The 55,148-nt window shown below is 66.6% G+C and carries 56 protein-coding genes and 1 rRNA gene (1 of these 57 cut by a window edge); 20 read left to right on the plus strand and 37 right to left on the minus strand.

The window, feature by feature from the left end; genetic code table 11:
* A protein-coding gene (locus tag FPH17_RS07430; protein ID WP_095536006.1) for a phosphatase PAP2 family protein crosses the window boundary here: on the minus strand, positions 1-201 show its 5' portion. It extends 342 nt beyond the left edge of the window; only the first 201 of its 543 coding nucleotides appear in the window; its start codon is at positions 199-201; its stop codon lies off the left edge, out of view.
* Complete coding sequence (locus FPH17_RS07435) at positions 191-2,137, minus strand: glycosyltransferase (protein WP_269150542.1); 1,947 nt, start codon at positions 2,135-2,137, stop codon at positions 191-193. The genes FPH17_RS07430 and FPH17_RS07435 overlap by 11 nt, the downstream gene beginning before the upstream one ends.
* Positions 2,138-2,371: 234 nt before the next feature.
* On the opposite strand from FPH17_RS07435, the gene FPH17_RS07440 reads away from it, so the two are divergent.
* Complete coding sequence (locus tag FPH17_RS07440; RefSeq protein ID WP_238397117.1) at positions 2,372-3,523, plus strand: ATP-binding protein; 1,152 nt, start codon at positions 2,372-2,374, stop codon at positions 3,521-3,523.
* Between the two features lie 22 nt (positions 3,524-3,545).
* Complete coding sequence (locus FPH17_RS07445; RefSeq protein WP_154879512.1) at positions 3,546-4,316, plus strand: alpha/beta fold hydrolase; 771 nt, start codon at positions 3,546-3,548, stop codon at positions 4,314-4,316.
* 289 nt (positions 4,317-4,605) lie between these two features.
* Here the strand turns inward: FPH17_RS07445 and FPH17_RS07450 are convergent, their stop codons facing one another.
* A complete protein-coding gene (locus tag FPH17_RS07450; RefSeq protein ID WP_095278996.1) occupies positions 4,606-5,244 on the minus strand; it encodes a 3-oxoacid CoA-transferase subunit B in 639 nt (212 codons plus the stop codon).
* The gene (locus FPH17_RS07455; RefSeq protein ID WP_095278995.1) at positions 5,245-5,988 is read right to left on the minus strand and encodes a CoA transferase subunit A; all 744 of its coding nucleotides are present in this window, start codon (positions 5,986-5,988) and stop codon (positions 5,245-5,247) included.
* A 151-nt stretch (positions 5,989-6,139) separates the two neighbouring features.
* Between FPH17_RS07455 and FPH17_RS07460 the strand changes: the two genes are divergently transcribed.
* The 3 genes from FPH17_RS07460 to FPH17_RS07470 all read left to right on the plus strand — a co-directional run bounded on the left by FPH17_RS07460 (position 6,140) and on the right by FPH17_RS07470 (position 8,547).
* Positions 6,140-6,907: an IclR family transcriptional regulator domain-containing protein gene (locus tag FPH17_RS07460; protein ID WP_095536002.1), complete on the plus strand. Its 768-nt coding sequence runs from the start codon at positions 6,140-6,142 to the stop codon at positions 6,905-6,907.
* A gap of 16 nt (positions 6,908-6,923) precedes the next feature.
* Positions 6,924-8,141 carry an acetyl-CoA C-acetyltransferase gene (locus FPH17_RS07465; RefSeq protein ID WP_154879514.1) on the plus strand — a complete coding sequence of 406 codons (1,218 nt, stop codon included), beginning with the start codon at positions 6,924-6,926 and terminating at the stop codon, positions 8,139-8,141.
* A 64-nt stretch (positions 8,142-8,205) separates the two neighbouring features.
* Positions 8,206-8,547, plus strand: coding sequence for a hypothetical protein (locus tag FPH17_RS07470; RefSeq protein WP_154879516.1), 342 nt, complete (start codon positions 8,206-8,208; stop codon positions 8,545-8,547).
* A 3-nt stretch (positions 8,548-8,550) separates the two neighbouring features.
* Here the strand turns inward: FPH17_RS07470 and FPH17_RS07475 are convergent, their stop codons facing one another.
* Positions 8,551-10,155 (minus strand): cation:proton antiporter, encoded by a 1,605-nt coding sequence (locus tag FPH17_RS07475; protein ID WP_154879518.1) that lies wholly within the window; start codon positions 10,153-10,155, stop codon positions 8,551-8,553.
* 497 nt (positions 10,156-10,652) lie between these two features.
* Between FPH17_RS07475 and FPH17_RS07485 the strand changes: the two genes are divergently transcribed.
* Positions 10,653-11,606: an iron-siderophore ABC transporter substrate-binding protein gene (locus tag FPH17_RS07485; RefSeq protein WP_238397118.1), complete on the plus strand. Its 954-nt coding sequence runs from the start codon at positions 10,653-10,655 to the stop codon at positions 11,604-11,606.
* 20 nt (positions 11,607-11,626) lie between these two features.
* Here FPH17_RS07485 and FPH17_RS07490 read toward each other — a convergent pair whose 3' ends face one another.
* The 5 genes from FPH17_RS07490 to glf form a co-directional block, all read right to left on the minus strand.
* Positions 11,627-12,397, minus strand: coding sequence for an ABC transporter ATP-binding protein (locus FPH17_RS07490; protein ID WP_154879520.1), 771 nt, complete (start codon positions 12,395-12,397; stop codon positions 11,627-11,629).
* Entirely contained in the window at positions 12,394-13,323 is a 930-nt protein-coding gene (locus tag FPH17_RS07495) for a FecCD family ABC transporter permease (RefSeq protein ID WP_167496794.1), read from the minus strand. Before FPH17_RS07495 ends, FPH17_RS07490 begins: the two co-directional genes overlap by 4 nt.
* Positions 13,324-13,388: 65 nt before the next feature.
* Positions 13,389-14,411: a FecCD family ABC transporter permease gene (locus tag FPH17_RS07500; protein ID WP_244288079.1), complete on the minus strand. Its 1,023-nt coding sequence runs from the start codon at positions 14,409-14,411 to the stop codon at positions 13,389-13,391.
* 12 nt (positions 14,412-14,423) lie between these two features.
* Positions 14,424-15,326 carry a siderophore-interacting protein gene (locus FPH17_RS07505; protein ID WP_095278983.1) on the minus strand — a complete coding sequence of 301 codons (903 nt, stop codon included), beginning with the start codon at positions 15,324-15,326 and terminating at the stop codon, positions 14,424-14,426.
* Between the two features lie 57 nt (positions 15,327-15,383).
* Positions 15,384-16,577: a UDP-galactopyranose mutase gene (gene glf, locus FPH17_RS07510; RefSeq protein WP_154879524.1), complete on the minus strand. Its 1,194-nt coding sequence runs from the start codon at positions 16,575-16,577 to the stop codon at positions 15,384-15,386.
* A 156-nt stretch (positions 16,578-16,733) separates the two neighbouring features.
* Between glf and FPH17_RS07515 the strand changes: the two genes are divergently transcribed.
* On the plus strand, positions 16,734-18,704 hold the full coding sequence (locus FPH17_RS07515) for an N-acetylmuramoyl-L-alanine amidase (RefSeq protein ID WP_154879526.1): 1,971 nt from the start codon (positions 16,734-16,736) through the stop codon (positions 18,702-18,704).
* Between the two features lie 16 nt (positions 18,705-18,720).
* Here the strand turns inward: FPH17_RS07515 and glpK are convergent, their stop codons facing one another.
* From glpK to serS, 4 genes are read right to left on the minus strand one after another with little or no spacing between them, the layout of a single operon-like run.
* Positions 18,721-20,187 (minus strand): glycerol kinase GlpK, encoded by a 1,467-nt coding sequence (glpK, locus tag FPH17_RS07520; RefSeq protein ID WP_154879528.1) that lies wholly within the window; start codon positions 20,185-20,187, stop codon positions 18,721-18,723.
* A 24-nt stretch (positions 20,188-20,211) separates the two neighbouring features.
* Positions 20,212-21,039, minus strand: a complete 828-nt coding sequence (locus FPH17_RS07525; RefSeq protein WP_154879530.1) for an HAD family hydrolase — start codon at positions 21,037-21,039, stop codon at positions 20,212-20,214.
* Positions 21,040-21,043: 4 nt separating this feature from the next.
* Complete coding sequence (locus tag FPH17_RS07530) at positions 21,044-21,904, minus strand: lysophospholipid acyltransferase family protein (protein WP_154879533.1); 861 nt, start codon at positions 21,902-21,904, stop codon at positions 21,044-21,046.
* Positions 21,904-23,157, minus strand: a complete 1,254-nt coding sequence (serS, locus tag FPH17_RS07535; RefSeq protein ID WP_095536086.1) for a serine--tRNA ligase — start codon at positions 23,155-23,157, stop codon at positions 21,904-21,906. The genes FPH17_RS07530 and serS overlap by 1 nt, the downstream gene beginning before the upstream one ends.
* Before the next feature lie 133 nt (positions 23,158-23,290).
* Here serS and FPH17_RS07540 point away from each other — a divergent pair, with 133 nt between their 5' ends.
* The 3 genes from FPH17_RS07540 to FPH17_RS07550 are packed head-to-tail and all read left to right on the plus strand — an operon-like array spanning position 23,291 to position 25,464.
* A complete protein-coding gene (locus tag FPH17_RS07540; protein WP_154879535.1) occupies positions 23,291-24,034 on the plus strand; it encodes a GntR family transcriptional regulator in 744 nt (247 codons plus the stop codon).
* Positions 24,035-24,037: 3 nt separating this feature from the next.
* Positions 24,038-25,117: a septum formation family protein gene (locus FPH17_RS07545; RefSeq protein WP_154879537.1), complete on the plus strand. Its 1,080-nt coding sequence runs from the start codon at positions 24,038-24,040 to the stop codon at positions 25,115-25,117.
* The gene (locus tag FPH17_RS07550) at positions 25,117-25,464 is read left to right on the plus strand and encodes a metallopeptidase family protein (RefSeq protein ID WP_095278888.1); all 348 of its coding nucleotides are present in this window, start codon (positions 25,117-25,119) and stop codon (positions 25,462-25,464) included. Before FPH17_RS07545 ends, FPH17_RS07550 begins: the two co-directional genes overlap by 1 nt.
* Here the strand turns inward: FPH17_RS07550 and pheA are convergent.
* On the minus strand, positions 25,461-26,366 hold the full coding sequence (gene pheA / locus FPH17_RS07555; RefSeq protein ID WP_154879539.1) for a prephenate dehydratase: 906 nt from the start codon (positions 26,364-26,366) through the stop codon (positions 25,461-25,463). The genes FPH17_RS07550 and pheA overlap by 4 nt on opposite strands.
* Before the next feature lie 17 nt (positions 26,367-26,383).
* Here pheA and FPH17_RS07560 point away from each other — a divergent pair, with 17 nt between their 5' ends.
* Entirely contained in the window at positions 26,384-27,115 is a 732-nt protein-coding gene (locus FPH17_RS07560) for a CPBP family intramembrane glutamic endopeptidase (protein WP_154879541.1), read from the plus strand.
* A gap of 99 nt (positions 27,116-27,214) precedes the next feature.
* Here the strand turns inward: FPH17_RS07560 and FPH17_RS07565 are convergent, their stop codons facing one another.
* Both FPH17_RS07565 and FPH17_RS07570 read right to left on the minus strand, forming a co-directional pair.
* Positions 27,215-28,348, minus strand: a complete 1,134-nt coding sequence (locus FPH17_RS07565) for an MFS transporter (RefSeq protein ID WP_238397384.1) — start codon at positions 28,346-28,348, stop codon at positions 27,215-27,217.
* A complete protein-coding gene (locus tag FPH17_RS07570) occupies positions 28,348-28,674 on the minus strand; it encodes an ArsR/SmtB family transcription factor (protein WP_154879545.1) in 327 nt (108 codons plus the stop codon). Before FPH17_RS07570 ends, FPH17_RS07565 begins: the two co-directional genes overlap by 1 nt.
* Before the next feature lie 186 nt (positions 28,675-28,860).
* On the opposite strand from FPH17_RS07570, the gene FPH17_RS07575 reads away from it, so the two are divergent.
* Positions 28,861-30,105 carry an LCP family protein gene (locus FPH17_RS07575; RefSeq protein WP_154879547.1) on the plus strand — a complete coding sequence of 415 codons (1,245 nt, stop codon included), beginning with the start codon at positions 28,861-28,863 and terminating at the stop codon, positions 30,103-30,105.
* 63 nt (positions 30,106-30,168) lie between these two features.
* Here FPH17_RS07575 and FPH17_RS07580 read toward each other — a convergent pair whose 3' ends face one another.
* From FPH17_RS07580 to FPH17_RS07610, 7 genes are all read right to left on the minus strand, one after another.
* Complete coding sequence (locus FPH17_RS07580; RefSeq protein WP_154879549.1) at positions 30,169-31,299, minus strand: ABC transporter ATP-binding protein; 1,131 nt, start codon at positions 31,297-31,299, stop codon at positions 30,169-30,171.
* A gap of 40 nt (positions 31,300-31,339) precedes the next feature.
* Positions 31,340-32,644 carry an ABC transporter substrate-binding protein gene (locus FPH17_RS07585; RefSeq protein WP_154879551.1) on the minus strand — a complete coding sequence of 435 codons (1,305 nt, stop codon included), beginning with the start codon at positions 32,642-32,644 and terminating at the stop codon, positions 31,340-31,342.
* A 69-nt stretch (positions 32,645-32,713) separates the two neighbouring features.
* The gene (locus tag FPH17_RS07590; protein WP_154879553.1) at positions 32,714-33,676 is read right to left on the minus strand and encodes a carbohydrate ABC transporter permease; all 963 of its coding nucleotides are present in this window, start codon (positions 33,674-33,676) and stop codon (positions 32,714-32,716) included.
* Positions 33,677-34,642, minus strand: a complete 966-nt coding sequence (locus FPH17_RS07595) for a carbohydrate ABC transporter permease (RefSeq protein ID WP_095278879.1) — start codon at positions 34,640-34,642, stop codon at positions 33,677-33,679. It lies immediately after the preceding gene.
* 133 nt (positions 34,643-34,775) lie between these two features.
* Positions 34,776-35,690 carry a DUF5926 family protein gene (locus FPH17_RS07600; RefSeq protein ID WP_154879555.1) on the minus strand — a complete coding sequence of 305 codons (915 nt, stop codon included), beginning with the start codon at positions 35,688-35,690 and terminating at the stop codon, positions 34,776-34,778.
* Positions 35,691-35,714: 24 nt separating this feature from the next.
* Positions 35,715-36,455 carry a glycerophosphodiester phosphodiesterase gene (locus tag FPH17_RS07605; RefSeq protein ID WP_154879557.1) on the minus strand — a complete coding sequence of 247 codons (741 nt, stop codon included), beginning with the start codon at positions 36,453-36,455 and terminating at the stop codon, positions 35,715-35,717.
* 9 nt (positions 36,456-36,464) lie between these two features.
* Positions 36,465-37,229: a glycerophosphodiester phosphodiesterase family protein gene (locus tag FPH17_RS07610; RefSeq protein ID WP_244288080.1), complete on the minus strand. Its 765-nt coding sequence runs from the start codon at positions 37,227-37,229 to the stop codon at positions 36,465-36,467.
* Positions 37,230-37,294: 65 nt separating this feature from the next.
* Between FPH17_RS07610 and FPH17_RS07615 the strand changes: the two genes are divergently transcribed.
* Complete coding sequence (locus tag FPH17_RS07615; protein ID WP_154879559.1) at positions 37,295-39,181, plus strand: alpha/beta-hydrolase family protein; 1,887 nt, start codon at positions 37,295-37,297, stop codon at positions 39,179-39,181.
* On the opposite strand, the gene msrA is transcribed toward FPH17_RS07615, so the two are convergent.
* Positions 39,178-39,819: a peptide-methionine (S)-S-oxide reductase MsrA gene (msrA, locus tag FPH17_RS07620; RefSeq protein WP_154879561.1), complete on the minus strand. Its 642-nt coding sequence runs from the start codon at positions 39,817-39,819 to the stop codon at positions 39,178-39,180. The genes FPH17_RS07615 and msrA overlap by 4 nt on opposite strands.
* A gap of 116 nt (positions 39,820-39,935) precedes the next feature.
* Between msrA and FPH17_RS07625 the strand changes: the two genes are divergently transcribed.
* Positions 39,936-40,538 (plus strand): superoxide dismutase, encoded by a 603-nt coding sequence (locus FPH17_RS07625; protein WP_154879563.1) that lies wholly within the window; start codon positions 39,936-39,938, stop codon positions 40,536-40,538.
* Positions 40,539-40,681: 143 nt separating this feature from the next.
* Positions 40,682-41,863 carry an MFS transporter gene (locus FPH17_RS07630; protein WP_238397119.1) on the plus strand — a complete coding sequence of 394 codons (1,182 nt, stop codon included), beginning with the start codon at positions 40,682-40,684 and terminating at the stop codon, positions 41,861-41,863.
* Here FPH17_RS07630 and FPH17_RS07635 read toward each other — a convergent pair.
* Positions 41,855-43,351 (minus strand): TM0106 family RecB-like putative nuclease, encoded by a 1,497-nt coding sequence (locus tag FPH17_RS07635; protein WP_233127010.1) that lies wholly within the window; start codon positions 43,349-43,351, stop codon positions 41,855-41,857. The two genes, FPH17_RS07630 and FPH17_RS07635, sit on opposite strands and share 9 nt — an antisense overlap.
* 76 nt (positions 43,352-43,427) lie before the next feature.
* Between FPH17_RS07635 and FPH17_RS07640 the strand changes: the two genes are divergently transcribed.
* Positions 43,428-44,060: a DUF6474 family protein gene (locus FPH17_RS07640; RefSeq protein ID WP_154879565.1), complete on the plus strand. Its 633-nt coding sequence runs from the start codon at positions 43,428-43,430 to the stop codon at positions 44,058-44,060.
* 19 nt (positions 44,061-44,079) lie between these two features.
* Here FPH17_RS07640 and FPH17_RS07645 read toward each other — a convergent pair whose 3' ends face one another.
* Positions 44,080-44,718: a LuxR C-terminal-related transcriptional regulator gene (locus tag FPH17_RS07645; RefSeq protein WP_095278870.1), complete on the minus strand. Its 639-nt coding sequence runs from the start codon at positions 44,716-44,718 to the stop codon at positions 44,080-44,082.
* Positions 44,693-45,988, minus strand: coding sequence for a sensor histidine kinase (locus tag FPH17_RS07650; RefSeq protein ID WP_154879566.1), 1,296 nt, complete (start codon positions 45,986-45,988; stop codon positions 44,693-44,695). Before FPH17_RS07650 ends, FPH17_RS07645 begins: the two co-directional genes overlap by 26 nt.
* Here FPH17_RS07650 and FPH17_RS07655 point away from each other — a divergent pair.
* Complete coding sequence (locus FPH17_RS07655; protein WP_154879568.1) at positions 45,987-46,577, plus strand: DUF2020 domain-containing protein; 591 nt, start codon at positions 45,987-45,989, stop codon at positions 46,575-46,577. The two genes, FPH17_RS07650 and FPH17_RS07655, sit on opposite strands and share 2 nt — an antisense overlap.
* Positions 46,574-47,569, plus strand: a complete 996-nt coding sequence (locus FPH17_RS07660) for a TIGR00730 family Rossman fold protein (RefSeq protein ID WP_154879570.1) — start codon at positions 46,574-46,576, stop codon at positions 47,567-47,569. The genes FPH17_RS07655 and FPH17_RS07660 overlap by 4 nt, the downstream gene beginning before the upstream one ends.
* 16 nt (positions 47,570-47,585) lie before the next feature.
* Here the strand turns inward: FPH17_RS07660 and FPH17_RS11920 are convergent, their stop codons facing one another.
* Both FPH17_RS11920 and FPH17_RS07665 read right to left on the minus strand, forming a co-directional pair.
* The gene (locus FPH17_RS11920; RefSeq protein WP_095554076.1) at positions 47,586-47,738 is read right to left on the minus strand and encodes a hypothetical protein; all 153 of its coding nucleotides are present in this window, start codon (positions 47,736-47,738) and stop codon (positions 47,586-47,588) included.
* 3 nt (positions 47,739-47,741) lie between these two features.
* Positions 47,742-48,539 carry a class E sortase gene (locus FPH17_RS07665; RefSeq protein WP_154879572.1) on the minus strand — a complete coding sequence of 266 codons (798 nt, stop codon included), beginning with the start codon at positions 48,537-48,539 and terminating at the stop codon, positions 47,742-47,744.
* Between the two features lie 72 nt (positions 48,540-48,611).
* Here FPH17_RS07665 and yidC point away from each other — a divergent pair, with 72 nt between their 5' ends.
* The gene (yidC, locus tag FPH17_RS07670; protein WP_095535966.1) at positions 48,612-49,724 is read left to right on the plus strand and encodes a membrane protein insertase YidC; all 1,113 of its coding nucleotides are present in this window, start codon (positions 48,612-48,614) and stop codon (positions 49,722-49,724) included.
* Here yidC and FPH17_RS07675 read toward each other — a convergent pair.
* From FPH17_RS07675 to FPH17_RS11925, 4 genes are all read right to left on the minus strand, one after another.
* The gene (locus tag FPH17_RS07675; RefSeq protein WP_154879574.1) at positions 49,712-50,344 is read right to left on the minus strand and encodes a TetR/AcrR family transcriptional regulator; all 633 of its coding nucleotides are present in this window, start codon (positions 50,342-50,344) and stop codon (positions 49,712-49,714) included. The two genes, yidC and FPH17_RS07675, sit on opposite strands and share 13 nt — an antisense overlap.
* Before the next feature lie 164 nt (positions 50,345-50,508).
* A complete protein-coding gene (locus tag FPH17_RS07680; RefSeq protein ID WP_095535964.1) occupies positions 50,509-50,778 on the minus strand; it encodes a GlsB/YeaQ/YmgE family stress response membrane protein in 270 nt (89 codons plus the stop codon).
* Positions 50,779-50,859: 81 nt separating this feature from the next.
* Positions 50,860-51,780: a universal stress protein gene (locus tag FPH17_RS07685; RefSeq protein ID WP_154879576.1), complete on the minus strand. Its 921-nt coding sequence runs from the start codon at positions 51,778-51,780 to the stop codon at positions 50,860-50,862.
* Between the two features lie 71 nt (positions 51,781-51,851).
* The gene (locus FPH17_RS11925; protein ID WP_165765395.1) at positions 51,852-51,998 is read right to left on the minus strand and encodes a hypothetical protein; all 147 of its coding nucleotides are present in this window, start codon (positions 51,996-51,998) and stop codon (positions 51,852-51,854) included.
* Here FPH17_RS11925 and FPH17_RS07690 point away from each other — a divergent pair.
* Positions 51,934-53,010 (plus strand): pseudouridine synthase, encoded by a 1,077-nt coding sequence (locus tag FPH17_RS07690; RefSeq protein ID WP_414437241.1) that lies wholly within the window; start codon positions 51,934-51,936, stop codon positions 53,008-53,010. The genes FPH17_RS11925 and FPH17_RS07690 overlap by 65 nt on opposite strands.
* Here the strand turns inward: FPH17_RS07690 and FPH17_RS07695 are convergent.
* From FPH17_RS07695 to rrf, 3 genes are all read right to left on the minus strand, one after another.
* Positions 52,923-53,549, minus strand: coding sequence for a DnaB-like helicase N-terminal domain-containing protein (locus FPH17_RS07695; RefSeq protein WP_154879578.1), 627 nt, complete (start codon positions 53,547-53,549; stop codon positions 52,923-52,925). The two genes, FPH17_RS07690 and FPH17_RS07695, sit on opposite strands and share 88 nt — an antisense overlap.
* Positions 53,550-53,612: 63 nt before the next feature.
* The gene (locus FPH17_RS07700) at positions 53,613-54,155 is read right to left on the minus strand and encodes a hypothetical protein (protein WP_154879580.1); all 543 of its coding nucleotides are present in this window, start codon (positions 54,153-54,155) and stop codon (positions 53,613-53,615) included.
* A gap of 863 nt (positions 54,156-55,018) precedes the next feature.
* Positions 55,019-55,136 (minus strand): 5S ribosomal RNA (rrf, locus tag FPH17_RS07705).
* Positions 55,137-55,148 lie beyond the last annotated feature (12 nt).

Below are 55,148 nucleotides of genomic sequence, written 5' to 3' on the forward strand. Positions count from 1 at the left end.
CCGGCGGTTCGCGCTTGTCGACGCCGCGCCCACCGCAGCCACACCCATCCAGCCCAAGTCGTGCTCGCCGAAATGGCTCAGCGTGCGCGCCACCTTCGTGGTGGCCGGGGTAAACGCGCGGTCTTGCAGGGCGATGAGCAGCTCGGCCTCACGGGCGTCGAGCGAGTGCTTGTTACTGGGCTTACTGGGTTTACTGGGCATCGAAAATCTTCCCCCACTCCTCGTGGCTGGTCAGGCGTGGCATCGCGGCGCGGTACTCGGACTGCAGGTCCGACCACCGCTCCTTGATCTGCGCCTGGAGTTCCTTGGTCTGCTTGAGCAGAGCGTCGCTCGTGGCCTTGTCGCGCTTGCGGAAGGCCACGCCCGTACCGCCGGCGGTGGATACCGTAGCGGAATCGACGCGGGCCAGCGTGTACCAACGGGCCTCCTCGGCCGTGAGGTTGAGCTGCGGCGCGTCCCAGTGCGCGCGGTCCTCGGTGGTGAACTGGTGGCGCAGCGCCTTCAACGCCCACGGAATCTTCTTCACCTTTGCCAGGCGGCCGCCGATGTTGCGGGTGGGCACGCCCGGCGCGCCGGTGGGCGCGGGCAGGTCCGCGGCGGAGCCGACGACCTGGGCGTCCGGGTACTGCTTGCGGATTTCCTGGATCCTTGGCAGCGAGGACTCGAGGATGCTGAACAGCTGGTCCGGTCCCTTGAGGAAGTCCTGCATGGCCTCCACCTGGATCGCCATGGTGGAGTACTCCATACACATGATGTGCTTGTAGGTGGACTTGAGCATGTTGCGCAGGATGCCGTCGGCCTTCTCCGGGCCGTACATCGCGGCGACGATGAGGCGGTTGCGCAGGTGGAAGTAAGCCTGCCAGTCGATCGCGTCGTCCTTGTCCGCCCACGCCATGTGCCAAATGGCCACGCCCGGCCAGGTCACCGTGGGGTAGCCGGCCTCCTTGGCGCGCAGGGCGTACTCGGTGTCGTCCCACTTAATAAACAGCGGCAAGGGCAGGCCGAGCTGCTCGGCGACGGCGCGCGGGAACAAGTTCATCCACCAGCCGTTGTAGTCCACGTCAATACGGCGGTGCAGCGCGCGCGAGGTGGTCTTGCGCGGGTGCAGCTCCTCTTCCTGGGTGCCCACGTAGCCGAGCGGGTACTTGGAAAAGTCGTGGTCGTAGACGGCGTGCTCGGCAGCGCCCCACATGAAGGTGGAGCGGTCCACGGCCTCGCCGGTGGTGCGCAGCTGCGCACGGTCCTGCAGGTTGAGCATCTGCCCGCCGACCAGGATCGGGGTGCGCGCGTAGCGGGCGGCCTGCACGGCACGCACGATGGAGTCGGGCTCGATCGCGATGTCGTCGTCCATGTAGAGGATGAACGGCGCGTCCGTATTGTTCAGGCCCTCGTACATGATGCGGCTGTAGCCGCCGGACCCGCCCAGGTTGCCCTGCGGGAAGATGCGCAGCTTGTTGCCGAGCGCGGCCTGCGCCTCCGCAAAGTCCGGCTCGTCCGCCGGGTGCTGGTTGCCCTGGTCCGGCATGAGCACGTGGCTGATGCACGCCTCCACCACCGGGTCCTCGGCCAGCGCGTGCAGCGCGTTGACCGCGTCGCGGGGGCGGTTGAACGTGGGGATGCCCACGGCTACCTGCTTGGGCTGGGGAGGGATCGTGGTGGCGTCGTGAAGCACCTGCTCCTGCGGCGCCTGGTCGGCGCACCACGCGGCGTTGGTGACGGTGGCGTCGGACTCCGCGGTGATGTCGAACCAGAGCCAGCCGCCGTCCTCGAAGTTTTTCAGCGGGAGCGGGATCTCCACGTGCTGGTCGGCGACCTCAACGTTGGTCACGCTGATGCGCACACCGTCGTGCTTCGAGCGGTAGACGGAGATGGTGGCCGCGCCCTGAATATCCAGGCTCAGGACCACGCGGTCCAACTGCGACCAGCGACGCCAGTAGGAAGCCGGGAACGCGTTGAAGTAGGTCTCGAAGCTGACCTCCTGCCCTTCCGGGACAGTCAGGGTCGTGCGGTCCGACCAGCGCACGCGCTGCTTATTCTGCTCCGCCTCAACGAGGTACAGCGAGCGCACGTCGTGCGGTTCGCCCTTGCGCGGCATGAGCACGCGCGCCAGCGTCTCTACGGCAATCTGCGTATCCAAGAGGTCTCACTTCCACTGTATTTGTGTACTGGGTTTGTGTACTGGACGTATTTCAGACAGTTCCTCCCCAGCGTAATGGCTCGCGGCCCGTTTGCTTCGTGCGGCTCGCGCGGCAGCGGGGTTTTCGGGTTGGGATGACAGAGCGGTTGCGCAGCGCCGGAATAGTAACGAGTAAAAACGAGGTGCCTCATGCCACAGCTGCCGCGACGCCCCCGCAACCCCTACCACGCCACCATGGGCAAGACCCCTCCCGTCGTGGCGGGTCGCGACTCCTACGTCCAGGACTTCGCCGAGGCGCTTTACGACGGCCCCGGTACTCACGAGCGGATTTCCATCGTCACCGGCCCACGTGGCATCGGAAAAACCGTGCTGCTCAACGAGTTCGAAGAAGCAGCACGACAACAATCTTGGCTCGTCATTTCAGAAACCACGACCGAACATTTCAATGAACGCATCCGCGATACTCTTATCCGGAAAATTCGAGAGGTAACCCCTGACAGCACACGCCTGAGCGGGATTCAGTTGCCTTTTGGCTGGGGAGGACTGAGCTTCGACTCAACTTCCGACCAAGCTCCGCCTCAGTCACTTCGCTCAGTGCTTGAGGAGTGCTTCTCCCTACTTGAGACGATTGACCAGAAAATGGGTAAACCACCAACTGGCATCCTCATTACTCTGGATGAGCTGCACTATACGCACGTGCGCGACATCATCGAGTTCGGCACGACCATGCAGCACATGATCCGCGAAGACCGCGAAATTGCCGTCGCGATGGCGGGCATCCCCGGCGCGGTGAAACGCCTGCTTGCCTCGAACGAGGGGCCCAACCCTGTCACTTTCCTACGCCGTGCGAACCGGATCGAGATGGGGCTCGTGCCGCTGGACAGCGTCGCCAATGCGCTCGAAGCCCCTGCCCTCGAGGTGGGAATCGAATGGACCCCGGAGGCGCTCGAACTCGGCACCGAGGCGACCGGGGGTTATCCGTTTATGATCCAACTCGTCGGGCAGCATGCCTTCCGCAACACGAGTGACGGAATTATTGACGAATCCGCGGTACGTGCTGGTATTGAGACAGCGCGACGCAAACTCGGCGAGCTGGTTCATGAACCGTCGCTTGCTGATCTTTCAGATGTGGACCGCACATTCCTCACCGCCATGTCGAAAGACGATGGGCCGTCGCGGATGGCCGACATCGCCGAGCGGATGGGCGTTGATACTCAATACGCGGGCACGTATAGGAGGCGCCTCATTGAAGCCGAGATGATCCGCCCAGCCGGCCGCGGTTTCGTGGATTACGAGCTGCCCTACATCCGGGAGTACCTCCGCGCGCATCCAGCGTCCGACGCAATGGAGCAGCTATCCTTTCCATCAGAAAACTACGACGTGTGACGCAGACCATTAGACTGTCCGCATGACGATTCTGCACTCCGTTGATTTTGGCCCCCGCGACGCGCACCCGGTGGTGTTTCTCGGCTCCATCGCCTCCACCACCGACATGTGGCTGCCGCAACTTGACTCACTGGCCAAAGACTTCCGCGTCATCGCCCTCGACCACCCCGGCCACGGGCTCTCCCCCAACCCGCAGGCCATGCCCGGCGAGACCACGATCAATGATCTGGCCAACAACGTCCTCGACACCCTCGACGCTCTCGGCGTGGACGAGTTCGACGTGGTCGGCCTTTCGCTCGGCGGCGCGATCGCGCAGTACCTCGCCGCCACCAGCGGCCGCGTGACCAAGGCAGTCTTCATGTGCACCGCCGCCAACTTCGGTGGCCCCGACACGTGGGCCCCACGCGCCGAGGAAACACGCGCGGAGGGCATCGCGCCCCGGGTGCAGAGTGCCATCGAACTGTGGGTCACGCCCGAGTTTCGCCAGGAACGCCCGGCGCTTACTTACGCTCTCACCCGCATGATCGCCTCCACCCGCGGTGAGGGATACGCCGTCGGCGCCGATGCGCTGGCCAGCTGGGACTACACCGAGGAACTGCGCAACATTACGGTGCCGGTCCTCACCATCTCCGGGGCCGTGGACCCTTCCACCCCTCCCGAGGTCGTCCACGGGATCGCGGAACTGGTCGGCGGCGAGTCGCAGTCCGTCACGCTCAGCGGCGGCGGGCACGTGCCCACCGTCGAGGTGCCCGACGAAGTCACCCGCGCGATCCGCACCTTTATTACTGAGTAGACCAATGTAGGTCAATCCCCCGAAACACAGCTGCCACTAGTTGGTGTGGCGGCTGGCGGCCGCGATGGCCTGGAGAACAGTATTCGTCTCGTAGGTCAGGAAACGCTTCCAGAACTTCATTGCAATTCTCCTTTCTGTTTGCCTGTGGTTAACTTCGCGTTAACTTTAAGCAGTTTAGTTGGTTCACGTCAAGCATTGACGGGGATCAACTATCTAAAAATGCAAGAAACGCCCCGCTGTCCACGGAAAATGTGGACGACAGGGCGTCGATACGCGTGCGAAAGCGCGACTACACGGCGACCTCAAAGGGCGCCTCGGTGGCCTCGCGGACGGAGTCAACGGTCTCGCCCGGGGCGACCTCGACGAGAGTCAGGCCGTTCTTCGGGTCAACCTTGAACACGGCGAGGTTGGTAATGATGAGGTCGACGCACTTCGCGCCGGTGAGCGGGAGGCGGCACTCCTCGAGCACCTTGGACGCACCCTTCTTGGTGGTGTGTTCCATGAGCAGGATGATCTCCTTCGCGCCGTGCACCAGGTCCATCGCGCCGCCCATCCCCTTGACCATCTTGCCCGGGATCATCCAGTTGGCCAGGTCGCCATACTGGGAGACCTCCATCGCGCCAAGGACCGCCACATCAATCGCGCGGGAGCGGATCATGCCGAAGGAGTCTGAGGAGGAGAAGAAGGAGCCGCCCGGCGCGACCGTAATGGTCTCCTTACCAGCGTTGATCAGCTCCGGGTCCACCTCGCCGTCCTGCGGGTACGCGCCCACGCCCAGGATGCCGTTCTCGGAGTGCAGGACCACCTCGAGCCCCTCGGGCAGGTAGCCCGGGATCAGCGTGGGCATGCCGATCCCAAGGTTGACGTACTGGCCGTCGCGCAGCTCCTTCGCCGCGCGCGCCGCCATTTCTTCGCGGTTCCAGCTCATTTACTTGCTCACCGTCCTAAACTCGATGCCTGTTTCCTGCGGGCCGACCTCCACCACGCGGTCGACGTAGATGCCGGGCAGGTCCACATCCGCCGGCTCAATCGTGTCCACAACGTGCTCCGCCTGGACGATGGTGACCTTGCCGCAGGCGGCAACGTCGGGGTTAAAGTTGCGGGCCGTCTTATTGAAGACGAGGTTGCCGTAGCGGTCCGCGGTGTGCGCATGAACGAAGGCGAAGTCAGGGGTCAGCGCCTCCTCCAACACGTACTGCTCGCCGCCGAACTCGCGGATCTCCTTCGGCGTGGAGTACTCGGCGATGGTGCCGTCCGGGTTGTAGCGCACCGGGATCTCGCCGTTGGCCAGCGGGGTACCCACGCCGGCCTTGGTGTAAAAGGCGGGCACGCCCGCACCGCCGGCGCGCATGCGCTCAGCGAGCGTGCCCTGCGGGGTGAACTCGACGGTGAGCTCGCCCTCGAGGTACTGGCGCGCGTACTCCTTATTGGTGCCCAGGTAGGAGCCGATGGAGCGGGCGATCTTGCCGTCCTGCAGGAGGAGGCCCAGACCGAAGCCGTCGGTACCCAGGTTGTTCGAGATGATAGTCAATTCGCTCGCGCCCTGCTTGCGCAGCGCGTCAATGAGCCGGGCAGGGATGCCGACGAGGCCAAAACCGCCAACGGCGATCGAGGCGCCGTCACCGATGTCGGCAACCGCCTCGTCGATGTTTGTCACAACTTTGTTCAGCATGGCTCCACCCTAGCGGGCGTTCGACTTCTGCACAAGGGTTCACAAAGCGAACGGTTTTGCGCTATCGTGGGGCGTGGCGCACATTAGAGTACGTAATGTGGCCGACAACATGGCGTCGAAAAGCGCCCTTGACCTGTGCAAAGGAGATACGATGCAAGTCCAAACCGTACAGTCGCTGATCCGCGGCCTTGCGGTCATCCGCGCCTTCGACGCCGAGCATCCCCGCCGCAGCCTCGCACAGGTGGCCGATGCGACGGGGCTGGCGCGCGCAACCACGCGCCGGTTCCTGCACACGCTTATCGCCGAGGGCTACGCCGCCACCGACGGTGCCGAGTTCTGGCTCACGCCGAAGATGCTCGAGCTGGGCTACGCGTACCTGTCCAGCCTGGGGCTGCCCACCATCGCGCAGCCACACCTCGAGGCGCTGTCGCGCACGCTCAACGAGTCCTGCTCGCTCTCCGTGCTCGACGGCACCGACGTGGTCTACGTCGCGCGCTCCGCGGCCCACCGCATCATGAGCGTGAACATCACCATCGGCACCCGCTTCCCGGCGCACGCCACCTCGATGGGCCGCGTCATGATGGCCGGGCTTGACGACGCCACCGTGGACCACTTCCTCGCCGGCCCGCTCGAAGCCATCACGCCATCCACCATCACGGACCCGGACACGCTGCGCGCCGCCCTGCGCAACATCCGCGACGCCGGGTGGTGCGTCGTGGACCAGGAACTCGAGGCGGGACTGCGCTCCATCGCCGCTCCGGTGCGCGACGCCACCGGCGCCACCGTCGCCGCCGTGAACGTCTCCACCCACGTGGCCGCCCACCCCTACGAGGAGCTCGTGGACTCCCTCCTACCCAAGCTCGTGGACACCGCGGACGCCATCACCCGCGACCTCGTGGCCACGCACGCCAACGCTTAACCCGAAAGGACCCCTCATGAACCAGCCCGAAATTGTCATCTGCCACCCCAAGCGCACCGCCGTGGGCCGCTACGGCGGAGCCTTCGTCGGCGTGCCCGTCCAGGACCTCGCCACCGCCGTGGTCACCGCCGTGATCAAGGAGTCCGGCATCGACGGCTCGCTCGTTGACGACATCATTCTCGGCCAGGCCTCCCCCAACGGCGCGGCGCCCGCCCTGGGCCGCGTGGTCGCGCTCGACGCCGAGCTGGGCGTGAACGTGCCCGGCATGCAGCTGGACCGCCGTTGCGGCTCCGGTCTGCAGGCGGTGGCTACCGCCGCAGCGCACATCGCCTCCGGCGCGGCCGACCTGATTATCGCCGGCGGCGCCGAATCCATGTCCAACACCGAGTACACGGTGGACGGCAAGATCCGCTGGGGCGCCAAGGGCGGCACCATGGAGCTCACCGACCGCCTGCAGGAGGGCCGCGAGAAGGCCGGCGGCAAGCACCACCCGATCCCGGGCGGCATGATCGAGACCGCCGAGAACGTCCGCGAGGAGTACTCCATCGCCCGCCAGCGCCAGGACCAGCTGGCCGTCAACTCGCACCAGCGCGCCGCCGCCGCGCAGGAGGCTGGCCACTTCGACGAGGAAATCGTCCCCGTCTCCGTGCCGCAGCGCAAGGGCGACCCGATCATCGTGGACAAGGACGAGCACATCCGCCCGAACGCCTCCATGGAGTCCCTGGCCAAGCTGCGCCCCGTCATGGGCAAGACGCTTGAGCGCGCCACCGTCACCGCCGGCAACGCCTCCGGCCAAAACGACGGCGCGGCTGCCATGATCGTGACCACCCGCGAAAAGGCCGAGGAGCTGGGGCTCACCCCGTCCGTCGTCCTGCGCGGCTGGGCCGTCGCCGGCGTGCCGCCGGAGACCATGTGCATCGGCCCCGTCGACGCCACGAAGAAGCTCTTCGACCGCCTCGATATGTCCTTCGACGACATCGACCTCATCGAGCTCAACGAGGCTTTCGCCGCGCAGGCCCTCGCCGTCCTGGATGCCTGGGGCATTTCTGAGGACGACCCGCGCATCAACCCGGTCGGCTCCGGCATCTCGCTCGGCCACCCGGTGGGCGCCACCGGCGCCCGCATGCTAGTCACCGCCGCGCACGAGCTGCAGCGCACCGACGCCTCACGTGCCCTGGTGACTATGTGCATCGGCGGCGGCCAGGGCCTCGCCGCGGTGATTGAGAAGGTGTAGGGCCCGACGCCAGTTGCCACACCGGGGATCCCCCGGGATACTCGGTGGCATGAAGAAGTCCCACATGGATCTCCTGATCGGCATCGCGCTCATCGTCGTCGCCGGCCTCGCGGTCGCGTTCCTGTCCGGATCGACCGGCGCTTTCATCGCGATCATCGGCGCTGTCGCCGGCGCCGTCTTCATTATCAAGGCCATGCAGGCTCACGACGACGCACCGCACCCGCCCGCCGGACAGCCCGACCCGCTCGAGCTGAACAACTCCGGCCCGGCGCAAGAGGCCGGCGGCTCGGGACTCGGCGCGGGCCTGGCCGGCGAGTACGACTGGGACGCGCACTACCAGCGCGAATTCGGCCAGCAGGACGGCAAGCCGGACGATAGGCAGGGCGGCAGCGGCCAGTACCGCTAGGCGCTACTTCTTCGCCTCGCGGTAGACGTCGCGCGGGCTCATCAGCGCGTTGCGACGCCCCGCCACGATGAGCCGGTCCAGGTCCGCGCGCACCGCGTCCACGTCCGCAGGGTTGTACTTGCGCTCGCGGCGAGCGCGCTGCAGCTCCTGGCTCGCCGCGGCGAGCGCGATCTGCTGCATGTCCGCAGCAGCCAGGCGGACCTGCTGGAACTTCTGCTTGCGGTCCTCCGCCGTCTCCGGGTCCTCCTCCTCGTGGCTCTGCGAGAGTTTGTCTAGCCACTGCTGCACGATCTCGAAGGACTCCGGGGCGAGCTCCGGGCCGTGCTTCTGCACCGACCGTCGCGCCGCCGCGTAGGCGCGCTTGTTCAGCTCCGCCTTCGCGCGGTCGCCGGCCGGGTCCGGGCCGGACTCCATGTCCAGCTTGCTCACCAGCCACGGCAGCGACAGGCCGGGCAGCACCATCGTGCACATCAGAACCGTCAGGGCGATGACGTCAAACTCGTGGTGGTACTGCGTGACCCCCAGCGGCACTGACAGCACCAGGGCCAGCGTGACCAGGCCTCGCATGCCCGACCACGCCATAAGCAGGACCTCCTGCATGCGCAGCGGGGCGACATTGGTGCGCTTCTGTTTCTGGTTGATCCCGCACAGCACCCACATCCACAGCAGGCGGACCAGGAACGCGACGACGGAGAGCGCCACGCCGATGCCCACGGCGTGCCAGAGGACGGTGCCGGCGGCGTCGATAGCATCGCGCACGCTCATGCCGATCAGGCCGAAGGCGACGCCGGTGAACAGCATCTCCACGGTGGACCAGAACGAGGAGCCGGACAGACGGTCCTCCGCGGTCAGGGGCGCGCGCGAGGACATCTCCACCGCCGCGATGACGATGGCGATCACGCCGGAGGCCTCGACCTCCTCGGCGATGATGTAGATGAAGAACGGGAGCACCCAGGTAAACGCGGTGCGGATCACGGAGTCCGGCACGGAGTTCACAAACAGGGCCGCGAGCCTACCGACGATCAGCCCGATGACGACCGCGACCGCCGCCGCGTAGAGGAACTTCAGCAGGCCGTGGCCGAAGTCGATCTGGTTATCCGCCACGAGCGCAGCGACGGCGAGGTTGAAGGTGACGATCGACGCGGCGTCGTTAAACAGCCCCTCCGTCTGCAAGGTGCCGGTGATGCGCTTCGGGATGCCGGCGGGTCCGGCCACCGCCTCCACCGCGACCGGGTCGGGCGGGGCGATCGCCGCAGCGAGCACCACCGCGGCCGCAAGACTGATGCCGGGCAGGAGCCACATGGCGGTGGCGGTGAGCGCCGCGGTGGTGAGGAAGACGAGGATCACCGACATGGTGACCACCACGTTGAGCTGCGAGCGGATCATGCCCCAGCTGGTGTGGCGCGCGAGCGACCAGAGCAGCGGCGGCAGGAAGATAGGGAGGATGATTTCCGCCGGGATTGTCACCACCGGCACGCCGGGGATGAAGATGGCGGCCGCCACGACGATGGTGAGCAGCGCCGGCCAGGGCAGGCCGGTACGCTCGCCTACGGCGGCGACGAGCACGGTTGCGAACAGCAGGGCGATAACGGCAATCAGGACTTCCACAGTTCCTGATAGTAGTGGGCGCTCGCCGGAGGTGTTCGCGGAACTACTGTGACCCTAGAGAGGCTAATGCCCGCGCGCCTGGTTCAGTGCCTCGCCGTCCTCGAAGTAGACCCGAAGAGCACTAATTCATACAGCCGGGCTGCTACAGTCGGGGCGGCACCGGTGGCGGTACCAAAACCCACAGTCGCCACGCCCGTACGCGCTGCTCGCGCACAACAGCTCGACGGAGTTCGGTACTGACGTGGCTGCTGCCCTCGACCGACCGGTCTCGTCAATTGCGACGAAGTCCGTCATCACGGTGAGCGTCAACGACGACCTCGGCCGCATCTCGGCTGTTCTTGCAAACACACACCTGAAGAAGGCCCCCGTCGTTTGTCGCCCCCGTTCCAAGCGCGTAGACAGACATTGCCCATTAGGTAAGGCATGCCTTAAAATGCATCCTTTAGGTTAGGCAGGCCTAACTGGACATTCTTCATTTACCTACGGAAGGTGCAACCTTGGCACTCTTTACCTCTCGCCCCTTCAAGGCAATCGCCGCCACTGTCACCGCGGCATTCATGCTTGCCAGCTGCTCGAGCGAAGCAAGCAGCCCAACAGCCGCTCCCGAAGCTTCCGATGCCAACGGGTCAGACGAGCGCATCGTGGCACTGGGTCTTGGCGACGTCGATACGCTCCTTGCCCTGGGCGAGCAACCAGTCGGTTACGCCACCTGGGAGCAAGAGGGCTCGGGCGATCCCTCCGGACTTGGACCGTGGGCCAAGGACAAGCTCACGGTCAACCCGAACCCAATCCGTGATACCACCACCGAATTCAGCACCGACACTGCGGAAAAGGTGGCGTCGCTCAACCCGACACAAATCATTGCAGTAAACAGCGGTCTCGAGGACGACAAGAAGGCACTGCTCGAGCAGATCGCGCCAACCACCTTCCACTCGGACGAGTACCAGGATTGGCAGGTCCCTTGGGATGCACAGGTCAAGGAGATCTCCAAGGCCGTAGACAAGGAAGACGAAGGCCAAAAGCTTATCGACGACGCCGAGCAGGCATTCGAAGACTTCCGCGAAGCACACCCAGAGCTGCAGGGGAAAACAGCGGTCATCGGCATGCCTTACGACGGGAAGTTCGGCGTGTACACCTCGGGCGACGGCCGCGGCTCCTTCATCGAAAAACTGGGCTTCAAGATTCCGGAGAAGTTCAACGGTGATGGCTCCAGCTTCTTCCTCGACTGGTCGCCTGAGAACTACGCCGACTTCAACGACGTGGACTACCTCTTCGTGCTGGACTACTACGGCGCAATCGATGCGCTAAAGAACGACGAGATTTTCATGGACCTTGATGTCAACAAGCGTGGCGGACTCTACTGGCTCGACACCGATACAGCCAACGCAATGAGCATGCCAAACCCCCTCTCTATCCCGTACGCAGTCGAGCAAATCGAAGAGCAACTCTAAGCCTCGCGGGGACGCAGCGTCTACCGGGGAACGACCAGTGGGCCACCGCTCACTGGGTCCGACGCCACGACTGCCGGCAGATCAAAAACGCTGTTCAGCAAAGTCTCCGTGACCACCTCGGCAGGCGCACCGACCGCACGAACCTCGCCGCGCTGCATCACGATCAGCTGATCTGAGTAGCGTGCGGCGAGGTTCAAATCATGCAACACCATGAGCACAGTTCGCCCCTCCTGATCAGCGAGGCGACGTACAAGCGACAAGACCTCGACGGAGTGAGACAAATCGAGGTACGTCGTCGGCTCGTCCAAAAATACAAGCGGAGTGTCCTGCGCTAAGACCATCGCGATCCAGGCGCGCTGGCGCTGTCCGCCAGAAAGCCGTTCGAGTGGACGTTCTGCAAACTCTGCAATATTGGTCAGCTCCATCACTGCATCGACCGCACGCGCATCCTCCGCAGAGGCCTGCCGTAGCCAGGACTGATGCGGGTGGCGTCCGCGGCTGACCAAGTCACGGACCGTGAGTCCCTCGGGTGCGACAGGTGCCTGTGGCAATACTGCAAGCTGTCGCGCAATCTCGCGGCGCTTCAGTTTCGCCGTGTCCACGCCGTTGACCGTTACCGTGCCACCATCGCGCGCAATAAGCCCAGCGGTAGCTCGCAACAGCGTTGACTTGCCGCAACCGTTCGGGCCGATGATCGTGGTGACCCCACCTTGAGGCACGTCGAGGTCAATGCCGTCAACAATGACGGAAGCGCCATAGCTCACTTTGAGATTTCGAACCTGAAGCATCATACGGACACCTTTCGTGTTGCGCGCAGCAGCGTGTAGAGCAGCACTGCACCACCAATCGCAGTTGTAGCTATCCCCACCGGCAAGTTCCCGGGCACCAGGGTGCGCACCGCTAAGTCAGCGCCGGACACGATCGCCGCGCCAGCGAGCATCGCGGTGCCTAAAGGCGGCGTCGCTGTTTGCGTGATCTTGCGTCCGATCTGTGGGGCTACGAACGCCACGAATGCTATCGGACCAGAGGCTGCGACGGCCATCGATGCCAGCACTACAGCCATGAGCATGAGGATGAGTTGCATATGCCGTGGCTCTACCCCGAGGCCAGCAGCCGTATCCTCACCTAACGAGAGTGCCTGAAGATTGAAGGCTGCCCACCGCAAGAACGGAACGACGACTGCCAGCGCAATAAGTACGGCGAGTGCATCGCGCCAGTTCGAAGACCCCACCGAACCGGTGATCCACGCCTGCGCTTTGCCCACATCGCGATAGTCGGCGCGAACGAGCAGGAACGAGGTATATGCCATCACCAGCGCATTGATGATGATCCCGGCGAAGACAAGCTGGAAAGACCCGAGACCCGCGCCACGGCTCAGCCACCAGATTGCCGCAGACACTGCCAATCCACCGAGGAATGCACTGAGCGGGACCCCCAGAAGATGCAGCAGCATTCCGGAGCTTCCACCAGCAAGTAACGCAGTCAACGCGAAAGCGGAGGCACCCGAGGTGACGCCCAGAATGTCTGGGCTCGCCAATGGATTCCTCGTGATGGTCTGGAAGATCGCCCCCGCAAAACCCAGCGCAGCTCCTACTCCCAAAGCTGTCACTACCCGCGGCAGACGCCACTCAATAATCACCGTACGAGCCAATTCCGTGGTTTGGCCCATGAGCGCAGAAACAATATCCCGGACCGTAAGCTCGAAGTCTCCGACCATGACACCCCCAAGGGCCGCGGCGAGAGCCAACACCGCTAGGACACCATTCGTCACGAAAACCCGCATCACAGTTTCGCCCCTTTACGCAAGAGGTACAGGGCGAACGGGGCGCCAACAAAGGCGAGCGTGATACCCACCTGCAATTCGCCGGGCCGTGCGATGACGCGGCCAATGACGTCGGCAAGCAAGAGTAGCGAGGCCCCAGCCAGCGCGGAGCAGGGCAGCACCCAGCGGTAATCGGGCCCGGTGAAGGCGCGCACAAGGTGCGGAACAACCAGGCCAACGAACCCGATTGGGCCCGCCCCAGCCACCGCGGCGCCAGTAAGCAATGCAACCAGAACGATGCCCACGGCACGCGCGATGGGGACGCTCACCCCAAGTCCACTTGCCACGTCGTCTCCCAAGTTCAAGAGGTTCACCCGATTGGCCGTGGCAAAGGCCCCCACAAGCCCGAGGAGAATCACCGGGGCGAGCACCGCAGCCACCTGCATGTCGCGCCCAGCGATAGCACCCGCTGTCCAAAACCGCATCTCGTTGAGGCTTTGCGTATTCGTCAGCACAATGCCACTGGTAAGCGCACTACAGACCGCGCCCAGCGCAGAACCACCGAGCACGACCATGATTGGGATAGATCCCAGGCTCCTCATGCTAAGCGCGAACACGAGCGCCACCGCGAGTATTGCGCCGAGGAAGCCCACCCCAACAGTGCCCAACACCGTCATGGAGCCGTGAAAGGAAATAGCTGCCGCCACTGCGAGCGCCGCACCGGGCCCTACGCCCAGCAGGTTTGTGTCTGCGAGCGGGTTTCGGGTGTGGCCCTGCAGCAGCGCCCCCGCTGTACCTAGCGCTGCCCCTACCAACAGGCCGAGAAGGGTGCGCGGAACTCGAAGTTGTGCAATGATCTTCGCCTCGTCGCTGGCCGCCTCGAGTTGTTCGGCGCCTCCCGAGAACGCCAGCGTGATTCCGTCGCGAACCGCGCTCACCGTTGCCGCGAACCCCATTTCGCGCGCCCCGAACAGAAGCGACACTAATGCTGCGCACACGGTGAAAGCCGCAAGGAAAGCGACAAGCCCTACACGTTTATCCACGTTGTAACCCCGTTATCGCCAGTACCCCATAAACGACACGTGGTGGCGAGGCACACCTGCCTCTTTCACCAGGAGCCGCCGCATCGCCGTCACAGCCGTGTTCTTCCCTGCGATCCAGTAGTAGGTATGCCCTGCAGTACCCGAAGCGGGGGCGATAGATTCACCGCCGCTGGAGTACGTGGGTGTCTCCCAGACCATGTCGAGGAGGGCCTCATCAACTGGCTCTAGTTTTCCAGCTCCCGAAGATACTGAGGCACAGCGGGATGCGACATCGTCTTGCAGTTGTGCACGAAGTAAATCCCCGTGGTCGACGTCGTGGTGTTCGCGGCAGTGCCAGCGGACGTCGACCTGCGCAGGGGCATCGATGGGCAAGTGGTTGCCGGCCGGTACCTCAATGTCAGCAGACCCGGCGAGACCCCCGGGCCAATCCTCCAAGATGCGGGCTATTGCTGGAAGCGCGGTTTCGTCACCATAGAGGCATGCCATTGCTGCAGACCCCGGATTGAATTCGATGCCAACACCGGAATCATCGTCGCGGGTCGGCCCAATTATCAGGAGCTGCTGGCCAGGTTGCGCGTCCTCCGCCCATGCCGAGGCGGGACCGGGGTTGTCACTGTGCAGAACAAAATCCACATCTATTTCATCAGGGCCGTCGGCGCATCGTCGGAGCTCTCGAATCGAGTAGGTACGGAGGTGCCCGCGCGTGCGCTCCGGCATCGCACGCCACGCGTCCCACCATCCTTCCTCTGGGAGGCTGAGCATTCCGCTGGCAGACGGGATCAGCAGCTTGATGCGCAAATCCCTGATGGGTACGGCAGGCCCCATTGCATCGACCCCGGTGAACGTCACTCGTTGGAAATTCGGCGCGACACGTTCACTACGGAGGACGGTTGCAAGGAAAGGCCTAAAACTCACCCTGCAGACTATATAGGATTGCCTTACCTAAAGGAAGAAGGGCGGGCTGTCGGCCCCCTAGTGCCCGCGTGCCTGGTTCAGTGCCTCGCCGTCCTCGAAGTGCGGGCGCAGGTGGTTATCAAACAGGGACAGCGCCGCGCCGATGGCCATGTGCATGTCCAAGTACTGGTAGGTGCCCAGGCGACCACCGAAGAGCACCTTGTTCTCGCGGGACTCCTCGGCAGCAAGATCGCGGTACTTCTTCAGCTTTTCGCGGTCCTCGGGCGTGTTGATCGGGTAGTACACCTCGTCGCCGTCCTCGGCGAAGCGGGAGAACTCCTTCACAATCACCGTCTTGTCGGCAGGGTATGCCTCCTGCCGCTCCGGGTGGAAGTGGCGGAACTCATGGATGCGGGTGTACGGCACGTCCGCGTCGTTGTAGTTCATCACCGGGGTGCCCTGGAAGTCGCCGGTCTCCAGCACTTCGCGCTCGAAGTCCAGGGTGCGCCAGCCCAGGTGGCCCTCGGCGTAGTCGAAGTACTGGTCCACGGGCCCGGTGTAGACCACGGGTGCGTCGGGGGATTCGGCGCGCAGCTCATCGCGGACGTCGAAGTAGTCGGTGGACAGTTGGACGTCGATAAGCTCATGCTCCGCCATCTTCTCCAACCAGGCGGCGTAGCCGTCGACCGGCAGGCCCTCGTAGGTGTCGTTGAAGTAGCGGTTGTTAAAGGTGTAGCGGACCGGGAGTCGGGAGATAATCTCCGGCGGCAGGTCGGTGGGGTCGGTCTGCCACTGCTTGGCGGTGTAGTGCTTGACAAAGGCCTCGTAGAGCGGCTTGCCAATCAGCGCGATGCCGCGCTCCTCCAGGTTGGTCGCGGCGGCCGGGTCGAGCCCCTCGCGCTGCTCCTCGATGAGCTTGCGCGCCTCATCCGGCGAGTAGTACTTGCCAAAGAACTGGTTGATCAGGCCCAGGCCCATGGGGAACTGATACGCGGTGCCGTCGTGCATGGCAAACACGCGGTGCTGGTAGTCGGTGAAATCCGTAAAGCGGTTCACGTACTCCCACACGCGCTTGTTGGAGGTGTGGAAGAGGTGCGCGCCGTATTTGTGCACCTCAATACCGGTGTCCGGGTCCTTTTCGGAGTAGGCGTTGCCGCCGAGGTGGTCGCGCTTTTCCACGATCAGCACGCGCTTGCCCAGCTCGCTCGCGGCCTGCTCCGCCACGGTCAGCCCAAAGAATCCGGATCCAACAACGATGAGGTCATAAGTCATGGCCTCAATCTTTGCATATCTGCTTATCGACGTAGCCCTGCCCGACACGACGACACGCCGGAAGTCTCAAGACTTACTTTAGACTTTAGATTCCTCTACACTGCTCAACAGATAACTGTTTTCACATCCGCCACAGGAGTTTCCAGGAGTCCTACCGTGCAACAACGCAAACGCCTTAATCCGGCGCCCACCCGGACGTCGCCGCTGCTGACCACCACCGTGGCCGCAATCCTCACCGTGGCCGTCGTCGCCGCGGGCGCCTTCGGCGGCAACCACATCCTCAACGTCCAGTCGGTCGGCGGCGCGGACGCCGAAATCTACTCCGACACCGCCTCCTTTGACACGGGCAACAACACCACGGTGGACGACGCCGCCGTGAAGACCCAGGGCGGCGACTCGCAGGCACGCCGCGTGGTCAAGGAGTTCAGCCGCGACCGCGAGTTCAACCTCTTCGGCCTGACCTGGAAGGGCGACCGCGACATCGTCGCCTACGTACGCTCGCAAAAGGCCGACGGCTCCTGGACCGAATGGTTCGAGATGGACCACGCCGACAACGCGCAGGGCGAGACCAACGGCACCGAACCGATCTTCGTCGAATCCACCAAGCGCATCCAGGTCTCCACCGGCAACGTCGACCTGCTGGATGAGGGCCGCACGGACTCCGCCGCCCCCACCACCGCGAAGGACCTGCAAGCCGTGTTCCTGGACGGCGGCAGCGGCAACGCGAACCCCATCGCCCCGGCGGCCGACTCCTACACCCGCGGCATGCCCAAGGTGATCACCCGCTCCCAGTGGGGCGCGGGTGCCTCCTCCAACCCCACCTACACCGAGCCGGTGACGGCGGCGACGGTGCACCACACCGCGGGCTCCAACAGCTACTCCGAGGCCGAGGCACCGGGCATTGTCCGCGGCATCTGGCAGTACCACGCCCGCAACCTGGGCTGGGGCGACATCGGCTACAACGCGCTGGTGGATAAGTACGGCAACATCTACGAGGGCCGCGCCGGCGGCCTGGACCGCGCCGTCGAGGGCGCGCACGTGGGTGGCTTCAACCAGAACACCTGGGGCGTGTCCATGCTGGGCGACTACGAGACCGCCTCCCCCACCGAGGCCGCCATCAACGCGATGGGCGAGATCATCGGCTGGAAGGCCGCCGTCGCCGGCTTCGACCCGATGGGCTCCGACTACCACTACGCCGACTTTTCCTTCCCGGGATCCCGCTACCCCGCGGGCCAGGGCGCGATGTTCCCCAACATCAACGCCCACCGCGACTTCCACTACAACGCCTGCCCGGGCCAGAACCTGTACAACCGGATGGGCGACATCCGCCGGATTGCCAACCGCAAGTACGACAGCCTCAAGGGCTCCACGGGCCTCGACTCCATCCTCAACCCGTCCAAGCCGAGCAACAACGGCGGGATTGATAACGGCCTGCCCGACAACGCCAACCCCGACGTCGAGGCCACCGACACCACCGTCGGCGACCTCTCCTCCGCCCTCGGCTCCAGCGACGCCGACACGGAGACCGTGACCAACCCTGACGGCACCACCACGACCGTGGTCCGCCCGAACGGCGACGCGCAGAAGGCGAAGAGCAACGTCTCCCTCGAGGGCCTGGCCGCCGGCGACGCCGTCGCCATCGCCGCCGCTGCCGGCACGCTCGCCGGCCTGGTCATCTTGTACGCCAACTCCCGCGGCCTGTTGCCGGGCGCCACCAAGTCCGTCGCCGGGATGGAGATCATCCCCGGCCTGACCGTGCAGCAGGTCACCCCGTACATCGGCCCCGCGCTGCAGGCGGTGGGCAAGCAGGACCTCGCAGACGTGTGGTCCCAGTTCGAGCCGACCCTCGGCGCGATCACCGCCGGCGTGGGCGGCCCGCAGGTGGGCGGCCGCGAGTACGCCTTCTTCCAGAAGGGCATCGGCGTGAAGGACCGCCAGGGCCAGATCTACACGCTGGCCGGCAAGGTGGCGGACGCCTGGCTCCAGCAGGGCATGGACGCCGGCCCGCTCGGCATGCCGCTCTCGCAGCAGCGCACGCTTGGCGACGGCACCGTCCAGGTCACCTTCCAAGGCGGCGCCATCAGCTACAGCCCCGCCACTAACGCGGTAAACATCACGACCAACTAGGCCGTCAGGCCCGCAGCTAGGCCTGGTCGTAGGAGCGGCGCACCGCGTCCTCCCACCGCGCCACCAGCCGGTCCCGTTCGGGGCCGGCCCACGTGTTTTCCCAGGCAGTGGTGGGGCCGAGGGACAAGGGGGCACAAATAAGCTTGGCCCCAATGCCCGCAGCCGACGCCGCGCCCATCACCGTGGTTTCCGTGTTCGCAGGGCGCTCGACGCGAAGGCCGAGGATGTCGGCCTGCATCTGCATGAGCAGGTCATTGGTGGTCATGCCGCCGTCGACGCGCAGCTCCGTTGGCTCGCCGCCCATCGCGCGCACCACCTCGAGCGCCTGCAGGCAGGTGGCCTCGAGCGCCGCGCGGGCGATGTGGCGGCGATCCACAAACCTGGTCAGGCCCGTGATCACGCCGCGCGCGTCGGGGCGCCACCGCGGCGCGAACAGCCCGGAGAACGCCGGTACGATCACCACCCCGCCGCTGTTGTCCACCTGCGCCGCGAGCCGCTCCGACTCCTCCGCGGTGCGCAGGATGCCCAGCTGGTCGCGCAGCCACTGGATCAGGGAACCACCGACGGCCACGGAGCCCTCCTGCGCGTACACCGGCGGCTCGCCGTCGATCTGGTACGCCACGGTGGTAAGCAGGCCGTCGCTGCTGATTCGCGGCTGCGCACCCGTGTTGAGCAGCATGAACAGCCCAGTCCCGTAGGTCATCTTCGCCTCGTTCTCGCGCAGGCAGTGCTGCCCGAACAGCGCGGCCTGCTGGTCGCCCAGCACGCCCGCGATGGGCACCCCCGCGAGCGGGCCGCGGCGGCGCACGGTGCCGGACGTGCCTATCGACGCCCGTATCTCCGGCAGCAACCGCCGCGGAACCCCAATCTCCGCGCATAGGTCCTCGTCCCACGCAAGCGTGCGCAGGTCCATGAGCAGGGTGCGCGAGGCGTTCGTGACGTCGGTGACGTGCAGCGCGCGCTCCGGTTCCCGCGCCCCGCCGGTGAGGTTCCAGATCAGCCAGGTATCGATGGTTCCGGCGAGCAGCTCGCCGCGCTCGGCGCGCTCGCGCGCGCCATCGACGTTGTCCAGGATCCAGGCCCACTTCGGTCCGGCCGGGTAGGAGTTGTGCAGCAGGCCGGTCCGCTCGAGGTAGCGGCCCGGGTCGGCGTCGCTTTCCGGGTTGGTGCGGGTGTCCTGCCACACGATCGCGTTGTAGATCGGCGCGCCCGTCGCCTTGTCCCAAATGACGGCGGTTTCGCGCTGGTTGGTCAGGCCGAGCGCGCCGATGTCGTCCTCGGCGATGTCGGCCTCCGCCATCGCCTCGCTCAGCGCGCGGCGGGTGTTGCGCCAGATCTCCATGGGGTCGTGCTCGACCCAGCCCTCGCGTGGCATGTGCTGGATGTGCTCGAACTGCGCCTGGGCGACGACGCGTCCTTCGGTGTCCGTGATGACCGCGCGGGTCGAGGTCGTGCCCTGGTCAATGGCGGCGATGAGAGGCATGCCGACAATTGTATGGTGTGTGGGCTAGAACCAGTGTTCCAGCACCTGCGCCACCCCATCTTCGGAGTTGGTGGCGGTGGTGTAGTCGGCGGCGTCGAGAAGCGCGGGCGCGGCGTTACCCATCGCCACGCCCATCCCGGCCCAGGCGAGCAGCTCGAGGTCGTTGGGCATGTCGCCGAACGCGATGACCTGGGAGGGCTCAATGCCGTAGCTGGCGGCGAGCACGGACGCGCCGGTCGCCTTGTTCACGCCCGGATGGGACAGCTCGATGAGGCCCTCGTCCATGGAATAGGTCAGGTGCGCGTCCTCCGGCTCGATGGTGGGCGCGACCAGGTCGAACAGTTCCGCGGAGCGCAGCTCCGGGCAGCGCACGAGCAGCTTGGCGGCGGGCTCGGCGACGATTTCCGCGGCGGTGCCGATACCAAAGCTGCTGTCCCAGGCGTCCCGGTTGTACTCGGGGGTGATGAGGAAGCAATCCTCCTCCGGGTCGAGCGCGCTTTGGCCGACGCGCTCCACCCCAAAGCCGTGCTGCAGGCCGTGCGGGGCGAGCGCCTTACCGACGGCGTCGACGACGCGCTGCATCGTCTCCGGCGCGAGCTCGAAGGAGCGCACCACGGTGTCCTTCACCGGGTCGTAGACCACGGCACCGTTCGCGCACACGCAAGTCGGCGCGATGGGCAGCTGGTCCAGCACCGGCATGAGCCAGCGGTGGGGGCGCCCCGTGGCCAGGGCGAACTTGGTCCCCGAGCGCACCGCGCGGACCACCGTGTCGCGCAGCCTCGGGGTCACCCGGCCGGTGGGGGTGATGAAGGTGCCGTCGATGTCGCTGATGATGAGCTTGGGGGCGTGCATGGGGTTAGGTGCCTTTCTTGGCTTGCTTCGCGGCCTTTTTCGCCTTGCGTTCCGCGCGTTCTCGCTCGTACATCTCGGCCGCCTGCTCCAGCGTGGGCGCGCCGCCGCCGAGGGAGGCGGGCACCCACTTGTCGCCGGGCGCAAACGGGCCGAACTCCGCGTCGTACTCGGCGCGGGACTGCTCAAGCATGCGCTGCATCGCCTGCTTGAGCCGCGCCGTATCGGCCTCGGCGTCGCCGGTGACCTCGACCGGTGCGCCGTAGCGCACGATCACGCCGACGCCGCGGAACTTTTTGGGCAAATCTTTGGTCCAGATACGGTGCGAGCCCCAGATCACGCACGGGATCAGCGGCGCGCCCGCCTGCGCGGCGATGCGTGCCGCACCCGTCTTGAAGTCCGCGAGCTCGAAGGAGCGCGAGATCGTGCCCTCCGGGAAGATGCCGACCAGGTTGCCGTCGCGGAGGCCGCGCACGGCGGCGTCGACAGCCGAGCCCCCGTTGTCCCGGTCCACCGGCACGTGCTTCATGGTGCGCAGCAGCGTGCCCAGCACAGGGATGTCAAACACGCCCTTCTTCGCCATGTAGCGCAGCAGTCGTCCGCCCTGCAGGAGCGGGCCGGCGCCGGTGAGCATGAAGTCGTAGTAGCCGGTGTGGTTGGCGGCGATGATCGCGCCACCGCGCTCCGGGATGTGCTCCGCCCCCACCACGCGCACGCGCATGCGCTGCAGGCGCAGCAGGCGATTGAACATGCGCACGGTGAACGGGTAGAGCCGCTCCTTCGACTCCACCGGGTGCTTCGCCGGGGCCCGGTAGTCCGCCGGGACGGTGAGCCCGCGCAGCGTCTTCCACTGCGGTGCGGTGCCCATTAGGCCTCGAGCACTTCCTTGCCCACCCACGGCTGCAGCGCGGCGGGCACGCGGACGGAGCCGTCGGCCTGCTGGTTGTTCTCCAAGATGGCCACCAGCCAGCGGGTCGTGGCCAGGGTGCCGTTCAGTGTCGCGGCGATCTGGGTCTTGCCGTTCTCGTCGCGGTAGCGGATGTTCAAGCGGCGGGCCTGGAAGGTGGTGCAGTTGGAGGTGGAGGTCAGCTCACGGTAGGTGTGCTGCGACGGCACCCACGCCTCGGTGTCAAACTTGCGGGCCGCGGAGGAACCGAGGTCGCCCGCGGCAACGTCGATGACGCGGTAAGGCACCTCCACGTCGGCGAGCATCTCGCGTTCCAGACCGAGCAGCTTCTGGTGCATGTCCTCTGCCTCTTCCGGCTTGCAGTAAACAAACATTTCGAGTTTGTCGAACTGGTGGACGCGCAGGATGCCCTTCGTGTCCTTGCCGTAGGAGCCGGCCTCGCGGCGGAAGCAGGAGGACCAGCCGGCGTAGAGCAGCGGGCCGTCGGAGAGATCGATGATCTCGTCCTGGTGCAGGCCGGCCAGCGCCACCTCGGAGGTGCCCACCAGGTAGAGGTCGTCGCGCTCGAGGTAGTAGATCTCCTCGTCGTGCTCGTCCAGGAAGCCGGTACCCGCCATGATCTCGGGGCGCACCAGCACCGGCGGGACGACGACCTTGAAGCCGGCCTCGCGCGCCTTCTTCGCAGCGTGCATGAGCATGCCCAGCTGCATCCAGGCACCGTCGCCGACCAGGTAGTAGAAGCGGGCGCCGCCGATCTTGGTACCGCGCTTCATGTCGATCGCGCCGAGCGCCTCGCCCAGGTCCAGGTGGTCCTTGACTTCAAAGTCGAACTCCGGAACCTCACCAACGTGCTCGAGCACGACGAAGTCCTCTTCTCCACCGGCGGGTGCGCCCTGGATGGGGTTCGGGATCTTAAATTGCAGCGCCTTGACCTTGGCCTCTGCCTCCTCCTGCTCGGCCTCGGCGGCCTTCACGCGCGCCTTGAGCTCGTTCGAGCCCTCCAGCAGCGCCGGGCGGTCCTCCGGCGCCGCCTGCCCAATCTTCTTGCCAAACGCCTTCTGCTCACCGCGCAGCTCGTCCGCCGCCTGGATCGCGGCGCGGCGCTGCTCGTCGGCGGCAATCAGCTGGTCAACCAGCGCCGGGTCCTCACCGCGGGCGGTCTGGGATTGGCGTACAACGTCCGGATTTTCGCGCAGGAATTTCAGATCAATCACAAGCACTCACTCTACCTTGTCGCCGCCCCACCGCAGCCGGGAATGGGGCGTGGCGTTGCGCACCGAGCTTAGCGACGCACACCACATCCCATTTCACCCCAGCTGGTCATAACCAGCGCGGTATGGTGGAGCTATGATCACCAACGGCCCGATCCCCAAACACGCCCAGCTGCGGGCGCTGTTGGAGCGGCGCTGCGCCGAGGAACTCGCGCCCGGGGACCTGCTGCCCGGCGAGCGGGCGCTGGAGGAAGAGTACGGCGTCTCGCGCATCACGGTGCGGCGCGCAATTGGGGACCTCGTCGCGGACGGGAAGTTGCGGCGGGTGCGCGGCAAGGGCACGTTCGTGGCACCGTCGCCGCTAGTGAGCCGTATGCACCTGGCGAGTTTTTCGGAGGAGATGCGTGAGCAGCGGGTGGACGCGGCGTCGATAATCTTGCACTCTGGCCTCGCCACTCCCCCGCTCGACGCGGCCGAGTTCTTTGGCACCGCGCCGGAGACCCCGCACATCCAGCTACGCCGGCTGCGGCTTGGCGACGGCCAGCCTTACGCCGTGGACGACGCCTGGTACAACGCGGCGCTCGTGCCGGATCTGCTCGAGCACGACGTGGAGCAATCCGTCTACTCGCTACTCCGTACCCGCTACGGGCTGCCCATCACCGAGGCAGAGCAGACCGTCACCGCAGCGAGCGCCACGGCCGCCGACGCGAAGGCGCTGGAGGTGCAACCCGGGACCGCGCTGCTGCGCATCGTGCGGCGGGCCGGAAGCGGCGCGCAGCCGGTGGAATACTGCACCTCGTGCTACCGCTCGGACCGCTACTGGCTGACCACCCGCATCGGCCAGGACGCCGACCGCGGCGAGCAGTTGCCTAGTATGTAAGGCATGGTTTCGACTTCCAACGCCACCCGCGCGTTCCTCATCGCCGCGCTCGCCGGCTCGGTGGGCATGGGTTCCTACGCCATGACCACCGACGCGAACGCCCCAGGCGGGGGCACGAACGGCGAGCAGGGACAAACCCAGGCGCAGACCAGCGAGCACGGTGCGCCTCCAGCGCCGTTTACCACCGCTGACCAGGGCGCTTGCCTGACCTGGGACGTGGCCGAAGACGGCAGCGTCACCGGTTTTGAGCAGACCGACTGCGCCACCGAGCACCGCTTCGAGGTGGCCTCGCGCCAAGACCTGGCCATCTACCCCACCTCCGAGTTCGGGCAAGACGCACCCATGCCCAACCCGACGCGCCAGGCCCAGCTGCGCGAGGAGCTGTGCGGCGCGTCCACCCTGCGCTACCTGGAGGGCAAATACGACCCGAACGGCCGCTACTCCATCGCGCCGATCCTCCCGCCGGCCGCGGCCTGGGAGGCGGGCGACCGCACCATGCTGTGCGGCCTGCAGGAGACCAACCGTGCGGGCGCGCAGCTGCTCACCACGGGTCGCGTCGCCGAAGAGGACCAGGCGCGCACCTTCGCGCCCGGCGAGTGCGTGGCCATCGACGGCGCGAACAACGCCACCGTGGTCGACTGCGGCCAGCCGCACCAGATGGAGATCACCAGCAAGGTCGACCTCGCCCCGGTCTTCCCCGACGGCACGCCGTCCGTGGAGGACCAGGACAAGTACCTCGGCGACGCTTGCACCGAGGCCGCCCACACCTACCTGGGCAGCGAGGAGAACCTGTACCAGATCTCGCTGCAGCCGTTCTGGACCACGCACCAGCCCGCTTCGTGGGAGGGCGGCTCGCACAGCGTGAACTGCGCGCTCGTCTTCTCCTCGCCCAACGGCGGGTTCTCCGAGCTCACGGGCTCGGCAACCGGGGGCCGGGAGGCGTTGCTTATCGACGGCACCCCGCCGCCAGAGCGACCCCAGCGCCGCCCGCTGCGCGAGAACCAGACGCCGGCCGCCTCCTCCGCCCCGGCCTCGCCTGCCCCAGAGGCTGCCCCAGAGGCTGCCCCGGAGACTGTGCAGTAATGGTCGAGGTCAGCGACGAGGAATTCGAGGCGATGATCGACGACGCCCTGGACACTATCCCCGACGAGTTTGCCCGCCGGATGACCAACGTGGTCATCCTTGCGCGCGAGTTCAACGAGGACCAGCCCGAGATCCTGGGCTTGTTCGAGGGCGTGCCGCTGCCGGAGCAGCACGCCAACCACACCGGCTACCTGCCCGACGCGGTGTTCATTTACAAACAGCCGCTGCAAGCGATGTGCCACTCCGTGGAGGAGCTGCGCCACGAGGTGGACGTGACCGTCAAGCACGAGGTGGGCCACTACTTCGGCATGGAGGAGCACGAGCTCCACGCCCTCGGCTGGGGCTAGCGGGAGCGCCCGGCGCGGGCCGCGTCGACCCACTCTGCGGCCGCGGCGATGCGCGCGTCGCGCACCGGGTGCGGCTCGCCGGCGCAGCGCGGCCACGACCCGAGGAACCGGATCCGCGAGGAGCGCAGGTACACCCCGCGCAGCGCCTCCGCCACCGGCGCGTCATCGATGTGGCCGACGAGGTCGGCGAAGAAGTTGTACGTGTTCGGTTCCTCGCGGGTCGGGCGGGACTCGATGCGCGAGAGGTCCACGCCGCGGTAGGCGAACTCCTGCAGGATGCCCACCAGGCTGCCGGGTTCGTTGGGCGTTTGGAAGACGATGGAGGTGCGGTCGTTGCCCGTGCGCGCGAGCGGGGCCGCCACCGGGCCCGCGAGGACGAAGCGGGTGCGCGCCGCCTCCAGGTCCGCCACGTTGCGGGCGTGAATCTCAAGCCCGAAGAGCTCGGCGGCGCGCTCCGGGGCGGCGGCGACGTCGGCCGCTCCATCGGCGACCTGCTGCGCTGCGGCCGCGTTCGAGGTCGCGGCCTGGAAGGTGGCGCCCGGCGCGTGCTCGCCCATCCACCGTTTCACCTGCTGGTAGGCGACGGGGTGGGTGGCGAAACGGGTGGCGTCGAGAAGCGATTGCCCCTTGCGCGTCATGATGGCAAACGCGATCTCCAGCTCGGTTTCGGCGAAGATCTGCACGCCCGGGGTGGCTAGGAGCGCGTCCGAGGTGGTGGTCACGGCTCCGTCGACCGAGTTCTCGATGGCCACCACCGCGCGGTCGGCCCGCCCCTCGGCCACCGCGGCGAGCGCCTCCGCCGGCGAGTCCACGGCCACGAGCTCTGGCGCGGGCAGCGCGAAGGCGTGCACCGCCTGCTCAGTAAACGTGCCGGCAGGTCCCAGGTACGCGATACGGGTCATGGGCTTAAAGTTATCGCATGCGCCGCCGCCTCATCACCGAAATTATTCTCGTGCTCGCAGTCACCTTCGGCATGAGCGGGCTTCGCTCCGGGCTCAAGCTTGTCGACGCCCTCCTCACCGCCCCCTTAAACGAGCAGTCCACCACGCTGGTGCAGCAGGCTTCGAGTATTGGCTGGTTGGACCTGGCCATGCAGGTCGCCTCCGCGGGCACGCTGTTCGCGTGGGGCGGGCTGGCCTGGTACCTCCTTGGGTCCCGGTGGCGCTGGCCCCAGTGGAAGGACTGGGCGCACGCGGCCGGGTTGGCCGCGCTCATCGGGCTGCCGGGCCTGGCGTTCTACGTTGGCGCGGTGCACCTCGGCCTGTCCAAGGTGGTGGTGCCCGCCACGGAGGCGGTGCAGATCCCCACCTCACTGCTGTGGGCGCTGGCCAACGGATTCGGCGAGGAGGTCGTGGTGGTGGCCTACCTGGTGACCCGGCTGCGGACCCTGGGGTGGGCACCTTGGCAGGCGGTCGCGGCGTCGGCGGTGCTGCGCGGCTCCTACCACCTCTACCAGGGCGTTTCGGCGGGCGCGGGCAACATTGTGATGGGCGTAGTCTTCGCGGGCTACTTCCTGTGGCGGAGCAGGCGCGCAGAGGGCACGACGCCTGCGGTGGCAGCCGTGTGGCCGCTGGTGCTCGCGCACTTCCTCATCGACGCCGTCGCGTTCGTGGCGTACCCGCTTGTAGACCTCTCTTGGCTGGGCATCTAGATATACTCACCGTGCCAGTCGACTCCGCTAGTTTTTGCAACGGTCACACGTCCTCGCAATCCGTCAGGATGCAGGCCCTGGGCGCTGAAGAGCACGTGTCTACTCCTTGGAATTCATGCGCTGCCTAACAAGCTGGCAAATCAGTGCCACCCCGGCCACGGCAGCTGCAGAGCTACAGAGAACGGTAGGCGCCGCCTGTGCCGCTACGAGCAGTGAGCCAGCAGTCGCGCCCAGTGCTGATCCCAAGTAGTTAGCAGAGGCATTCGCGGCTACGGCAGTGGCGCCGTCAGCCGGGTTTGCCTGGAGAAGGATGTGCTGCTGGGGCGCAAGTGAGGCCCACCCGCACATTCCCCAAACAAATAGGCTCGCAACCAGAAGCCAGACGGTCTGCCCCTGCGTCATACCGAGCAACGCACAGATGAGCCCCACGAGGATGGTCACACTGAGACGCAGCGGATTGCGCCGATCCATGAGTCTGCCTATACTTAGCGCACCCACCGCGCCTCCAACGCCCCAAACCCAAATCGCAAGAGTCTGGTGTGCGGCGAGACTTCCTACGGACAAAATCACGGTCATATATGTATAGAGCCCCAGAGAAGCTACGCCAGTCAGCAATGTCACTGTCACCGTGAGTAAGTTCTTGGGGCGTGCGATCGATCGCAGCCGGTCGCCCGCACCCGACGCAGGTATTGTCGGCAGTTCTCCTCCCCGCACAGCAACTCCCACTAGTGATGCGCAACCGATAGCCACGATCAACAAAATGGCGGCTCGCCACCCCCAGCGATGCGCCAACTCCAAGCCTATCGGGACACCGAACACGGTACCAACTGCCAAACCCGCAAGGACCAGGGCTAACGCGCGTCCCCGGCGTTCTACTCCCACGAGTTCGGCGGCAACCGCGGACGATAAGGGCGAGTACACCCCCGCTGCCGCGCCAGCCACTATTCGGGCAACCAAGAACACCACGACGGTCGACGAGAGCGCTGTAGCTACGTTCGCCACTGTAAAAACCAGAAGGGACAGGATCAGACTTCGTCGTGATCTCCGACCCGCACGCCCAGCCAGCAGGGGTCCTGCTACTGCATATGCGCCAGTGAAGGCCGCCACCCCCAGGCCCACGGTGGATTCGCGTGCATTCATGGACGAGGCAATAGCAGGAAGAAGACCGGCAACAACGTAGGCGTCTAGCCCGAGAGCAACACTGCCCACCACGAAGGGCCAAAGCCGCCCCATCAAGCCCGTCCCGCCTTCGTGTCGACGTTGGCGATCACAGCCGCAAGCACGCCCGGGAACAACTGATCTAGATCCTCACTTCTCAGCCGTATGAGACACGCACGACCTTCACTCCGCGTCCATGTCACACCCGCATCGCGCAGCATGCGGGTGTGATAAGTCAGGGTCGACCGAGGAAGATCGTCTGCGAGCTCGAGACTATCGTGCTCACCCCCGTCCGCTAGGCGGCGAATCATCTCCAGACGCGTGGGATCGCTCAGGGCTGCCAACACTCTAGCCAGTGTGATCTCATCTGTTTCTGGATGGTGGTATGTGCGAGGGGACATGAAACCTCCTTCAGTCGTGCAGTAATACCTGCATGATAATCGTGCAGCAATTGTTGCACAACTCTTCTTCGGTAGCTTCCAATCGCCCCCTTCCAGGGCATCTAGTGGCGGATTTCCCGGCGAACTCCCAGCGCGCGACGCTACGAAGCAGTAGGTCCCACGCGCCACAACCGTTACACTAAGTGCATGTCTTCGACGCCCCACTCCAACGACCCACGCGATCACCTGGGGGAGTTCGTGCTGGGCAAGGATGGAAAGCCCCTGGTAGACCGGTACGGTCGGCCTATCCGCAAGCGCAGCGCGCGCCAGGAGCCGCCCCGGCAGCAGGCGCCGCGCCAGGAATACGAGCCGCGGCGCGTCCCCGAATTCACCCGCGTGGAGCGCCCCCGCCAGCAAGCGTCACGGCAGCAAGCGCCCCGCCAGGAGTACCAGCCCCGTCGCACCCCGCAGTACTCGCGCCCGGTGCCCGAGCCCGCCCGCGAGCCGGTGCCGTCGCAGGTGTCGCGGGGGCGTCGAAGGGGACCGAAGCGGCGTCGAAAAGCGAAAGCCCCAGGCTGCGGCGTCCTCTTCCTCGCGCTGATCGTGCTCGTGGTGGTTGGCACGCTGTTTACCGACGCCCGCCTCACCCGCATCCAGACGCTCCCGCCCGAGCAGATTGCGAACACCTCGGGCACGAACTGGCTGCTCGTCGGCTCCGACTCCCGCCAGGGGCTAAGCGAGGAAGACGTGGAGCGCCTCGGCACGGGCGGCGACCTGGGCACAACCCGCACCGACACGATCATGCTGCTGCACCTCCCGCTGCACGGGAAGCCGACGCTGATGTCCATCCCGCGCGATTCGTACGTGGCCGTCCCCGGCTACGGCTACGACAAGATCAACGCCGCATTCGCGTACGGCGGCGCCCCGCTTCTGGCGCAGACCGTCGAGGAGAGCACGGGCCTGCACATCGACCGCTACGCCGAGATCGGCATGGGCGGGCTGGCCAACGTGGTCGACGCCGTCGGCGGCGTGGAGATCTGCGTGCAGGAGCCGATCGACGACCCCCTGGCCAACATCTCCGTCCAGCCCGGTTGCCAGAAGATGGACGGCGCGACCAGCCTGGGCTACGTGCGCACCCGCGCCACCGCACAGGGCGACCTGGACCGCGTCATGCGGCAGCGCGACTTCCTCGGCGCGATGCTGGACAAGGTGACCTCGCCCGCCGTGTTCCTCAACCCCTTCCGCGTGGTCCCGCTGCTGTGGACGGTGCCGACAATGTTTTCGGTCGGCGAGGGCGACCACATCTGGAACCTGGCCCGCATCCCGCTGGCGATGCGCGGCGGCATCAACGCCGAGACGATCCCGCTCGGCGGTTTCGAGGACACCGAGGTGGGCAACGTGTTGCTCTGGGACGAGGCTGCGGCGGAGGAGCTCTTCGCGTCCCTGCGGTAATCACTTCAGCCCCGCCCACGCCGAGGACGTGTTCTGGGGCAACGCCGCAAACTTCTACCGGCTCTACAGGTAGTCGTAGTTGATCTCCGTGTCCGGCGCGAAGAAGACGCAGCCGCCCTCCATCGGGCGCAGGTAGATCGTGTCGCCCTGGTCCACGTTGATACCGCGCGGCACCTTCACCGTGATGCGGTCGCCGCGCACGGCGATCACGTCATCGGCTTTCTCCTCGCGGCTGCCATAGACGTACAGCTCGGAGCCGAGGTGCTCCACGATGTCCACGCGCACCGGCAGGCCGTACTGCTCGCCCGGCTGGTTCACGCCGAGGATCTCCCAGTTCTCGGGGCGGATGCCCACGATCACGCGGTCGGACTGCACCTTGGCCATCTGCTCCGCCGGCATGTGGTAGTCCAGCGCGTGGTCCTTGCCGCCCGCGACGCGGCCGCCAACCACCGGCACGTTCTCAATCAGCGTCATCGCCGGGGAGCCGATGAAGGTGGCGACGAAGGTGTTGCCCGGGTTCTCGTACAGCGTGTTCGGGGCGTCGACCTGTTGGATGATGCCCTTCTTCAGCACGCAGACGCGGTCGCCCATAGTCATCGCCTCGGTCTGGTCGTGGGTGACGTAGACCGTGGTGGTGTTCAGCTCCCGCTGCAGCTGCAGGATCTGGGCGCGGGTAGACACGCGCAGCTTCGCGTCCAGGTTGGACAGGGGCTCGTCCATGAGGAAGACCTTCGGCTGGCGCACGATCGCGCGGCCCATGGCCACGCGCTGGCGCTGGCCGCCGGACATGGCGGACGGCTTGCGGTCGATGAGGTCCTCGAGCTCGAGCATCTTCGCCGCGAAGTTCACGCGCTCCTCAATGGTCGCCTTGTCCACCTTGGCGTTCTGCAGGGCGAACGCCATGTTCTGGCGCGCCGTCATGTTGGGGTACAGCGCGTAGGACTGGAACACCATGGCCACGTCTCGGTCGCGGGAGCGGGTCTCGGTGACGTCGCTGCCGTCGATAAGAATCTGCCCCTCGTCAACCGGCTCCAACCCGGCGAGCATGCGCAGCGTGGTGGACTTGCCGCAGCCCGACGGGCCAACAAGCACCAGGAACTCGCCGTCGGCGATCTCCAGGTTGAGGCGGCTGACCGCCGGCGGCTTCTGCGGATCGTAGATCCTGGAGGCCTGGCGGAATTCAACAGTGGCCATGATGTCCTTTCAGGTGGTGCGAAATGTGCAGGGTGCGGGCTTAGAGCTTCGGTGTGATGTCGCGGTCGATGACGCCCTGGGTCTCCTTCTGCAGGTCGGCGAAGGTCTGCTCAACGTCCTGGCCGCCGACGGTGATGCGGTCGAGCGCGCCGCCGATGCGCTGGCCGCCGCCCGAGACGAACACGCGGGCGTAGTCCTGCGGCTTGGTGTTCTCGTTCAGCTGCTTGATCGCGGTCTCCGCGTTCGGGTTCTCCTCCAGGAACTTCTTCTCCTCCGGATCCTCCAGGGCGTCCTTACGCACCGGCATGTAGCCAGTCTTCTGGGAGAATTTGATGGTGTTCTTGGTGTTGGTCATGAAGTCGATGAACTTCACCGCGTTGGCCTTGCGCTCATCAGAGATGCCGTTCGGCACGGCCAGGCCGGCACCGCCGGTCGCGGCGGACGGGCCAGGGCCGGGCAGGTAGGTGGTGATGAACGGGATGGTCGCGGTCTCCTTCAGGCCGCCGAGGGAGCCGGTGGACTCCAGCAGGCCGGATGCCTTGCCCGAGCCGAACGCGACGGTCGGGTCGGTCGCGATCTCGATGTGGCCCTCCTTCACCTGGTCCTGCAGGAACTTGCCCGCCTCGATGGACTCAGGGGCGGTGAAGTTCGGCTCCCACTCGTTGGAGTAGGACCCGCCGAATGCCCAGATCATGCCCTGGAAGTACCAGTCCAGGTAGTTGGAGCCGTCCGGCACGGTCACGGCCGGCTTGTTCAGCTTCTCCTTGATAGCGGTCGCCCACTCGTCGAACTCCTGCCAGGTCTCCGGGCCGCGATCAGTCGGCAGGCCCGCAGCCTCGAGGTCGTCGGTGTTCCAGTACATCAGGTTGGTGGAGCGGGAGTACGGGACGCCGTAGTGCTTGTCGTTGTAGGTGTAGTCCTCGCGCAGGGTGTCAACGTAGCTGTCGGCGTCGATGTCGTTCATCTCCCACAGCTCATCCAGCGGGGTGGTTGCCTCGTTGAGCGCGAAGTTGAACCAGGTGACGTCGGAGGCCACGAGGACGTCTGGCTGGTCGCCGCCGGCCAGCGACGCGTTGAAGCGCTGCGCCACCTCCTCGTAGTTGGAGCCCGCGGTCACCAGCTCGACGTGCAGGTCCGGGTTCTCCTCCTCAAACTCCTTGATCATTTCCTCTTCCAGGTCGCGGGAGGAACCCGGGTGGTTGGACCAGAAGGTGATGGTGTTGGCATCGCCGGAGTCCTTGGAGCCGTTGGAGGCGGTGGTGGAGCCGCCTGCGCAGGCGGTCAGCGAGACGGTGGTGAGCAGTGCTGCGCCGAGGGCGGCGATGCGCTTGGTGTGACGGGACATGGTGTTTCTCCTTGATGTGTTGTTGGAAGTGTTGCGGTTGGTGGGGGTGACGGTGGCGTCGAGAAGCGCCTAGCCCTTCACCGCACCAGCGGTGAGGCCCTTGATCATCGGCTTCTGCAGGATGAGGAAGATGATGATCATGGGCAGGGTGGTCAGCACGGTGCCGGCCATCACCGGGGCCCAGTTGGTCACGCCCTCGGCGTCCTGCAGGCGAGTCAGGCCGACGGGCAGCGTGGCCGCCGCCGGGGTGTCCGTGATCAGGAACGGCCACAGGTACTGGTTCCACTCGTTGACCACGGTGATCAGCACGAACGCCGAGAGCGTCGGCCAGGACATGGGCAGCACCACGCGGAAGAGCGTGGTAAAGAAGCCCGCGCCGTCCATGCGGGCGGCCTCCAGGATCTCCGGCGGCAGCGACTGGAAGTGGTTGCGCATGAGGAACGCGCCGAAGGCGACGCCGGCCAGCGGGATGATCACGCCGGCGTAGGTGTCGCGCCAGCCCCAGGAAGCCACCAGCGAGTAGTTGGAGATGATGGTGATCTGGTTGGGCACCATCAGCGAGGCGATGATGAGCAGGAACAGCAGGTTTCGGCCCGGGAAGCGGAGGAACGCGAAGGCGTAGGCCGACAGCACGCCGAGGACCACCTCAATGACGGTGAGCACGAGCGTGATGATGACGGAGTTCTTCAGGTAGCTGGCAAAGCCGGAGGTCTGCCACACGTACGAGTAATTCTCCGCCTTGAACGGGTTGGGCCAAAACGAGATCGGGTCCGAGTAGACGTCCTGGAACGACTTAAAGCTGGTGATGAAGATGAAGTACAGCGGCACCATGATCACCAGCACCGTCAGCACGAGCGCGATGTAGCCCAGCACTTTCACCGCCGGGTGCGAGTGGTCCATCGGCGCGCCCTTGCGCTTGCGCTGCGTTTCCGTGATTACCGGCTCCGCGTCGGACTGGGAGCCCGGCACCGGGGGCAGGTCGCCCCGGGGAGCGGAGTGCGTGACCGCCGGGATGGTCTGCTTCGTAGACATCTACTTCTCCATCCTTTCCTGCATTTTCACCTGAATGACCGTGATGATGAGGACCACGAGGAACATGATCGTGGCCACCGCGGCGCCGTAACCGGCGCGGTTGTTCACAAACGTCTCCTGGTAGACCTGGAACACCATCGTGGAGGTGCCGTAGCCGAACGGACCGCCGCCGGTCATGGCGTTGATGATGTCGAAGACCTGGAAGGAGTTCAGCAACACCGTAATGAGCAGGAAGAAGGTCGTGCCGCGCAGCTGCGGCAGGACCACGCGGAAGAAGTGTCGCGCCGGCGAGGTGCCGTCGATCTCGGAGGCTTCGTCCAGGTCGCGGCGGCGCCCCTGCAGCGCGGCGAGGTAGATGACAAAGACGTAGCCCACGTTCTTCCACACGTAAGTGACGGTGACCATGAACAGCGCCCAGTTCTGCTGTTGGTAGAAGTTGGGCACGTCCACCCCGATCTTGGCCAGGAAGAACTGGATGAGGCCGTAGGAGGGGTCGAAGACGAACTGGAAGGCCACGCCGATCGCAGCGCCGGCGATGACGTAGGGAGCGAAGACCATGGAGCGCACCGCGGCGCGGCCGAACAGCTTCTGGTCCAGCAGCAGCGCCAGCGCCAGCCCGATCACCATGGAGCCGGCGACAGCGAAGAAGGTGAACACGACGGTGTTAAACACCACGCGCCCGGTGTCCGGGGCCTGGAACCAGTCGAGGTAGTTCTGCAGGCCGACAAAGTGCATCGTCGGCGAGGAGATGTTCCAGTCGTAGAAGGAGATGCGGATGTTATCTACCAGTGGCCGGTAGGTAAACAGAATGAGGAGCAGCAGGTTCGGACCGATGAGCAGCGCAGCCAGGCCGATCTGCCGCCAATCAATCTTCCGTTTGCGCGGGTTGCGCGCGTACTCCTCGGAAACCTCCGGGACTTCGGAGACCGCGGGAATCCGCGCGCGCGTCTGCGATGTGGGTTGCATGCGCAAGAACTTAGAGACCCCAGGTGAACATCCGGTTGACAGAAAGTTCTACCTGAGAAAACTACTTGCAAACTTCAAGAGATCTGCAAGAGATGTACAAAAGCTCTGCCCGACAACTGTCTTTCAGCTGGGTTTAGATGGTCACCTGGCGCGACTTGATGTTGTCCAGCTGCTTGCGCTCTGCGGCGGTGAGCTGCGCGTCGTTGGCCAGCTCCGCCTCCAGCTTCACGTTCAGATCCTTGAGCGCCTCCGCGTAGGACTCTGGAGCGACCTCCGGGTCCAGGTCCCACACCGGCACGACCACGCCGTGGGTGCGGAACGCGCCCGCGAACTTCGTGCCCTCGCCCAGCACCAGCTCGCCCTTCGCGGCGATGCGCGCGAGCGCGTTGAGCACCTGCGACTCGTTGTCCTCCGTGCGGATCCACCGGATGTGCGCCTTCCCGCCGCCCGGGTTGACCCACCACACGGCGCCCGGCACGCCCGCGCTGACCTCGGCGGACGGCCACACAGCGCCGTTCGCCTGGTTCATCGCCTGCCGCAGCTGCGCGGGGACGTCCTCACCCTCGGCGAACCACCAGTTGAAGTCGTTGTGGACGGTGATCTCGGGGGTGAAGGTGGCGTCGATAAGCGCCTTCAGCTCCGGCTGGCTCCCGTCGGCGGCGGTGGACTGGAGCGTCTCGCCCGGCTCCGCCTCGAGCACCCAGCTCAGCGCGTACGCGAGGTCGCGGCCGGGGTTTTGCGAATGCGCGCCGACCTGCAGGGCCACGAGGCGCTCGCCGCCCTGCGCCTCCTCGCGCACCATCGCCGCGGCCGCGCCCGGCAGCACGGTGGCCACGGTGACATCCTCGCCGTTGACCTGGAACTTCGCGCTTGCCGACGGCACGAACTCCTGCAGCGCGATCAACTCGGCCTCAGCGGCGAGCCCGCCGAACGGGCGGGGATCCTTCTGCAGCGCCTCGCGCTCCTTCGCGCGCGCGGCCATTTTGGCCTGGCGGCGGCTCATGCCCTCGGGCAGGTCCTCTTGCTTCTTACGCTTCTTCTTAGCCATGCGGTCAAATCTACCGGAAGCGCACTACTCGCCCGCGAACGTTTCCAGCGCGAGCTGCGGCAGGTCCGTGGCCATGAGGTCCACCCCGCTGGCGCGGCACCACTGCATCTCGCGCGGCAGATTGACGGTCCACACGTAGGACGGCTGGTCGGCCGCGCCGAGCGCCTCCGGTTCCGCCTGCGCCTGGCGCACGGATGGCCCCGGGCCCGTGGCCTGGCCAACGTCCACCGGCAGCGGCTCGGTGGGGTCCATCAGGGCAAAGGAGCGCAGCTCGGGGAGCAGCTCGCGGAAGCGCTCGATCGCCTCCGGGTTGAAGGAGATGAGGTGCACCTGCTCGCCGGTGTCCATGCCGTGCGCGCGCACGATCCGCGCGACCTCCTCGTCCAGCTTGGCGCCGAACGGGGACGGGTGCTTCGTCTCAATGAGCAGGTGCTTGCCCGGGTACTGGGCGAGGAGGTCGAGCAGCTCGCTGAGCAGCATGATCTGCTGCGGGTCCTCCGGAGTGCCGAAGTTGAGCTGGCGGATCTCCTCCAGCGTCAGCTCCGCGACCTCACCGGTGGCGCGCTCGCCGTCGGCGGTCATGGCGGTGCGGTCCACGGAGGGGTCGTGGATCACCACGGCCTGGCCGTCCTTCGTCATGTTCACGTCGCACTCGATGCCGTAGATGTCCAGCTCGAGCGCCTCCTCGAAGGCGCGGCGCGTGTTCTCCGGGTAGCAGCCGTTGAATCCGCGGTGCGCAACGATGCCAGGAACGTTAGAACTCATGTCCTCTCCCTAGCTCGCAGGTGCCGGGGCGGGCACGCTCGTGGCGTCCACGCGCGCGAACGTCTCCAGCGCCAGGTTGGGCAGGTCGGTGGCCAGGACGTCCACGTTGTGCTCGCGGCACCACATCATCTGCCGCGGCGTGTTGACGGTCCACGTGTACGTCTTCAGCCCACGCAGCCCGACCAGCTGCTGTCGCGCCTGCAGGTGCTGGATGGACGGGCCGACGCCGTACGGGCGCGACAGCATGGTGCCGCGCGGGTTCCACCGCTTCTCGCGCACGCGGAACAGGTAGTAGGTCTCCAGCTGCGGCGCCATGTGCGTGAAGTAGCGCACCGCCTTGTGGGAGAAGGAAATGATGTGGATGCGCTCGTTGTGCAGCAGCCCCGCGTAGGTGAGCACGCGCAGCGTCTGCTCGTCCACCTCGGGCCCGTAGAGGGTGGGGTGCTTCGTCTCGATGTAGAGGTGCTTGTCCGGGTAGTCCTGCATGAGCTCCAGCAGCTCCTCCAGCAACATGATCTGCTGTGGGTCCTCGTCGGTGCCGCAGTTCAGCTCGCGCAGCTGCGCGTAGTCCATGCAGTCGACGCGCCCGCGCCCGTTCGTGGTGCGCGAGACGTTCGCGTCGTGGAAGACGATGAGTTTGCCGTCGCGCGAGAGGCGCACGTCGCACTCGATGCCGTGGATGGGAAGCTTCAGCGCTTCCTCAAACGCTCGCCTGGTCAGCTCGGGGTACATGCCGGAAAATCCGCGGTGCGCAACAATGTTCGTCTGCCTCACAGTGCCCAAACCTACAACGGGTTGCGCCCCCGCGCGACCGGAGAAACTTTGTCATAATGCTGGGCATGGGCACACCCAAGCTTATCGACGCCACCGCGCCCCTTTCCCGCCTCACCGCCGGTATCGACTCGGCGCGTCGGGCCGTGCGGCGCGCCCGCGGCCGGTACAGCTTCGACCGCCACGGCGTGCTGGCCGCCCCGCTCGCCGCCGTGGAAATCCTCGCGGACCTCTCCCCCATCGTCCGCCTGCAGGGCCTGCGCCGCCTGCCCAACAACTTCCGCTCCGGGGTGATCGGCGCGGAGATCGCCTCGTGGGGCGCGGTCGCGCCCTCCCTGCTGCCCCGCCCCTGGTGGACCACCGCCGCGAATGTGGCGATCTGCCAGGCCGTCGGGCACATGATCGGCTCGGGCGTGGGCAGCGTCGCGCGGGCCTGCGGGACGAGCGGGCCGCGGGGGCGGCACGCCAACCCGGCGCGCATTGTGATGAGCTCGATGACGATGGCGGCCTACGGGGCGTCGTTAAGCGTGCATGCGCGGCAGGAGCGGCTGGTGGAGAACCCGCGCCCGGTGCGGGCGGCCGACACGGTGGCCGGCCTGGCGGTGGGCACGCTGGGGTACGGCGCGACGCTGCTGCTTGGCGAGGCCCTGCAGACCTCCGTCGACCGCATCAACGCCGTCTTCGGCCGCCGCCTCCCGCCCGTGACATCGTGGCCGCTGGCGGTTCTCGCGGTGGGCGCGGGCGCCTACCTGTTCACGGATCGCCTGGTGGTGCGCAACTTCCTCTCCAATGTGTACAAGGAGGCGGAGGAGCTCAACCGGCAGTTCCTCCCGGGCGCCGCGCAGCCGCGCGAGCCGGAGCGCACGGGCTCGCCCGCGTCCGGCGAGGCGTGGCGCAGGATGGGCCGGCAGGGCCGCGCGGTGGTCGCGGGCGGGCCGCGCAAGCGCGACATCGGCCTGGTCCTGGGCGAATCCCCCGACAAGGTCAAGGAGCCAATCCGCATCTTCATCGCGCTTCGCGACGGCGACCGCAGCCGCTCCTACGAAGAGATGGCCGCGGCCGCCCTGCGCGAGATGGACCGCACCGACGCCTGGTCGCGCCGCCACATCGCGGTGCTCTCCGCCGCCGGCACCGGCTGGATCAATGACTTCCACACCTCCGGCTTCGAGTTCGTCGCGCGCGGCGACTGCGCCATCGTGGCTATGCAGTACTCCTACGTCCCGTCGCTCTACTCCTACCTGGCCGACCGCGAATCCGCCGTCCAGTCCTCCCGCATCCTCATCAATGCGATCTCCGAGCGCATTTCGCTTCTCGACGCCCACCGCCAGCCCAAGCTCTACGTCGGCGGAGAGTCCCTCGGCGCCTACGGCGTCGCCGACGCCTTCCACGCACCCGAGGAGCTGCTCGCCCGCACCTCCGGCGGAGTGTTCACGGGGGCGCCGGGGTTCTGCGCCGCCCACGCGGCGCTGACGCGCCGGCGCGAAGAAGGCAGCCCGCAGCGCCTCCCCGTCGTGGACGGCGGCCGCCACTTCCGCTTCATCTCCCACCCCGACCACCTGGACCACGACTACGCGGGCGACGAGTACGACGCCCCGTGGGAGTTCCCCCGCGCCGTCTTCGCCCAACACGCCTCTGACCCCATCGTGTGGTGGGACACGAGCCTGCTGTGGCGGGCCCCCGACTGGCTCAAGGAGCCCGGCTCGCGCGGGGTCCCCGCCCCCGCCACCCAGCACTTAGACGTGCTGGACACGCTGCGCTGGTGGCCGTTTGTCACCTTCTGGCAGGTGGGTATCGACCAGATCAATTCCAAGAACTTCGCCGCCCCGCACGGGCACAACTACCACGCCGAGACCGTCGCGGCGTGGAACAAGGTGCTCGACGGCGGGCTTACCAACGCCGAGCTGGAGCGCATCAACCGGTGGATCGCGGCGGACGCGACGAAGCTGCGCGCTTAGATCCCGCAGGCGACGCCCGTGGAGTGGTGCGGGCAGTAGCCGTTGGGCACCTTGTGCAGGTACTGCTGGTGCTGTTCCTCCGCCAGGTAGTAGTCCACGTCCGCGCGGACCGCGGTGGTCATGTCCCCGTAGCCCGCATCCTTGAGCTGGCGGCCGTACTCGTCGCACCACTGCCGGATCTGCTCCGCTTCCTCCTCCGTATCCGGGTAGAAGGCGGAGCGGTACTGGGTGCCGTGGTCGTTGCCCTGACGGTAGCCCTGAGTGGGGTCGTGCGCCTCGAGCGCGGTGCGCACCAGGTCCTTCAGGCTGATCGTTTCCGGGTCGTAGACCACCTCGACGGTCTCCGCGTGGTTGGTCCTGCCGCCGCACACCTCGGCGTAGGTGGGGTTGGGGGTCTGCCCGCCGGCGTAGCCCGCTGAGGTGGACTCCACCCCTTCGAGCTCCCAGAACATCTTCTCCACGCCCCAGAAGCAGCCAATGGCGATGCGCAAGCGGCGCTGCTCCGGCTTCCACGGCCCGGTAATCGGGGTGTCCAGCACGGCGTGCAGCTGGGGGTTTGGCAGCAGCGGCTCCGCGCGGCCGGGCAGCGTCTGGTCGGCCGGAACGAGCTCAGGTGTCAGTGCAAAAAGGAATCCCATGTGTCTAATAACTAACAATTGGGCCCCGGAAATTCCACGGATATTTTCATTGCACGAAATGAGTTTTTGTCTACTATGGGGCACGTCATCACAAGCTGACGAAAGGATTTAGCACAATGGCTGTTTACGAGCTTCCGGAACTCCCGTACGCATACGACGCGCTGGAGCCCCACATCTCCAAGGAGATTATGGAGCTGCACCACGACAAGCACCACGCAACTTACGTCGCTGGCGCGAACGCTGCGCTCGAGGCCCTCGAGGCTGAGCGCAACGGCGAGGCAAACCCGGACAAGCTGCGCGCGCTGTCCAAGAACCTCGCGTTCAACCTGGGTGGCCACACCAACCACTCCATCTTCTGGAAGAACATGGCATCGAACGCTGGCGGCAACCCGACCGGCGCAATCGCCGAGGCCATCGACCGCGACTTCGGTTCTTTCGAGGCATTCCAGAAGCAGTTCGCTGGCGTCGCCACCGGCCTGCAGGGCTCCGGCTGGGCCGTCCTGGGCTACGACCACATCGCTGGCCGCCTGATCATCCAGCAGCTGACCGACCAGCAGGGCAACATCTCCGTTGACTTCACCCCGGTCCTCATGCTGGACATGTGGGAGCACGCCTTCTACCTGCAGTACAAGAACGTCAAGGCTGATTACGTCAAGGCTTGGTGGAACGTCGTCAACTGGAACGACGTCAACGAGCGCCTCGCCGCTGCGTCCAAGTAAGGCCCAAGTAAGGCCCAAGTACGACGCCGCCTTCCGCGCCGACCACGCACCCGCGTGGCCGGCGCGGTTTTTTATGGGCCCGCCGCAGGAAAACCCGCGAAAACCGTTGCGGGAGCGCGCAAAAAGGTGGACCATAGGTCCTTATGAGGAAGGGCACGATTGAGTATCGCAGGGCGTCGATAGGCATGCTCCTCGTCGGCCTGGCGATCTTCTCCTCGCTCTACGCCACGCAGGCGCTGCTGCCCACGCTCACGCACGAGATGGGGATCGACCCGTCTACTGCCGCGCTCACCGTGTCCGCCGCAACGGGCGCGCTCGCGGTCTGCGTGGTGCCGGCGTCAATCCTGTCGGAGAAGTTCGGGCGCGGCCGCGTGCTGGTCATCTCCGCGCTCGCCGCCACCGCGCTCGGGCTAACGCTGCCGCTGGCGCAGAGCATCGAGCAGCTCGTGGTGCTGCGCTCGCTCCAGGGCGCGCTGCTCGCAGGCACGCCCGCGGTGGCGATGGCGTGGCTGTCGGAGGAGTTGGACGAGCGCGACCTCGCCGGCGCGATGGGGCTCTACATCGCGGGCACCTCGGTCGGCGGGCTGACCGGCCGCCTCATCCCGGCGTTCATGCTCGAGGTCACCGGCTGGCGCTGGGCGCTGGCCACGAGCGCCGCGGTGAGCCTCGCCCTGGCCGTCGCCACCGCCATCCTGCTGCCGGAGCAGCGCAACTTCCGCCCGAAGGCGTCGATCCGCCCGGGCGCCGAGGTCCGCGCCGTGGCCGGCCACCTGCGCAACCCGCGCCTGGTCGGGCTGGTCGCCACCGCGTTCATCGCCATGGGCGTGTTCGTGTCCATGTACAACTTTTTCGGGTTCCGCGCCATCAATGATTTCGGGCTCGCGCCGTCGCTGGCGGGCCTGACCTACGTGATGTACCTGTCCGGCACGTGGTCGAGCGCGCGGGCGGGCAGCTTCGTCTCCCACTTCGGTCGCGGCCGGGTCGTGCTCGCCGCCGCGGTGCTCATGCTCACCGGCGCGCTCATCGGGTCGAGCGGCAACCTCATCGTCACGCTGGTGGGGCTGCTCCTCTTCACCGCCAGTTTCTTCGCCCTGCACTCCACGGCGTCCGGCTGGGTAGGGCTGATTGCGGAGAAGGACCGCGCGGAGGCGTCGAGCCTCTACGTGTTCTGCTACTACATGGGATCGTCGCTGTTGGGGGCGGCGACGGGCCAAGCGTTTGAGGCGCTGCCGTGGGCGGGGTTCGTGGCCGTGCTCGCGGCGCTGCTGGGCGCGCTCATCGCCATCGCGGTCGCGCTCGCCGTGGCGGAGAAGCGCTCAGAGTAGCGGCAGACCCGGCGCGCCCGCGTCGAGGAACTCACGCACGGCGCGCGTGGCCCGGCAGTCGTCCTCGTTGTAGCGCAGCAGCGTCTCCCGCGCCGCCGCGCCGTCGACGCCGCCCTCCCGCGCTGCGCGGCGCAGCGCCACGGAGACCTCGCCGTCCACGTCGTCGTCTTCCCAGGTGAACCCCACCACCGGCCCGAGGACCTTGAGGCCCAGCCCGTCGGTGCCCACCAGGTGCGTGCGCACGTGCGCGAACACGTCCACCCACTCGTCGGAAGCGATGAAGGCCTGCACCTCGGCCAGCTCCACGGAGTCGAAGCGCTTGGCAGACGACTTCATCCAGTGGTTCTCGCCGCCCGCCGCGTAGCAGTAGGCCGCAAACGTCTTGCCCGCCGCGTGCGCCGCGTCGCGCACGCCCATCAGCCAGCGCCAGAACTGCGTGAAGTTGCGTTCCTCGGCCTCGCCGCCCACGTCGTCCCAGGTGACAAACGCGCGGTACACCGCGCCGTCGTACGCGCCCCACAGGTAGGCGCCCTGGTCCAGGTACGCCTCCATGTCCACGTCGATCTCCACGTCGGCGCGCGGCACGCGGATCGGCCCTTGGCGCCGCAGCACCGGGATGCCCTCGCGCCAGGAGCGGGCGATTACCGACGCCTCGCCGCAGGAGGCGTCGATAAGCCCCTGCACCGTGACGATCCCCTTGTCGCGCCACGCGTCGCCCCGGCCGCCAGAGAAGACGAGCGAGATGTCGTCGAGTTCGCGCAGGCGCGGCTCGCAGAGCTGCCAGAACCGGCAGCCCGCGCACTGCTTGAGGCGCAGCGGCTCGTCCGGGATCGGTGCGCCGAGCGCGCGCAGCATCGGCGGCACGAACCGGGTGACCTCGCCGAGGTAGGCGCGCTCGCGGTCCTGGCCGATGCTCGCGCCGAGGCCGGTGGCGGACTCACCGAGCAGGAGCTCCGCCATGGCGAGGCGGTAACCGTCGATGGTGTGGTGGCGCGGCTTGGCGCGCACCGCGAGCGGTTTGCCCAGACCGAGCCGGCCAGTGGGCACCATCCGCGTGCTCGACTCCGGGTCCTTGCGCGCGACGCGGTGGTTGGACACGATGACGGGGAGGTAGCCGTCGTCGGTGCGCACGAGCACGTCGATCTCGTCCACCACGCGGATCCCCTCGAGCGTGCCGCACAGGACCGCGCGCGTGATCAGGTGGGCGCCGCGGCGCATCGCCGCCCGCGTCTCCGCGTCGCGGCTGAGCAGCTCGGTAGGGGTCGTGGCCGGCGGGAGGTCGACGCGGACGAAGGCTTTCCGGCGGCCGTCGCCAACCGCCCGCTTCGTGGGCAGCGCGGCGAAGACGAGTTCGCGGGCGGCCTCGAGCTGCGCCTGGCGGGACTCGCCGCTCGGGGTTGGGCCGATCTCCGGGTGCGCCCAACGCTGGCGCAACCGGAACCTACATCCCACGAGGTCCGCGGGACGGACCTGAAACGGCTCATTCACAATATGGACCACATTACCTGGACGGCGGGTAAGATCGGGACAGCGAAAAACGATACGACCAAGGAGCACTACCCCAATGGGAGTTTTTGAAGCGATCCGCAAGGCCCGCGCGAGGACGAAGGCGGAGATCAAGGCCGCCGAGGCGCGCGCCCGCAAGATGGCCAAGGAGCAGGCGAAGGCCGATCAGAAGACGGCGAAGCTGCTGGACAAGGCAGAAAAGCGCCTGATCAAGGAGGAGAAGAAGGGCCTGAAGCGCAAGCGCAAGCACGAGAAGCAGCTGGCCGAGGCGCACCTGAAGCGCATCGAGCAGACCGGCTTTACTCAGAAGAAGGCGAAGCAGTGGGTCGGCGCGTCGCGCATCCTCGTGCCCGTCCTGCTGCCCCTGGCGTACAAGGCGTACACCTCCTACCAGCAGAACCGCATAAACTCCCGCGCCGCCGGCCTGGGCGTCAACCCGCAGGACCTCGCGCGCCACTCCGGCCGCGGCGCCGAGCTCAAGGCGCGTATTGACGCCCTGCGTACCTCCATCGAGTCCGCTGACGCTCTGCCCTCCGGCTTCTCCGGCGACGCGAAGGTGCGCCTCAACGAGCTGGCGCGCAACGTGCGCGACGCCGAGCATCTCAACCCGGAGCAGCGCCGCCTGGCGTACGGCACCGTGGAGGAGGAGCTGGACGCCCTCGGCGCGGAGATCGCCAAGAAGTCCCGCTAAGCCTCGGGGCTCTCGGGGGCTACAGCACCCCCTGCTCGCGTGCCGACGCCACCGCCGACGTCCGCGAGCGCACCCCCAGCTTGTCGTAGATGTGCACCAGGTGCGACTTCACCGTTGCCTCCGACAGCATGAGCTGCTGGCCGATCTCCCGGTTCGAGGAGCCTTCGGCCACCAGCTGCAGCACCTCCAGCTCGCGCGGCGTAAGCGAGGAACGCGGCGCCCTGTCGCGCGTCTCCAGCTTGTCGCGCACGACCGGCGACAGTGAGGCGTCGCCGCGCGCGGTGGAGCGCACCGCGGCGAGCAGCTCCTCCGGCGGCGCGTCCTTGAGCAGGTAGCCCACCGCGCCGGCCTCGATCGCGCCCAGGATGTCCGCGTCCGTGTCGTAGTTGGTCACCACCAGCACCTTCGGCGGCGTCGCCATGCTGGAGCGGATCTCCGCCGTCGCCTGCGCGCCCGTGGTCACCCGCGCGCCCTCGGACCCGGCGCCGAAGCGCAGGTCCATCAGGATCACGTCGATGCCGCCCGCCTGCGCGGTCGCGATTGCGGCCTCGGCGGTCGCCACCTCACCCACGACGCGGATGTCCTCCGCCGCCTCGAGCACGGAGCGCAGCCCGAGCCGCACAATTTCGTGGTCATCGGCCAGCAGCACCCGGATCATCGTTCACCTCGTCCTTATCTTCGTCGATGCGGTTGGCCGCATCATTCTTTTGATTGACATTACTCGGTACCGCGACCGAAAGCGCCGTAGGTCCACCCGGCGCGGACTCCACCACCAGCTCCCCGCCCAGCTCCGCGGCGCGCGAGCGCATCGCGTCCAGCCCCAGGTGCCCCAGCCCCGCGGGCTGCTCCCCCTGCGCCTCCGTGTCGAACCCGTGGCCGTTATCCACCACGTCCAGGCGCACCTCCCCCGCTCCGTACGTCAGCGTCACCCGCATCCGCGTCCCGCCCGAATGCTTCACCGCGTTCGCCATCGCCCCCTGCGCGATCCGCAGCAGCCCGGCCTCGGTGCGCATCGGCAGCTGCTGCGCCTCCCCGTCCGTGTCGATCTCAATGCGCATGTCGCTCGCCGTCTCCAGGTCGCCCGCGATGCGGGTGAGGGCATCGCTTAACGACGTCTCACTCAACGGGGCCGGCGCCAACGCCGCAATCATCGCCCGCGTCTCCGCCAAGTTGTTGGACGCCGCCCGGCGCGCCGTCTCCATCCGCTTCAGCGGCGCCTCCAGCTGCTCGGCCGGGACGTCCAGGCCAGCGAGGTCCCGCTCGGCGGCGTGGAGCAGCATCTGGATCGAGGACAGGTTCTGCGCCACCGTGTCGTGGATCTCGTGCGCGAGGCGCTCGCGCTCCTGCGCCACGCCGGCGGCGCGCTCGGTGGCGACCAGTTTGTCGCGGGTGGAAAGCAGCTCGTCGATAAGCGCCTCCCGCTCCTTGCTCACCCGTCCGATGGTGGTGAACGCGTAGTTGATGGCCACCACGACCGCGGCGGAAAGGACCGGGCCGAGGACGCCGCCGAGGGTGAGCCCGCCCGGGATCTGGATGAGGACGGAGATGATGAGACCGGCGGCGACGAGGAGGAGGCCGCGCCAGTTGTTGAAGACGCGGAGGAAGACGAAGAAGAGGATGAAGACCCAGTAGACCGCGACCGGCGAGATGGTCATATCCGCGACCCAGACCGCGGTGAGCGCGAGGCACCACAGGCCGCGCATCCAGCGGCCCCATCGGTGCATCTCCACCATGCCGTAGAACAGGACGAAGGAGAAGGAGGAGACCAGGAGGATCTGCAGCAGCGCCAGGTTCAGCGGCATCCGGGCCAGCGCACCGAGGGAGACGAGCACGAGGCACACGGCGAGCACCGTGATGCCGGTGTCGAGCGCCTTGTTGTCCGGCACGTCTGCGGTCGGCTGCGCCGCGCTGGCTAGTCTAGAGCTCATGCGTTTGACACTACCCACTGTGTGGATGGCCCCCGTGCTCGTGGCAACCGGTCTCGCGCTCGCCGCGTGCGGCAGCGGTAGCGAGGACAGCCCGGACAGCGCAGACAGCGCGGGTGGGGAGCCAACGGAAGCGGCCGCCCCCGACTCCGGGCTGCCCGTGGAGGCGCTGCCGGAGACAGACCGCAACGGGTGGGTCGACTGCCCCTACTTGGATACGGAGTGGGTGGCGCAGACCAACGGGCAGCGCGTCACGGGCGTGGGCATCGACGAGCGCTTCGACACGCCCGCCTGCCAGTTCTGGTCTTACCCGGAGGAGCCGCAGCTGACGGTGGTGGTGCGCCACATGGACAGCCCGGAGGCTGCGATGCAGGTGGTGGACTGGGCCACGCCGATCGAGTACACCTCGCCCGCGGACCAGCCGGTGGGGTGGAACGGCGGGCGCCACGGCGGCGGCGAGGTCCCCGACCGGATCGGTGCCGCATACTCGGTGGCCAAGGGCTCGCACGCCGTCACCGTCTTTACCAACCAGGACGAGTCGGTGAAGGCCCAACACGTGGCGGAGCAAGTCATCGCTACCCTGGGCCTGTGACCGAACACGTAACGACCCCAGAACAGCCGCTCACAGAAATCATCGTCGCCGCAATCGTCTTCCGCGGCGCGGAAGGGCGGGTGCTGTGCGTGCGCAAGCACTCCAGCCCTCGCTACCAGCTGCCGGGCGGCAAGCTCGAGCCCGGCGAAAGCACCCTGGACGCCGCGCTGCGCGAGACCCGCGAGGAGATCGGCGTGGAGGTCGAACGCTCGCACCTGAGCTACCTGGGCCGCTTCAGCGCGGAGGCGTCGAACGAGCCGGGGCACACCGTCACCTCGACCGTGTACGTCCACCCCGCCCCGCCCGCCGCGCCGGCGCCCGCGGCGGAGATCGCCGAGGCCGCCTGGATCGACCCGGAGGAGCCCGGCGACCGGCAGATCGCGCCCCTGCTCACCTCGCGGATCTTCCCGGCGCTGCGCCCGCGCCGCCTGCGCGCCGTCACCGTCTTCGCCGGGGCCAACCCCGGCAAGCGCCCGGAATACCTCGAGCAGGGCCACCTGCTCGGCGAGGCACTCGCCCGGCGCGGCGCTACCCTGGTCTACGGCGGGAGCAAGGTGGGCGTGATGGGAGCGGTGGCCGCGGGGGCGTCGGCAAGCGGCGGCTCCTCGCTCGGCGTGCTCACCACGCAGCTGGCCAACTACGAGCTCAAGTTCGACGGGCTGGACCGGCTCGAGCTAGTCGGGTCGATGGCGGAGCGCAAGGCGATGATGAGCCAGCAGGGCGACGCGATCGTGGCGCTGCCCGGCGGGACGGGCACGCTGGACGAGCTGTTTCAGGAATGGACGAGCCAGCAGCTCGGGCTGCACTCCAAACCAATCGGCCTGCTTGGCAGCGAGTTCTGGCAGCCCCTGCTGGGCATGGTGGACCACATGGTGCGAAACGGGTTCGTGCGGCAGACGGACCGCGACCACCTCGTCGTCGCGGACGACCCGAACGAGCTGCTGGACAGGCTGGAGCGCTGGGTGCCGCCGGTGCCGCGCTGGACGGACTAGACGGCGCTCAACGGCGCTAGACGGCAACGTCGTTGTACGGCATCATCGCCGAGATCCACGGGAACACGACCTCCATCAGCAGGAAGAACACCGCGACCAGGACGACGGCGGTGATGAGGGCCTTGACCCACCTGTTGCCGGGCAACTTGCGCCAGAGGAATGCGTACATGCGCTACTTCACCTCCGACATCGCGCTCGGGAGGGTGTTGCCCTCCGGGTTCTTCGGCAGGACCTCGGTGCGCATCGCGTGGACCACCATGCGCTCCGCGTTGGAGAACTGCGGGTGGCAGGTGGTCAGCGTCATGATGCCCTCCATGCCGTCCACCACCTCCATGGACTTCGTCTCCGGCATCGGGTTGACCACGTCGATGTCGCCGGGCAGCGTGATGTGGCGCCCCTGCACCTTGCCGTAGTCGCCGGTGGCCACCCGCTCGTTCATCTCGCCCGGCAGGCAGTCCGCGGTTTCGGCGCGGCGCTCGTCCGGCTGCTGCGACATGGGGAGCACGCGGTAGGTCACCCACTGGGTCTGGGTTTCCACCACGATGGCGTCGCAAGCCTTGAGCCCGCCCAGGTCGTTGAAGGGCGCGCCCTTGCCCACGCGGTGGCCGGCGACGGCGAAGTTGCCGTTCTCACCGGGCATCTGGGTGTCCGGGTAGCGGCCCGGCCCGACGAGCAGCTCCTTTTCCTGCACGCCCTCGATGATGGCGAACTCGTAGTCGGGGCCGAAGGCGGGGATGTACATGCGCGCGAAGGCGTCGCCAAGCGCCGGCGCCTTCGCCTCGCGCGGGTTGACCCAGCCGTCGCCCCATTGCAGCTCGAGCTTCTGCTGCGCCTCATGCTGCTTCTCGCCGGAGGCGATGTTGGTCCAGAACGACTCATAGAACGCGAACAGGAGGAGGAGGGCGCCTGCGGTGAGCAGGAGTTCTCCGATGACCTGTGAGGCACTGATGCGGTGAGGGGCTGCGGGCATGGCATAACATTAACTCACGACCGCTCGCGCGCGGCACTGCGAACGACGCTACGAAAGGGGCGCTTGCTCAGCATGCTGGAAATGTTGGTCTACCCGGTCTCTGCGGTGATTAAGCTGTGGCACTGGCTGCTTGCAGACGTCCTGGGCATGGGCCCCTCCGCCGCGTGGGTCGCCTCCGTGATCCTCCTCGTGGTCACGGTCCGCGCGCTCATCATGCCGTTTGCGCTGCAGCAATACCGCATCAGCCGCGTCGGCTTCCTGGTCAGGCCGCACCTCGCGCGCATCAAGGCGCAGTACGCCGACGCCACCTCGCCGGAGGCCATCGCCGCGGAGAAGCAGGCCATGAAGAAGGTCCAGGACGAGCACAACTACAACCCGCTCGCTGGCTGCATCCCGGCGCTCATCCAGTTCCCGGTGTTCATCGGCCTCTACCGCCTGCTGCGCTGGATGGCCGTGCCCACGGACGGCGACAACCACACCATCGGCATCCTCACCCCGCAGGACCTTGAGACGTTCCGGGCAGCTTCGCTTTTCGACGCCCCCCTCCCCGCCTACATGGCCATGCCCCCAGAACACCTCGCCGCTCTCGGCACCACGGAGGCGCAGGTGCGGGCCGTGGCCCTGCCCATGGTGATCGCCGCCGTCATCTTCACCTGCTCCAACCTTGCGATCTCGCAGATGCGCAACCGCTCCACGCTGGACTGGGAGAACGCGATGACGCGGAAGTCCTACGGCCTGCTGTGGTGGGCCATTCCGCTCGTCGCCCTGAGCCTCATCTCCGCCGGGCTTTCCGGCATCGTCCCGATCGCGGTGCTGCTGTACTGGGTCACGGGCAACCTGTGGACGATGACGCAGACGATCCTTTTCTGGGCCTGGACGGTCCGCCGCTACCCGGCGGAGGCGCTGCACCGCGAGTTCTGGGCGGAGACGAAGCAGAAGGCCGAGGAGCTGCGCGCCGCGCGCAAGGAGCGCACACGGTCGCGCCGCGCGAAGCGCCTGCGCGCGCTGCGCCACCCGGGTGAGGCGGGCGCAATCGCCCGCGAGCTGCGCGCCGAGAAGCGCGAGCGCAAGCAGGAAAAAGCGCGCGAGAAGCAGGAGCGGAAGGCACTCCAGAAGGCGCGCAACGAGGCGAGCCGCCAGCTCGCGCGGGACAAGAAGCGCCAGAAGCAGGATCAGATGGAGTAGTCTGCGGGCGGCGCGCCGAGCTGGCTTTCCGCCAGGTCGCGCGCCTTGCGCAGCGGTGCGACGTCGCGCAGCAGGCGCGCGCCCGACATCCCGCCGTCAAGGAAGATGAGCAGCTCGTCCGCCTGGTTCGAGGAGTCGTAGCCGTTCTTGTTGCTCAGCAGCTCCGTGAGGGTGTCGTGCATCCAGGTGCGGTGGTTCAGGCAGGTCTGCACGATCCGCTGCTCCGACTCGGTGTCGGGGCGCGGGTACTCCGTCGCCGCGTTGAGGAACGGGGAGCCGCGGAACTCGCGCTGCGGTTCCGCCTCGATGGCCATGTCAAAGAAGGCGAGGACCTTCTCGTCCGCGCTCGAGGCTTTGACCGCGCGCTCCTCCCACCGCTGCCGGTACTGCTCGTCCAAGCGCTCCAGGTAGGCGATGACCAGGTTGTCCTTGGAGCCGAGCAGGCTGTACAGGGACGCCTTCGCCACGTCGGCCTCGCGCAGGATCCGGTCGATGCCGATGACGCGGATGCCTTCCTCGGTAAAGAGTTTCGTGGCCGCGTCGAGGAGGCGCTGCCGCGGGCTCGGGCGGTTGCGGCGACGAGTCGTCGTCGTCTTCTTTTTCGCCGTGCCACTGCTCACGTTGCGTCCTCACTTCCTCCGGTCTTTGCGTCTGGTCTCAATATAGACAAACCGGTACGTACATTCCAGTCGGCCGGGTATATCTTTCACCCCGCGCATGCGAACGCCCCCGGTGGTGCTGCGGTAAGCCGCAAGCCGATCCGGGGGCGAATCGTGATCTAGCGCTACTTGCGCTTGTTGGTCACCGCGTTGATGATGCCAAGGAGGATCGCCGCGCCCAGCAGGCAGGTGAGGAAGCTGAAGAACAACCCGGCGCCGGCGACGTCAACGCCGAACAGGCCGAGGACCCAACCACCGATGAGGCCGCCGACGATGCCGACGACGATGTTCAGACCGATGCCCATCTGCGCGTCGCGGCCCTGCATCTTGGAGGCGATCCAGCCCGCGATGCCGCCGATGATGATCCAGGCGATGAAGCCCATAGACAGAGTCATAGTGAGAAAATTCCCTTCGTATTCGTGCGTACCTTCGTTCGCCCTCCCATTATGCCCGGCTTATATGAGGACCGCTAGACCTTACTCCTCCGGGCGGACCACCATCATCGGGCACGGAGCGGATTGCAGCAGCGCGCGCGAGGTGGAACCGAGCAGCATGCCCTTGAAGCCACCGCGGCCGTGCGAGCCCGTGACCAGGAGCTGAGCGCCTTCCGACGCCTCCGTCAGCGCTCGGACCGGACGGTCGCGGGTGATGAGGGTGCGCACCTCGACGTTGGGGAACTGCTCGCGCAGCGTGCCCAGGTACTCCTCGAGTTTGTCGGCCTTTTCCTTTTGCACGGCCGCCCAGCGGTCATCGTCCACGGCGAAACCGGCGCCCGGCGCCTGCACCTGCGTATCGATCCAGGTGTGCACCGCCACGAGCTCCGCCTTGCGAGCGTTCGCCTCCTCAAAGGCGTACTCAACGGCGCGACGGGACACCTCAGAACCGTCGACGCCGACAACAACCGGGCCGTACTTGTTGGCCTCGGTGACGTTGTTGTCCTCGCGCACCACCACGACCGGGCAGGACGCGTGGGAGACGACGGCGCCGGAGACGGAGCCCAGGACCATGCCGGACAGGCCGCCCAGGCCGCGGGAACCCATGACCACCATCGTGGAGCTACGCGACATCTCCAGCAGCATGTCAATCGGGGAACCCTCGGCGACGGCGTGGCCGATCTTGATGTCCGGCGCCACCTCGAGGGCGATGTCGCGGGCCTCGTCGATCTTCTTCAGGGTTTCGCGCTGGAGATCGTCGAAAAGCTCTTGCGGCGGAACCATACCCTCCGCGTAGAGGAACTGGGGCATGGTGTAGCTGGAGGCCAGACGCAGCGGGATGCCTCGCTTCATGGCGGTGTTCGCCGCCCAGCGCACCGCAGTCTGCGATGCGGGGCTGCCATCCACGGCGACAACGACGATGTCTTCGCGATCTTCCAGGTTTTCTCGTTCTTCGCGGCTCATAGCCTCCGCCCTTTCGATTGGGGAACTGGTTATATCCTCAGTGTAGCGCGGTGGCGGGGGCGCAGTCGCTGTTACTGCGGAATCTCAACCTTCTCGGCGGCGTCCGCGTTGGCGGGGAAGAAGACCTCGTACAGGAACCTGAACAGGTCAGCGATGCCCTTACCGATCCCCTCGGAAAAGAACTGCAAAATTGGGTCTAGCATTGCTCCAATGTCCATGCCGGATACGCTACTACATACTATGGCCCGCAAAAAGAGCAAGCTCGCACCGCCGTTGCCCCCGCGCGACGGCCTCGGCGCTTCCCGCGTCCGCGTGCCGGAGACCGACGCGCCGCTCACCGCCTTCGGGTTCCTCGCGGAAGTCATCGCGAGCCAGCGCCACCGCCACCCCGAGGACACCCCCGACGCCGTGGCGCGCCGCTTCGCCGACGGCGAGGTCGTGCTGCGCAGCGGCCAGCCCATCGCCGCCGACCAGGTTCTCGCCCCCGGCACCGACGTCTTCTTCTACCGCCGCCCCGCCCCGGAGCGCAAGGTCCCGTACCGGATCACGACGGTGTTCGAGGACGACGACATCCTCGTCATCAACAAGCCGCCCTTCCTCGCCACGATGCCGCGCGCCGCCCACATCACCGAAACGGCCACGGTCCGCCTCCGCCGCGCGACCGGCAACGAGGAGCTCACCCCGGCGCACCGGCTCGACCTCATGACATCCGGCCTCCTCCTCTTCACCAAACGCCGCGAGCTCCGCGGCCCCTACCAGGAACTTTTCGCCCGCCGCGAGGTGCGCAAACAGTACACCGCCATCGCGCCGCACCGCCCGATCTTGCCCACCACGTGGCGCCACCGCATCCACAAGGTCACCGGCGACGTCGCCGCCACGCTCGTCCCCGGCACACCCAATGCCACCACGCACGTCACGCAGATTTCGCTTATCGACGCCCCCTTGTCCCCCTCCCTCGCCACCACCTATTCCACCCCAGAGCCGCTGGCCAGCTACCTTCTCGAGCCCGTCACCGGCAAGACCCACCAACTGCGCATCCAGATGTGCGCAGCCGGTGCCCCAATCCTTGGCGACCCCATCTACCCCACCATTCGCCCCTTCGGCACCGAAGACTTCTCCCGACCGATGCTGCTCACGTCCGTCTACCTCGGCTTCACCGACCCGCTCTCCGGCCGGGAGCGGGAGTTCCGAGCTGAGGCGTGGCTGCCGGGGGCAGGGTGGCGCCTATAAGCAAACCGCTCCCACGCCGCGCGCTGCTGCTTGCCTTGCGCGACGAGCTGCGCGAACAGCTCGTCCTCGGGCGCCTCGTCCGCGATCTGCGCGAGCCGCTGCACCATGCGGCGGAACTGGCGCCGGTACGACAGAGAGAGGACCTGGCGCGCGTACTCGGCGGCGAGCAGGTCGTTCGCCTGGAGGCCGAGGAGCGTGGCCATGAGCTCGGTGGTGTCGCGCGTAGTCATCCCATCCTTCGCGCCCTTGGCACTCAGCGTCGCGATGACCGTCGCCGAGTCCGTCGGGCGGTCCTCCGCGGCGCGCTCCTGGATCGCCCTGAAGATCTTGGCGTAGTTGGGGCGGTAGAAGTCCCCCGCCTCGACGACGTTAAGGGCCTCGTTGACGGTGTGGAGATCTCCGCGTTGACCTGCCCATAAAAGCGCGGAGAGGAGGAGCGCCTCGCTGTCATGCCGAGGGTTGTAGGGAGGAAAGTCAGGGTCGAGGTCGGGGTGCCCCTCCGTCTCGACCTCGGTGTAGGGGCGCTGCTGATCTGCCATGCCACTCCTTTCAGCTAGTTGACTATTCGCACATACTAGCGGATGGAATGGAGTGGTGCGCGGCTACGGAATGAGCGCTGCGACTTCCGCTGGAAGCATCGGCGCGATCTGCGGCCACGCGGCGCCGACTACCCCGCCCACGACGAGGAGCGCGAGAAGCGTGGGCCAGAGGATCATTGCCGGCATCGGGGAGCCGTCCGGGTAGAACAGACCTGACTGCCACTCGGACTCGTCGTAAGAGAGGTTGCGCCCCTCGATGCACGCACGCAGGCCCGGCGCCAGGTAGGACCCCGCTCCGTTTACCTCGAGGTAGTCATCAATCCCCTTCGAGGAACCGGTGGCAGGGCGTTTTCCGCCCTTGTCCAGGTACGCCTTCTCCTTAGCGATGATCCGATCGAGCTCCTTCTGCGCCTGAGCCTTCGTCATAGTACGGGTGCGCACCTTCGTATGGGTAGTACCCAGGTCGCCGGAGTAGTTGAAGGTGCATTTGTCACCCTTGACGATGACTTCGGAGGCCGACGACTCGAGAGGTGCTGCAACCACTCCGGCAGCGGCGAGCGAGGCGGCGAGGGCGATGGACGTTGCGCGGATCTTCGGGGCACTCATTGTGGTCTCCTTGTGTTGTACTGCACTGCTGCTGCCGCTGGACGGGAAGCGAACTGAGTGTTTTAGCACAGCATAATCAAGAACCGTTAACGTGGGGTGGCTATTGGGGCTGTTGTGTTGATGGGGACCGAAAGTTGCCGACGCGCCCCTGGCAGGTGGGTTCATTTTCTACGGCGACTCGGTGGAGTGGGCTGCGACTGGCTCGGCGTTCTGGGGGGTTTCAGGCGTTTGACGGAGTCTGCGTGTCTTTGACGGGGCTGTGTGTGTTTGACGAGAAGGGGATGACGAGTTCACGGGACTCCGCTTCGCATCTTCGTCAAGGCCATCTCGTCAAATAGCACCGGTTGCGCTCTGCGTTGGCAGAGTGACGTCACCTCTATCAGGCCCCTGTCCACTCTGCGGTAACAAGTGTTGCGGAACGGAGCCAGGTAAGTGGGTGCGGTGGTTGTGTGGCTTCGGCGCGGGCTGTTCTCTTTGGAGCTAGCTCCATTTGGCCGGTTACGCCGGTAAAACCCCAGGTCGCATGTGTCTGGCAGCCGCAGATGGAGCTAGCGCCATGTGCGCTCTCCTCGCCGGTACAAGCCCTGGGTCGCATCCGTCCGATCGGTGGAGATGCAGCTCGCTGCGAATACACCAACCGTATCCTTCGGCCCAACCCCCGCTACTGACACCCATCACCTTCGACAGCCGACAACGGCTACTCCGCGTCGGCAGAAGCCGAACACACAACCCCCCACCCCCGGCACCTGCGCACCCCGGGCACACAAAACGAGCGCCCCGGCCACAAAGGTAGTGGGCAAAACAATCCCACCACCCCCGGGGCCGGGGCGCTCGCACAACTATGAAATTATCTCCAATTATTGGGCCGGCGGTAACCTACTCTCCCACACCCTCCCGAGTGCAGTACCATCAGCGCGGGCGGGCTTAGCTTCCGGGTTCGGAATGGGACCGGGCGTTTCCCCGCCGCCATCAACCACCGACACACCCTCGGGG

It is taken from the genome of Corynebacterium gottingense, from assembly GCF_007559235.1.
Classification (GTDB): Bacteria; Actinomycetota; Actinomycetes; order Mycobacteriales; family Mycobacteriaceae; genus Corynebacterium; species Corynebacterium gottingense.

Coding starts and splice junctions, on each gene's coding strand:
- FPH17_RS07700 (WP_154879580.1), bottom strand. CDS start 54,155: ATGAGTGCCCCGAAGATCCGCGCAACGTCCATCGCCCTCGCCGCCTCG.
- pheA (WP_154879539.1), bottom strand. CDS start 26,366: ATGACCCGTATCGCGTACCTGGGACCTGCCGGCACGTTTACTGAGCAG.
- FPH17_RS07630 (WP_238397119.1), top strand. CDS start 40,682: ATGAGGAAGGGCACGATTGAGTATCGCAGGGCGTCGATAGGCATGCTC.
- FPH17_RS07690 (WP_414437241.1), top strand. CDS start 51,934: ATGCCCTTACCGATCCCCTCGGAAAAGAACTGCAAAATTGGGTCTAGC.
- FPH17_RS07600 (WP_154879555.1), bottom strand. CDS start 35,690: ATGGCTAAGAAGAAGCGTAAGAAGCAAGAGGACCTGCCCGAGGGCATG.
- FPH17_RS07470 (WP_154879516.1), top strand. CDS start 8,206: ATGGATCTCCTGATCGGCATCGCGCTCATCGTCGTCGCCGGCCTCGCG.
- FPH17_RS07605 (WP_154879557.1), bottom strand. CDS start 36,455: ATGAGTTCTAACGTTCCTGGCATCGTTGCGCACCGCGGATTCAACGGC.
- FPH17_RS07440 (WP_238397117.1), top strand. CDS start 2,372: ATGGGCAAGACCCCTCCCGTCGTGGCGGGTCGCGACTCCTACGTCCAG.
- FPH17_RS07560 (WP_154879541.1), top strand. CDS start 26,384: ATGCGCCGCCGCCTCATCACCGAAATTATTCTCGTGCTCGCAGTCACC.
- FPH17_RS07695 (WP_154879578.1), bottom strand. CDS start 53,549: ATGGCAGATCAGCAGCGCCCCTACACCGAGGTCGAGACGGAGGGGCAC.
- FPH17_RS07545 (WP_154879537.1), top strand. CDS start 24,038: ATGGTTTCGACTTCCAACGCCACCCGCGCGTTCCTCATCGCCGCGCTC.
- FPH17_RS07550 (WP_095278888.1), top strand. CDS start 25,117: ATGGTCGAGGTCAGCGACGAGGAATTCGAGGCGATGATCGACGACGCC.
- FPH17_RS07625 (WP_154879563.1), top strand. CDS start 39,936: ATGGCTGTTTACGAGCTTCCGGAACTCCCGTACGCATACGACGCGCTG.
- FPH17_RS07490 (WP_154879520.1), bottom strand. CDS start 12,397: ATGATGCTTCAGGTTCGAAATCTCAAAGTGAGCTATGGCGCTTCCGTC.
- FPH17_RS07450 (WP_095278996.1), bottom strand. CDS start 5,244: ATGAGCTGGAACCGCGAAGAAATGGCGGCGCGCGCGGCGAAGGAGCTG.
- FPH17_RS07655 (WP_154879568.1), top strand. CDS start 45,987: ATGCGTTTGACACTACCCACTGTGTGGATGGCCCCCGTGCTCGTGGCA.
- FPH17_RS07645 (WP_095278870.1), bottom strand. CDS start 44,718: ATGATCCGGGTGCTGCTGGCCGATGACCACGAAATTGTGCGGCTCGGG.
- FPH17_RS07615 (WP_154879559.1), top strand. CDS start 37,295: ATGGGCACACCCAAGCTTATCGACGCCACCGCGCCCCTTTCCCGCCTC.
- glpK (WP_154879528.1), bottom strand. CDS start 20,187: ATGCCTCTCATCGCCGCCATTGACCAGGGCACGACCTCGACCCGCGCG.
- yidC (WP_095535966.1), top strand. CDS start 48,612: ATGCTGGAAATGTTGGTCTACCCGGTCTCTGCGGTGATTAAGCTGTGG.
- FPH17_RS07495 (WP_167496794.1), bottom strand. CDS start 13,323: ATGGTCGGAGACTTCGAGCTTACGGTCCGGGATATTGTTTCTGCGCTC.
- FPH17_RS07455 (WP_095278995.1), bottom strand. CDS start 5,988: ATGCTGAACAAAGTTGTGACAAACATCGACGAGGCGGTTGCCGACATC.
- FPH17_RS07685 (WP_154879576.1), bottom strand. CDS start 51,780: ATGAGCCGCGAAGAACGAGAAAACCTGGAAGATCGCGAAGACATCGTC.
- FPH17_RS07580 (WP_154879549.1), bottom strand. CDS start 31,299: ATGGCCACTGTTGAATTCCGCCAGGCCTCCAGGATCTACGATCCGCAG.
- FPH17_RS11925 (WP_165765395.1), bottom strand. CDS start 51,998: ATGGACATTGGAGCAATGCTAGACCCAATTTTGCAGTTCTTTTCCGAG.
- FPH17_RS07665 (WP_154879572.1), bottom strand. CDS start 48,539: ATGCCCGCAGCCCCTCACCGCATCAGTGCCTCACAGGTCATCGGAGAA.
- FPH17_RS07565 (WP_238397384.1), bottom strand. CDS start 28,348: ATGGGGCGGCTTTGGCCCTTCGTGGTGGGCAGTGTTGCTCTCGGGCTA.
- FPH17_RS07530 (WP_154879533.1), bottom strand. CDS start 21,904: ATGGGCACCGCACCGCAGTGGAAGACGCTGCGCGGGCTCACCGTCCCG.
- FPH17_RS07465 (WP_154879514.1), top strand. CDS start 6,924: ATGAACCAGCCCGAAATTGTCATCTGCCACCCCAAGCGCACCGCCGTG.
- FPH17_RS07595 (WP_095278879.1), bottom strand. CDS start 34,642: ATGCAACCCACATCGCAGACGCGCGCGCGGATTCCCGCGGTCTCCGAA.
- msrA (WP_154879561.1), bottom strand. CDS start 39,819: ATGGGATTCCTTTTTGCACTGACACCTGAGCTCGTTCCGGCCGACCAG.
- FPH17_RS07640 (WP_154879565.1), top strand. CDS start 43,428: ATGGGAGTTTTTGAAGCGATCCGCAAGGCCCGCGCGAGGACGAAGGCG.
- FPH17_RS07680 (WP_095535964.1), bottom strand. CDS start 50,778: ATGACTCTGTCTATGGGCTTCATCGCCTGGATCATCATCGGCGGCATC.
- FPH17_RS07585 (WP_154879551.1), bottom strand. CDS start 32,644: ATGTCCCGTCACACCAAGCGCATCGCCGCCCTCGGCGCAGCACTGCTC.
- FPH17_RS07575 (WP_154879547.1), top strand. CDS start 28,861: ATGTCTTCGACGCCCCACTCCAACGACCCACGCGATCACCTGGGGGAG.
- FPH17_RS07460 (WP_095536002.1), top strand. CDS start 6,140: ATGCAAGTCCAAACCGTACAGTCGCTGATCCGCGGCCTTGCGGTCATC.
- FPH17_RS07525 (WP_154879530.1), bottom strand. CDS start 21,039: ATGCACGCCCCCAAGCTCATCATCAGCGACATCGACGGCACCTTCATC.
- FPH17_RS07570 (WP_154879545.1), bottom strand. CDS start 28,674: ATGTCCCCTCGCACATACCACCATCCAGAAACAGATGAGATCACACTG.
- FPH17_RS07590 (WP_154879553.1), bottom strand. CDS start 33,676: ATGTCTACGAAGCAGACCATCCCGGCGGTCACGCACTCCGCTCCCCGG.
- FPH17_RS07650 (WP_154879566.1), bottom strand. CDS start 45,988: ATGAGCTCTAGACTAGCCAGCGCGGCGCAGCCGACCGCAGACGTGCCG.
- FPH17_RS07445 (WP_154879512.1), top strand. CDS start 3,546: ATGACGATTCTGCACTCCGTTGATTTTGGCCCCCGCGACGCGCACCCG.
- FPH17_RS07540 (WP_154879535.1), top strand. CDS start 23,291: ATGATCACCAACGGCCCGATCCCCAAACACGCCCAGCTGCGGGCGCTG.
- FPH17_RS11920 (WP_095554076.1), bottom strand. CDS start 47,738: ATGTACGCATTCCTCTGGCGCAAGTTGCCCGGCAACAGGTGGGTCAAG.
- glf (WP_154879524.1), bottom strand. CDS start 16,577: ATGACTTATGACCTCATCGTTGTTGGATCCGGATTCTTTGGGCTGACC.